Genomic DNA, 56,558 nt, shown 5'->3' with positions numbered 1-56,558 from the left:
AGCGGCGCGGTCCGGCGGACAGCTCGCGGACCACGAGCAGACTCCACCGGTCGCCGACGAAGTCGAGGGCGCGGCTGACAGCGCAGTAGTGGTCGTAGCTTCGGCGGGACACGTGTACTACCTTAACCAGGAGCTTGGAAAAACCAAGTGAAATCTTGGAAATACCAAGTAGTGTGTGCGGCAACCACGGTTCGGAGGGATGTTCATGCAGGTCAAGCAGTCCAGCAAGCTGTCGGGAGTGTCGTACGAGATTCGCGGCCCCGTCGCGGAGGAGGCTGCCCGGCTCGAAGCCGAGGGGCATCACGTCGTCAAGCTCAACACCGGTAACCCGTTGATCTTCGGCTTCGACGCGCCCCCGGATCTGTTGCAGGACATGGTCCGCACGCTTCCGAGTTCCACCGGCTACTCCTCGTCGAAGGGCCTGCTCTCGGCTCGGCGCGCGGTGGTGCAGTACTACCAGACCCTGGGTGTCGACGATGTCGACGTCGAGGAGGTCTTCCTCGGCAACGGCGTCTCCGAACTGATCATGATGGCGATGACCGCGCTGCTCGAGAACGGCGACGAGGTCCTGGTCCCCGCCCCCGACTTCCCCCTGTGGACCGCCGCGACCGCCCTCAACGGCGGCACACCGGTGCACTACCTCTGCGACGAGGGCGCCGACTGGTACCCGGATCTGGCCGACATCACGGCCAAGATCACCGACCGCACCCGCGCGATCGTGCTGATCAACCCGAACAACCCCACCGGTGCGGTGTATCCACCGGAGGTGTTGCGCGAGATCCTCGAGATCGCCCGCAGGCACAACCTGGTCGTCTTCGCCGACGAGATCTACGACAAGATCTACTACGACGACCTCGAGCACACCGCGATCGCCTCGCTCGCCCCCGACCTGCTGTGCCTGACCTTCTCCGGCCTGTCCAAGAACTACCGCGCCGCGGGCCTGCGCTCGGGCTGGCTGGTGGTTTCGGGCCCCATTCAGCACGCCGCGAGCTACCTCGAGGGCCTGACCATGCTCGCCGGCCTGCGCCTGTGCGCGAATGTGCCTGCCCAGCAAGCGATCCAGGCCGCCCTGGGCGGACATCAGAGCATCTACGACCTCACCCTCCCCGGCGGCCGCCTGCGCGAGCAGCGCGATCGCGCGTGGGAAGCTCTCAACGCCATCCCCGGCGTCTCCTGCGTCAAGCCCAAGGGCGCGCTCTACGCCTTCCCCCGCATCGACCTGGACATGTACCCCATCCACGACGACGAGAAGTTCGTCCTCGACCTGCTCCTGCAGGAGAAACTCCACATCGTCCAGGGCACCGGCTTCAACTGGCCGCGCCCCGACCACTTCCGCATCGTCACCCTGCCGCACGCCGACGAACTCGAAGCCATCATCGAACGGATAGGCCGATTCCTGGCGACCTACCGGCAGTGACGCGTCGACTGCCCGGGTATCCGACGTGAGCGAGACCGCGTGGCGCGGTGCCGGGGCCTTGATCCGTCCCGGCGTCCTCGCGTTCACCGGAACGATCGGCGGCACCCGAAGCCACGCTCACCACGCCGTGCAGATCGTGGTGGCCGACGCGCCGGTCACCGTGCTCGATGGCGACGGCCGACCACACACCGGGGCCGAGATCGTCATCCCACCCGACACCGAGCACCGCGTCGAAACCGGCGGAGCGACAGGGACTGTCGTGTTCCTCGACCCCGATTCCGCCGCCGGTCGCGGCGCGGTGCGCCGAGTGGCGACCGCGGGGTGGTCCGGTGGGCCCGCCCTGCGCGATCCCGCCCGACCGGCCACCTCGACGGCGGATTTCGTCGACGGTCTGCTGATCACGCTCGCGACGGCGAGTGGCGGTGCTGTCACCGCGCGGCATCCGGGTGTCGTGGCCGCGGTGGCCGCGCTGCCCGCGATGGTGGCCCGCGGGCCGGTGCGACCCGGCGAGGTCGCCGCGGCTGTCGGCCTCTCGGCGAGCCGGCTCACCCACCTGTTCACCGCCCAGGTCGGGCTGCCGCTGCGCCGCTACATCCTGTGGCTGCGGCTGATGAACGCCGTCCACCTGGCCCGGGACGGGCAGGATCTGACCACGATCGCGCACGCGGCGGGCTTCGCCGACAGCGCGCATCTCACCCGGACCTGCCGGGAGATCTTCGGTCTGCCGCCGTCGGCCCTGACCGGCGCCGTGGCCTGGGACGTCGGCGGCAGCCGAATCGTTCAAGCGCCGACAGGGGACCGGCGCCCAGGCTGAGGGGCATGAACATCGCTCTGCGCCGGCTCGCCCGCCACGGCTACGTTCCGTTGATGCTGTTGGGGCTCAACGGAATCGGCATCGCCCTCGCTGCCGCCAACGCCCCGAAACCCTGGCTGCTGCTCGTACTCGCCGTGGCGATCGCCACCTCGTTCGCGGTCGAACGCGTCATCCCGTACGAACCGAGCTGGAACGGCACCAAGGCCGACAGCGTCCGCGACCGCGTCCACGCCGTCGTGAACGAGACGCTGATCCTGGTGAGCGTGGCGGTGATCCCGCTGCTCGCCGCGATCGTGCCCGCCCCGGGCCTGTGGCCGGGGGACTGGGCGTTCCCGCTCCAGGTGGTCCTCGCCGTGCTGATCGCCGACGCCGGAATCACGGTGGTGCACTTGGCCAGTCACAAGTTCGGCGTGCTGTGGCGCTTTCACGCCGTGCACCACAGCGTCACCCGGTTCTACGGCCTGAACGGCCTGATGAAACACCCGCTGCACCAGACCGCCGAGATGGCCGCCGGGGTGGCCCCGCTGATCTTGATCGGCCTGCCGGTCGACGTCGCCGCCGCGCTGGCCCTTGCCGTGGCCATCCAGCTGCTGCTCCAGCATTCCAACGCCGACTACCGCGTCGGTCCGCTGAAGTACGTGCTCGCCCTCAACGAGGGCCACCGCTTCCACCACCTCAAATGGGCGGGCGTCGGCGACGTCAACTTCGGCCTGTTCACGCTGCTCTGGGATCACCTGCTGCGCACCTACAGCTACGATCCACGTCGCCGCTTCACCTCCGAACAGCTCGGCATGGCAGCGCATCCCGACTATCCGGTCGACTACCTGGACCAGCTGATCGAGCCCTTCCGCCGCCACGATCTCACTCGAGACCCGAGCGGACGAACGCAGTGACGATGTGGCGCTGCAGGACGAGGCAGAGCTAGGCGGTGTCGACTGGAACTGAGCGAAAGCGCCTGTCCGCTAGCTACTATCCGACGTACTGTTTGCGCATTCAGCGAGGGGTGTGGGGTGACGTCAGGCGCATCGGGCTCGGCCGGTAGGCGTGGCAAAATAGCCATTGTCGGGGGTATCCGGCCCTGCGGTCCAGGGGACGAGCCGCCGTGGAGCGAAGAAGCGGGTGCTCGTGCGGCGAGTGAGATCGGGGCGGCGCTGGCGAAGGCAGGCTACGACCTCATCGTCTATTCCAGCGCAGAGAAGTTCGTCGAACGCGATGTGGTGGGCGGCTATCTTTCCGTCGAGCCGGTCCGAGCTGGTTCGATCCACGTTCGTCCTCCGTACGTAGGTCCACGTATCGACTTCCCGCACGCGCCGGAACATTCCGATGCGTTCGTTGTTCGCCACGAAGCGGGGACCGACTGGGAAATCGCCTACTACCGATCGCTGCGCGAAGCGGAAGGGGTTGTTCTGCTCGGTGGGGGTCGCACCACGTTGATCACGGCGATGGTGGCGACGGCCTTCGATATCCCTATTGCACCCGTCGCTGCATTCGGCGGTGGCGCGCGGAAGGCCTGGGTGACGCTGGGGCGTAACGCGAACAGCGCGACGCCCGAAGAGATCTCGACTTTCGGCGCGGCGTGGCGTACAGGTTCGGCGGAGAGCGTCGTGGCCGCGCTGACGGGGCAGGGAGAACGTCACCGATCCCTGGAATCCCAGCGCAAGACCGCCCAGCGCCGGATTGCCTACCGGGCGAACGCCGGTTTGGTGCTCGGAGCTCTCCTGTTGGTAGCTGGTCTGGCCACCATTCCGCTGGTGTACGCAGGTGATGGGAACGCGTCGCTGACGTTGATCGGTTTGATCGCGGGCTCGCTGCTCACTGCTACCGCTGGTGCGATCAGCCGGACCGCAGTCGACCGAGGTGACGGCTGGGGGCGGGCCGCGGTTCTGGGGATGTCCGCCGGCGCGATTGCCGTACTCCTGTTCATTTCCGCGCAGCTGGCGACGTCGCCGGATCTGTTGAGCGGACCGGATGCGCGGCGTCTTCTGTTCTTCGTGCTTTCGGTGGGTTTCATCGCCGGGTTCACGTTCGACGCTGTCTACGCCAAAGTCCGGCAACAAGATGCGCTGCACGGCACGGGATTACAGTCTGTGCTGCCCGACGGGCAGGAACACAGCGGTGACCGGTGACATCGATCCGCCGAGTAGACCGCGCGTATTCCTCAGTCACCGGTATCGGTCTCCCGCCGTCAACCTCTTCTTCTGGCAGATCATCAGGACAGTGCAGCCGGTTGCCTTCCGCGTGGATGAAGGGCTGACCTTCACCAGCCCCACGCGGCTCGAACGGATGATCAGGGACGCAGACGGTTTCGTGGGGATCTACCCGCTACCGGGCGATCCGCAAGCCATCTGGGATCTCGCGGCGCTGAAACAGCAGGCACGCTACTTCTTGCTCGAATTGAGCATCGCGGCACGTCAGCAACGTCCCTGCATCATATTCTGCGACCACCGGTACGGCATCGTCTTGCGTTGTCCGCCGGAGATTCTCGTTGTCGAGTACGACCCGCAGGAAATCGTCGAGGCGGAGGATTCGCCGCTGGCGGCACGCTGCACGACAGCGTTCACGGCGTTCGTGCATCGTCTGCGGGTGAGCATCGCGGCCCGCACGGGTGTGCGTTCCTATCGCAGGAGGGAAGTCGGGCTCATGCTCGACCCTGGCACGAGGGTGGAACTCGGCGCAACGTTGGAAGGCAGCCTGGAGAACGCCGTGTGGCAACCGGTGTATACGCCGTGGCCGCCGAAACTCGAGCTGTCGTTCATCAGCCGGCTCCGGGAGCTGGATTGGGTGGTGATACCGCTGGACTCCGCGTTGTCCTACGTGGTGGCCAGTTTTGCCTTGGGGCATGGTGTGCCATGTCTCCTCCTGGCTCGCGAGTCTGCGGAGGAAGCGGTCGACGATCTCTTCCAATCCACCATCGGAAGTATCGAGCCCCATCACCCGCGCCGTGTGCTGAGTTGGGCGGAACCCGCTGATCTCGAGAAGTCGTTCGAGGACACGCTGGAAGTGATCGGACGTCAACCCCGGCTGATCATTGATGCCGACCAGGCAATCCGGTACTTCACGGCGGCAGCTCGTCGCAAGGAGATGGTCTTCCTGAGCTATGCCCACGAGGACGGACGTGTCGCCGAAGTGTTCAATCGGGAATTGTCCGGGAAGTTCCAGGAAGTATTCGACTATCGGAAGAACGGGTCGATCCGGACTGGCCAGAACTGGCTCGACGAGCTGATGGACAGTCTGGCGAAGACCGCGGTCGGCGTCCTTCTGCTGTCGCCGGACTATGTGGCCAGCCCGTATTGCCTCACCGAGGCCCAACGACTTTTCCAGGCCAGTATCGAAGGGCGTGTCACGCTGTTACCGGTTCGCCTGAGACACCTGGAACTTCCCGAGTTCCTGAAGGGGGTTCAGTATCGCCGGCTCGGAGCCGACCTGGAGGTTGATGTCGAGGCCGTCGTGTCAGAACTGATCGAACTACTCGGCGAACCCGAGTAGACGCTCGGATGATCGCCGGGTCATGCGCAATGGGGCCGAGGATTGCTGTCCTCGGCCCCATTGCTGTTGCGGCGGTGGGCAGTTCACTTGAGTCCCGAACGCACGAAGGCGTTGACGATATGACGCTGCAACACCAGGTAGAGCAGCAGGACCGGCAGGCAGGCCAGGCTGGCCAGTGCCATCATCGGGCCCCACTGGTCGCCCTCGGTGCCCATGAAGCTGCGCAGGCCGAGCTGCAGGACGTCGTTGGATTGGCGCAGAACCACTGCGGGCCAGAAGTATTCGTTCCAGGCGTTGATGAACAGCAGGATGCCGAGGGCGGCGAGGGCGGGGCGCAGGTTGGGTACCACGACCGTCCACAGGATGGCCCAGGAGGAGCGCCCGTCGATCTTGGCGGCGGCGATGAGCTCCTTCGGGAAGGCGTTCATGTGCTGGCGAAGCAGCAGCACCCCCAGTGCCGAGCACAATGTCGGCAGGACACAGCCGATGAGTGTGTTGATCAGGCCCATCCGGTTGAGCAGGATGTAGTTGGGCAGCATCGTGACCTGGAACGGCACCAGCCAGACGCCGACGAACGCCAGATACATCAGCCGCTGCAGCGGGAAGGTGTACATCGCGAACGCGTAGGACGCCAGCAGCGCGATCAGCAGCTGGCCTGCCGCGGACAGGATCGCCACGACGAACGTGTTGGCGATCAGGCCGGCGACGTCGACCTTCTGCGCCGCGTCGAGGTAGTTGTCGATCGACAGCGGCCACGGCAGCGGCGCGAGCGAGGTGACGTCCTCGGGCCGCCGCAGTGCCGTCGCGAACAGCCAGTAGATGGGGAACACGCACACCAGCGCCACCCCGGCGAGCAGCAGATGGCTGCCCGCCAGGCGGAGACGGTCAATCATCATGAACGGCAACCTTTTCCGAGATCCAGACCAGCACGGCGGCCAGCGCGCCGAACCCGACGAACAACAGCACACCCGCCGCGGCGCTCAGGCCGGCATCGAAGCTGTGGAACGCGTAGTCCCAGAGCAGGTAGTAGATGTTGGTCGTGGCCTGCGACGGTCCGCCCTGGGTCATCGAGTCGATCAGCGGGAACGACAGGGTGGGACTGAGCAGGACGGTGGTGAGCACCAGGAACAGCAGCGTCGGCGACAGCAGCGGCAGGGTGATCCAGCGCCGGATCTGGCCCGGTGTCGCCCCGTCGACCTGCGCGGCCTCGCTGTAGTCGCCGCTGATGCCGGCCAGACCGGCCCACACCACCAGCACCGCGAAGCCGAGCAGCTGCCAGCCGGTGATCACGATGATCACGGCCTGCGCGGTCGAGGAGTCGTAGACCCAGTTGTGGCCGGTGCCGACGAGCTGGTCGACGAATCCGGAACCCGGATGCAGCAGCCACCGCCACACCGCCGCCGCCGCGACGGGCGCGACGAGGAACGGCGCGAACACCAGCGCCTGGTAGAACGTGCGGGCCCGGCCGTGCACCCGCCTGCTTGCCAGCGCGATCAGCACCGGCAGCAGCACCGTGAACGGCAGCAGCCCGAGAATCAGGGTGGCGGTCCGGCCCAGCGATCCCCAGAACGCCGGAAGATCCAGCAGCCGAGAGTAATTGGCCGTGCCGACCGGCGTCATGGGTGCGGTCGGCAGCAGGTTCCACGAATACGTGGACAACTGCACGGCCTGCACCAGCGGCTGGTAGGTCCACACCACCAGCAGGATCAGGGCAGGCGCGAGATACAGATAGGGCGCGATGAGCCGGGCCGTCTTGCGCCGGGTGAACCGGCGCGGACCCGGCGCAGGGGCGATGACCGCCGCCTGCGCCGGGTCCTGCCTGTCGTCGATGACGAACATGTCACCGCGTCCGTGCGGCGATCGCCGCGAGCTGGTCGAGCACCTCGGTTTCGGGCCGGTCGTAGACCGGGGTCGCCGGGGTCGCCTCGATCGCGGTGGCCAGCACCGTCGATCCGACGAGATCGATGCGGCTGTACCCGAATCCGGTGAGCCCGCGGTGCCTGCCCGCCGGCGCCATCGGATCGATGCGGTACGACAGCGCCGGCCCGATCCACACCGGGATACCGGCGACCGCCGCGGCGGCCGTCAGGTGGTTGTGCCCGCACAGGATCATCCGGACATCCGAGCCGTCGAGCACCTCCACCAGCCGATCGGCGTCGGTGAGCTTGAGGAAGTCGGCGGTGGCGATCGGCGAGGGCAGCGGCGGATGATGCAGCACCAGCACGGTGCCCCGTGGGGCCGGCGTGCGGAGCTGATCGGTCAGCCAGGCCAGCTGTTCGAGTTCGAGCCTGCCCTCGTGCCGCTGCGGCGTGGTGCTGTCGAGCACGATGATGCGCAGGCCGGCGATCTCGACGCTGCGGTCGTGCGGCAGCGTGGTGTCCACCGAACCGGGAGCCAGATCCAGCAGCTCCTCCCCGAAGGCGGCACGCTCGTCGTGATTGCCCATGACGTAGACGATCTCGGCGCCGAGCTCGGCCGCGACCGGTTCGACGGCCGCGCGCAGCCGCCGGTACGCCTCGGGTGACCCGTTGTCGGACAGGTCACCCGAGAGCACCAGGGCGTCGACGTGCTGCCCGGCCTCGCGCAGGTGGGTGAGCACCCGCGCGAGGTTCGCGTCGGTGTCGACGACACCGTGGACGAGCTCACCGGCCGGGCGCAGGTGGGTATCGGTGAGCTGGACGATGGTCAGATCGCTCATGCGACCGGCAGGAGTTTGGTGCCCTCTGCCTGCGCAGCGGTCAACGTGGACTGAGGATCCTTGCCCTGGAACACGATCGCCTCGACCGCGTCCATCATGCCGTCACGCATCTGCAGATAGTTGTTGCCCGGCATGGACACCCACGGCTCCATGTTCGCCAGCTGGGCGACGTTCGGCTTCAGCAGCGGGTTCTTCGCGGCCCAGTCTTTCAGACCGTCGGCCTGGTCGAGCAGACCGGTGCGCAGCGGCAGGTAGCCGATGTTCTGCGAGATCTTGATGTAGGATTCCTCGCTGGTGAGGAACTTGATCAGTTCCCACGAGGCGCGCTGCTTGGCCGGGTCGTTGGACAGGATGTGCAGGCCGGCACCGGAATTCGTCGGCACGGTCGGCTTGCTGCCGAACGACGGCATCGGCGCCGACCGCAGGTCCCACTTGTCCTTGGCGCCGGTGACGAAGGTGCCCTGGATGGCGCTGGTCTCGAGGATCATGCCGATCTCGCCGCGCGCGAACGCCTCGTAGCCCTGCTTCTGGTTCAGCTTGGGCATGCCGCCGGTGTTCACCAGGTTCTGCGCCATCTGGGTCACCTCGACGACGGGGGCGTCGGCGTAGGTGAGGGTGCGGCGGTCCTCGGAGATGACCCGGCCGCCGTTGGACCGCACCAGCGACTGGAAGCACCAGTCCTTGGCGGTCTTGGTGAGGCAGTCGATGTAGACACCGCCCTTGCCGGTGCGGTCGGCGATCTGCTTGGCCGCGGTGGCGACGTCGGCCCAGGTGGCGGGCGGCTTGGCCGGGTCGAGACCGGCCTCGGTGAACAGCGACGCGTTCAGGTACAGCACGGGGGTGGAGAACACGAACGGCACGCCGTAGGTGTGGCCGTTCCAGTCGTCGAGGACGCGGGCGCGGGGGGCGTAGGCGTGGCGGCCGTCGAAGTTCTTCGCCACCTCCTGCTTGCCGACCAGGGTATCGAGCGGCTTGGCCTGCAGCTGGTGCACGGTGAAGTCCAGGTCGGAGAAGCCGAGCTGGGCGACGTCGGGCGGGGTGCCCGCGACCATCTGATTCTGGATGCTGGAGATCGTGTCGGTGGCCGGGTTCGGGCTGTTGCCCTGCGGCTTCTGCGCGGTGACCTTGATGTTGGGGTACTTCTTGCCGAAGTCGGCGATCAGCGCGTTGAACGTGTCGGTCCAGGCACCGGCGAGACCGTAGTTGTAGGACTCGAAGGTGATCGAGACCTGCTGGTCGGGCTTCAGCTCGGGGATCTGCGCGGTCGTCGTGGTGTCCGTGGACACGGTGCCGCCCAGACCGCAGCCGCTCAGGGCGACGGCGGTGGTGAACACCACGCCCAGGACGGGCAGGGTGCGTTTCATGGTAGTTCTCCTCATCAACGGGTCGTGCGGAAATCAGGGGACGGGCACTGCCGCCGCGTCCTTGCTCGGGGTCGAATCCGATTGCGGCGCTTGCCAGGTCAGCCGGAGGCCGGTATCGGGGTCGAACAGATGGATGTCGGCGGGATCGACGCGCAGGGCGATGTCCTGGCCGACGCGGACCCCGGCCGGGCGCGGTGCGCGCACGCACAGGCTGGTCGTGCCCGCGTCGAGGTGCACCAGCTCCTCGCTGCCGAGGTTCTCGACCATCCGCACCGTGCCGGTGACATCGCTCGCCCCGGCGTCGATGCGCAGGCGTTCGGGGCGGATACCCCCGATCACCGCGGCCGCGTCGCCGAGCTCGTCGGTGATGTCGAGCGCGGCGTCGACGCCGTCGGCCGTCACTCGCAGTCCGCCGTCGCGGGACTGCACGACCGCGGGGAACAGGTTCATCGGCGGCGAACCGAGGAACCCGGCGACGAAGGTGGAGCGCGGCTGGTCGTAGAGCTCGGCGGGGGTGCCGCACTGCTCGACTCTGCCCTCGTTGAGCAGGGCGATGCGCGAGGCCATCGTCATCGCCTCGACCTGATCATGGGTGACGTACAGGAACGTCGCGCCAAGGCGCCGGTGCAGGGAGATCAACTCCGCGCGGGTCGCGCTGCGCAGCTTGGCGTCCAGATTCGACAGCGGTTCGTCCATCAGGAACGCGCCGGGATCGCGAACCATCGCGCGCGCCAACGCGACTCGCTGCCGCTGTCCGCCCGAGAGCGCGACGGGCTTGCGGTCGAGCAGGGCCGACAACTCCAGCGTGGCCGACACTTCGGCGACCCGCTGGGCGATCTCGGCGCGCGGTCTGCGCCGGGCCCGCAGCGGGAAGCCGATGTTCCTGGCCACCGAGAGATGCGGGTACAGCGCGTAACTCTGGAACACCATCGCCAGGTCACGGCGCTGCGGCGCCGCGTCGGTGACATCGGTGCCGCCCACCAGGATCCGGCCTTCGCTCGGCTCCTCCAGCCCGGCGATCATCCGCAACAGGGTGGATTTGCCACAGCCGCTGGGGCCGAGCAGCACCATGAATTCGCCGTCGGCGATGTCGAGGCTGACCTCGCGCACGGCGTAGTCGGTGTCGAACTTCTTCGACACCGCTTCGATCTGCAGTCGTGCCACGTCTCTCCTTCAGGACGGCGCGGTGCCGGCCGTGATCCACTGCGACACACCCGCGGCGATCGCGGGCGAGTCCTTGAGCCAGGTGAAGTGATCCAGGTGCTCGACCGCGGAGTTCTCGTCGATGTGCCACTGGGTCACCGCGGCGGAGGGCATCCGCGAGACCAGGAAGTCGACATTGGACTTGGGGCCGAGCACGTCCTGGGACAGCGAGATCGCCAGCACCGGCAGGGTCATGTTCGCCAGCAGCGTGTTGTAGCGGCGCTTGGTGCCGCTGGGGCGGTAGTAGCTGGTGAGCGAGTGGATCGACCAGTCGACCATCACCCCGCCCGGCATCGGCGCCGGGATCAGCACGCCACCGGGCCAGTGGCCCTTGACCCGCGAGACCAGGCCGATCCACTGGATCTGGCTCAGCGCCTCGAACCAGCGGCGCGGACCGAACGCCCACCAGAACACGGTGCCGGTGCCGATCACGGTGATCCCGTCGACCCGCTCGGGCTCGGCGGCGGCGAACAGCAGCGCGAGCTGACCGCCCAGGCTGTGCCCGAACAGGTGCAGCGGCGCCTGCGGGAACCGCTGCTCGACCGCGGAAACGATGGCGGGCAGGTCGATTTCGAGCATCTCGCGGTAGCCGAAGTCGGTGTGCTCACCCAGGGCGGGCTCGGCCTCGCCGTGCGCGCGCAGGTCGCAGGTCGCCACCGAGAGGCCGGTGGCGTGCAGCGCCTTGGCCAGCGACTGGTAGTTGCGGGCTTTCATCGCCATGGCGGGCAGGATCAGCACCACCGGGGCGGTGGGGTCGTCGGCGGCCAGCCAGCGCACGGTGAAACGCACGCCGTCGGCGGTCTCGACCGTCGTGGTGTCGGGCGTGGTCGTGGTCATCGTTCGTCCGTTCCGGCGATGCGCACATCGCACACGTAGTCGAAGGTGAATTCGGCGGTGCGCACGTCGTTGTCGTCGAGCAGCTCGGCGCGACCGGACAGTGCGAAGCGCGTGGTCTCGGTGGCGGCCAGGACCGCGGCCAGCTGCTCGGCGTCGACGGTCGCGACGGCGCGGATGCGGCCGCGGGCAGGCTTGCGGTAGGCGGCGGTGCCCCCGCGCAGCACCAGCCGGTCGATCGTGTGCAGGCGGTGCGCGGCGGCGCCGACGAAGGCCGCGGCGCCCGCGATGTCGGCGGCGGTGAACAACGCACCCGCGTGCACGGTGCCCATGTGGTTGCACATCACCGGCTCGGCGGGGATCTCGACCACCGAACGGGCCGGGGAGATCTCGGTGATCCTGGTGCCGACGTGGGCGCCGAAGGGGACGAGGGCCTGCGAGGCGTCGCGCAGGTACTCGAAGTCGACGGCGTCGGGATCCAGGGCGGGGTAGGCGGCGCCGAAACCGGCGATACTGCGCGTGGTCATCCTCGTGTCCTCTCAGCGCGGTCCGCGCAGGACACGCCGCGCGATCGACCAGCGCAGCACCTCCGACGGGCCCTCGTAGATGCGGAAAGCCCTGGCTTCCACCAGGAATCGGGCCACCAGGTAGTCCTCGCAGACGCCGAGTCCGCCGTGCAGCTGCACCGAGCGGTCCAGGACGCGCCAGACCGCCTCGGAGACGAAGGTCTTGGTGATCGAGGCTTCGTGGCGGGCCTGCGAGGAGGCGGCGCCGTGCTCGTCGATGGTGGCGGCGGTGGACCGGATCAGGCTGCGGGCGGCGGCGATGTCGATCTCGTTGTCGGCGATCAGGCCCTGGGCCAGACCATGTTCGGAGATCGGCACGCCGAAGGAGTAGCGGCCGGTGATGTGGTCGGCGGTGAGCTGCTGGGCGCGCACGGCCAGGCCGAGCCAGTTCATGCAGAACACCAGCCGTGAAGGCGCCAGCCGCACCTGCGCCAGGTCCAGGCCGCGGCCGACAGCGCCCAGGATCGCCGACTCGGGGACCTCGCAGTCGGTGAACTCGACCTCGCAGTGCCCGCCGGGTGCGCTGGTGTGGTCCAGCGTCGGCATCCGGCGGCCCACCTTCAGGCCGGGATTGTCCTGGTCGACCAGGAACATGGTCGGACCGTCGGTGGTGGACGCGACACAGATCGTGAACGCCGCGCCTTGGGCGCCGGTGGTGAAGTGCTTGCGGCCGTTGATGACCCAGCCGGTGTCGGTCTCCTCGGCGACGGTGGCCAGCATCCGCGGATCCGAGCCCGCGCCGGGGGCCGGTTCGGTCATGGCGATGGCCGAGCGGACCTCACCGGAGGCCAGCGGGGCCAGATACCGCTGCTTCTGCTCGGGATTCGCGACCGCGGCCAGCAGGTGGATATTGCCGTCGTCGGGCGCCCAGGCGTTGACCGCGAGCGGCCCGAGCAGACTCGCGCCCGCCGCTTCGAGGACCTCGGCCTGTGCCCTGGTGTCGAGGCCGAGGCCGCCGTATACGGGATCCGAGAGCGGGCCGAAGACGCCGGCCTCCTTGGCCTTCTTCTGCAGGTCGAGGCGCAGGGCGTCGTCGGTGACCCGGCCACCGACCACGACCTCGCGTTCCACCGGGATGACGTGGTCTTGCACGAACTGCCTGGTCTTGTCGACCAGTTCCGCCACTGGAGTCATGTCGCCAGTCTCGGGCGGGGCGCGCGTCGGGAGCCGGGGCGATAGTGAATGTCGATCGGTCCAATCGACTCGCCACGCCCCGGCGGCGCACTCGCCGGGCGTGCAGCACGGTGATCTCGACAATGATTCCGCCGAGGGGATGGGCATGACCGACGTGAGGGTGCGGGTGATCGAGCGCACCGACGAAGCCGATGCGGTATTCGCCCTGGTGCTCGCCGCGGTCGACGGTGGCGATCTGCCCGCGTGGACGCCGGGTGCGCACATCGATGTCGCGGCAGGCTCCGCCGGGGTCCGCCAGTACTCGCTGTGCGGCGATCCCGCCGAGCGGGACCGGTGGCGGATCGCCGTTCTGCATGAACCCGCGGGTCGTGGTGGGTCGGCGCATCTGTTCCGGACCGCCCTGCCCGGCACCACGCTGTCGGTCTCGGTGCCCCGCAACAACTTCGAGCTGGCCGATGCCGCGGAGTACACGTTCGTGGCGGGCGGGATCGGGATCACCCCGATCCTGCCGATGATCGCCGCCGCCGAGCAGGCGGGCGCGCACTGGACGCTGCACTACGGTGCGCGCACCACGGCGCACATGGCCTTCGCCGACGCGCTCACCGAGCGTTACCCGCAGGTGCGGCTGGTGCCGCAGAACGAGTCGGGGCTGCTACCGGTGGCGGAGATCCTGGCCGCACGGCCGGCGGCGACCGTGTACTGCTGCGGACCGGAACCGCTGCTGGCCGCCGTCGAAGCCGAGGGCGCACGGCAGGGCGTCACCGTGCGCACGGAACGTTTCGTGCCGCGGCCGGTCGAGCGCACCGGAACCGACGAGGCCTTCGAGGTCCGGCTGGCGCAGACCGGGCGCACCCTGCGGGTCGCCGCCGACCGCTCCATCGTCGACGTCCTCGAATCCGCGGGCATCTCGGTGATCACCTCGTGTCGCGAGGGCACCTGCGGCAGTTGCGAGACCCCGGTGCTCGACGGCGAGGTGGAGCACCGCGATTCGCTGCTCACCGCAGAGGAGCGCGACAGCGGCGCGACGATGATGCTCTGCGTCTCGCGTGCCCGCTCCGGCGTGCTGGTTCTCGACCTGTGAGCGCGTCGCGGAATCGGCGTCCCAAGAACGTGCGCGTATCGGACGCGCCGATTCCCGTCCGGGAATGTGAGAGGAAGAAATACACGATGAGGAAATCTGCTGCGGCTGCGGCCATGCTCGCCGTCGCGATCGGCATCACCGCCGGCGCCACCGGTTCGGCTTCCGCGGACGCCGATGCGCCGGTGAACTTCACCGCGCAGGAAGTGGCCGGCAAGTCCGTCATCACCACCGATGCGGGCTCGATGGTCGTGGAAGAGGGCGCTTTCAAGCTGAAGGCCCCCAACGGCACCACGATCGCGGCCACCCCGCTGACCTTCCGTCTGGACGACTTCGAACTGCCGATCGCGGCCGAGATCGCGGGCACCACCGCGACCCTGACTCCGCAGCTCGACGTGTCGAAGGCCGTCTACAAGCCGGTCGCCCTGCCCTACGAGGACAAGGCGCCCTGGAAGAGCGAGTACGACCGTGAGGTCGCGGCCTGGAGCCGTCTGACCAGCACCATCTCCATGGGCGCCAGCATCGGCACCCTGGTCGGTGGCCTCGGTGGCGCCGCCGTCGGTTGCGTCCTCGGCGGCGTCCTCGCCGGCACGGTCGCCCTGGGCACCATCGTCGGTCTGCTCGGCCCCTTCCTGCCCGCCGCCGCCGTCGGCTGCATCGCAGGCGCGCTGCTCGTCGGTCCGGTCGGCGCCATCGCCGGTCAGATCTTCGTGACCGCCCCGTTCGCGATCGGCGCGGCCATCCAGTACTTCACCACCATCAACCAGCCGTTCAACGCACCGGCCAAGTAGAAGGTGGGCGAAGACCCGGTTTAGAGCGCCGGGGGACACCCGACCCCGTCCGATCATCCGATCGGGCGGGGTCTTTCCGTCGTCCGGGCGGTGGGCGCCGGTGCGCGTTCAGTAGGTTCGACGGATGAGCGCGACCTCCACCGCCCTGTATTGCGGGACACGCTGGGATGAGCAGGGGCGGTGGTGCTACGAGCTGATTCGGGCGGACGGCAGTACCGAGTCCCTGCCCGGCATCGGTACCCGGCTGGCGTTCCGGGTCAGCGAGCCGGGTCGGTTCTGTCTCGGGTATCACGGGTTCGGTGGCGGGCGGCGGGGGCGGCAGGCGTGTCCGCGGCGGGCGCGGGTCGACAGCGGCAAGCAGTGTGCGCAGTGCCGGATCACGGAGGGGTGGTCGGCGGTGCACAGTCATCGGGGTCCGCTCACGGCGTTGCCCGAGCAGGTCCGTGACTATGTGGCGCAGCCGCATCACCTGTATGTCGCGTATTTCGGTGACGGGATGGCGAAGGTCGGGACGGCCTCGGCGTCGCGGCGGCAGCGCCGGCTCTTCGAACAGGGCGCGCTGGTGGCGCGATTCATCACCGATTCGCCGGACGGGTTGCATGTGCGCGAGCTCGAGCGGGTGGTGTCGGAGCGGGCCGGGCTGCGGCAGGCGGTCGCCGGTGTCACGAAGACCCGCATCCTGACCAAACCGCTGCGGCCGTGGTCGGCCCTCGAGGCCGCCGTCGCCGACGCGGCCGAGCACGCCGCGGGCGCGCTGCCCGCCGACATCACCCGCACCGACACCGTGTGGTCCGGTGGCCGCGACTTCTACGCCACGATCCTCGCGCGTGGCCGCTTCCCGGACGCCACCGAATTCACCGAGGACTCCGGCGAATACGTCCTCGACGCGGTCACCGCGCACGGGCACACCATCGCCTGCGTGGACGAAGCGGGTGCCGGTGAACTGGTGCTGGTCAACGACACCCGGCTCATCGGCCGCCGGATCGAACTCGACGCCGCGATCACCGCGGCGCCACGACCCGCCCAGACCAGCCTCTTCTGAGCCGGTGACACGGTTCAGCGCACGCGGACCGGGAGTTCGAGCAGACCGCGGATGAGGGTGCTGGTCTGCCAGCGGACGGTGGTGGCGGATTCGGCCAGGCGCAGGCCGGGGAAGCGGCGGAGCAGGGCGGTGAAGGCGATCTCGGCTTCGAGACGGGCCAGGGGAGCGCCGACGCAGAAGTGGATGCCGTGGCCGAAGGCCAGGTGGCCGGTGGGGTGGCCGTCGGTGGTGAGGGCCTCGGGGTCGGTGAAGCGGGCGGGGTCGCGGTTGGCGGCGGCCAGGGCGACGTAGACGAGTTCGCCGGCGGGAATCTCGGTGCCGCCCAGGGTGACCGGTTCGTCGGTGTAGCGCACGGTGGCCATGTCGACGGGGCCGTCGAAGCGCAGGAACTCCTCGATCGCCGCGGGGATGCCGGTGGGGTCGGCGCACAGGGCCTGCCACTGATCGGGGTGGCGCAGCAGCGCGTTGACGCCGTTGCCGATGAGATTGACCGTGGTCTCGTGCCCGGCGACCAGCAGCAGGAACGCCATCGCCACCAGTTCGGGATCGGTGAGCCGGTCGCCGTCGTCGTCGGCGAGCACCAGCTCCGAGAGCAGATCGTGGGCGGGCTGGGTTTGCTTGGCGCGCACCAGCTCCGAGAGGTATTCGGCCATCGCGGCCGCGGCGGCGGGCCGGTGTTCTTCCTCGCCGACGACACCGACCAGGGCCCTGGTCCAGGTCTGGAAGTCGTCGCGATCGTCGAACGGGACGCCGAGCAGTTCGCAGATCACCGTCACCGGAAGCGGATTGGCGAAGGCGTCCATCAGGTCGACTTCGTCGGCGCCTGCCATCGCGTCGAGCAACTCCGCGGTGATCTGCTCGATCCGGGGGCGCAGGGCGGCGACCTGACGGGTCGTGAACGCTTTGTTCACCAGTTTGCGCAGGCGGGTGTGACCCGGCGGATCGGTGCTGAGCATGTGGGTGAGCAGCGCCAGCGCATTCGGATCGGTCGGGGCGGTGCGCTTGCCGTCGAGGATCGCGGCGGCGGTGGCCATGTCCTTGCGCAGCCGAGGATCGGCCAGTGCCACCCTGGCTTCGGCGTAGCCGACGACCACCCAGCGGACGACGTCGTCGGGGAAACGGACCCGATGGACCGGGCCCGCGGCGCGCCAGCGCCGGTAGTGGGCGTGCGGATCGTCGAAGAAGTCGGCGCCGATGGACTCGACGCGGGCAGCAGCGGTGGTGTCGGCCATCTGACCGACGGTACCCGCGCCCGGTGAACGACACACCCACGTCGCGTGATCCCGATCAGCCGATCGGAGCTCAAGATGGAATGTCCTGTGGCAAGACGGAATTCACCCTGTGCTGATCGAATGCCGGAGGAATCGTCCGCAGGGAGGAAAACCATGACAAGTACCGAAATCGACGCGACCGCCGACCGGCGGGTCGCCGAATTGACCGCGGTATTCGAGCGCGGGCTGCAGGAAAAACTGGGCGTCGGCGATTCGCTGGGTATTCGGCTGGACAGCGCGTCGAAGGGGCGCACACGGTATTATCTCGACCCGAATCCGGCGACCATCAACGCGATGTTCACGGTGCACGGCGGCGTGCTGGCCACCCTCATGGACACCGCCATGGGCAGCGCGGTGTTCACCGAACTCGGTGACGGTGTCGCGTACACGACGCTCGAACTGAAGGTGAACTTCATCCGCGCGGTGACCCTCGACGGCAGCAGGCTCACCTGCGACGCCACCGCCGTGCACGTCGGCAGGCGCACCGCCACCGCCGAAGGGCGGATCACCGACGCCGCGGGCAAGCTGATCGCCCACGGCACCACCACGATTCTCGTGCTGGCCCAGGGCAACTGACACAACGACACCGGCCCCCTCTCCGTGGACTTCCCGGAGAAGGGGCCGCTGTCGTGTGGGCTCAGGCCAGGGTGCGGCAGCTGTCGACGAAGGCCACGAGCTCGTCGACCGGCTCGGTGCGGGCGTCGACCGCGCGGTCGATCACCTTCACCAGGTGTTCGTAGGCGGCGGTGTGGTCGTAGTCGGCGACATCGGCGATCCGCAATGCCCACCGCCAGTAGCCGCGCAACGTATCCGACAGTGGCATCCGGAAATTGGCGACGACATCGCGGATCGGCGCCACCACCGCGTCACCGTCGTGGCGCAGGTACCGGGTCACCACGTCGGCCATGAAGCTGAAATGCCGTGCTTCGTCACGCGACAACCGGGTGAGCACCGCCGCCAGCACGGGATCGGCGACCACGTCCCGCAACTGCTGGTAGTAGATCTGCGTCGCCTTCTCCTGCACCAGGGCGTAGGCGAAGAACTGGACGGGATGGTCGTAGGGCAGGTCGAACGGTTTGTGGCCCTCGACCGCGAGTTCCGACCGCAGCGTGTCGCGGTCGGCGATGCCGGCTGCCTCCTGGTAGCGGGCCAGTGCCCTGGCGTGCGTGTCCTCCTCGAGCGCCCAGCGCACCGTGAAGTGGTAGAGCTCCCGATTGTGTTCGAAGGTCGGCAGATCCACGCTGTCGTCGACGGGGAAATGCCGGTGGTAGACGTCGAAGTAGCCGGGCAGATGGTCCTCGATGAGGGTGACGAACTGGACGGCGGAGCGCTGCCCCTCGGTGAGCCTGCCCGCGTCGGCGGCGGCCCAGTCGAAGGCGGTCTCCACGTCCCAGGCGCGGGTCGCGGGGGAGGCGGCCAGGAAGCCGTCGACGGCCGCGACCAGGTCACCGACGGGCAGCAGTCCCGGTGTGGTGATCATGTCCTACCTGGCATTCCGGCAGACCAGCGCGTAATGCTTGGTCGTGTAGCCCCAGCCCGCGTTGGCGATCTCGAGATAGTGGCGCAGCTTGGCGGCCAGCCCCGGGCCGTGTGCGTCGATGCGCTCGGCGGCGGCGTCGACATTGCCGATCCAGTCCTCGATCGTGCGCCGGTAGTGCTCGGTCAGATCGTCGACCGAGATCACCGACAAGCCGGCGTTCTCGGCGGCGGCGATCAGTTCCGAGAGCGGACGCAGCTCGCCGAAACCGAAGATGTCCTCGCGGACGAAGCCGGTGCCGTCGCGATCGTCGAACGCGGTGCGGGTGGCCCTGTTTCGGAAGCAACTTTCCGACACGTACAGCGTGCCGCCCCGGCGCAGCACGGCGCGCGCACGGCGGAACACGTCGTCGGGGTCGGGCATGTGCACGATCGACCCCAGCAGCGTGACGGCGTCGAAGCCGCGGGCGGGCAGGTCGAGCTGCTCGAAATGCCCGACCCGGGTGCTGACCAGATCGGCAACGCCGCGCGCGGCCGCCTGCTCGGCGATGTAGTCGTGCTGGCGCGGCGCCGGGCTGACGCCGAGCGTTCGGCAGCCCAGCTCACCGGCCATGTACAGGATCAGCGAACCCCAGCCGCAGCCCACATCGAGCAGCTGCTCGCCGCCGCGCAGCCCGAGCCGCTCGGCGACGAACCGCAGCTTGTTGCGCTGCGCCAGTTCCAGTGTGTCGCTGTCGGATTCGTAGAGCGCCGAACTGTACTTGCGCAGCGGGTCGAGGAACTGCCCGAAGATGTCGGGATCGAGATCGTAGTGCTGGTTGGTATCCGCGACGACGGTCATGCTGTCTCCTCCTGCGCATGCCCGCGGGGCACTCCGTGGTTACGCAAGCTGCCGCCTCCGTGCCCTGACGCGGTCATGCGGACGCCTCACGCACGGACCGCTCCACGACGGCCGTCACCTCGGCCAGGGTCGACATCCCGAAGACATCCTCGTCTTCGAGTTCGATGTCGAAGGTGCGCTCGATGCGGGCGATCATCCGCAGCACCCGCACCGAGTCCACGCCCGCCATGGCGCGCAGGTCGGCGTCGGGGGTCAGGTCGGCGGCGGTCAGGCCGGTCTCGGTGATCGCGATCTCGGTGACCGTGCGCAGGATGGTGTCGGCAGAGGTGGTGGTCATGGCCGGGCTCCGTTCGGGGAGAGGGTGTTCGCCGTGGACAGGGCGTGGTCGAGGAGGGCGACTTCGTCGTCGTCGAGGGTCAGCTGGTCGCGGACGGCGTGCAGGTCGAACGGCTGATACGTCGCCGTCGACGACGCGCACACCGCGTCGTCGGCATCGAGGATCTCGGCGTGCGCCTGGATCGGGCCGTCGCCGCGTTCGGGTGGCAGCGTTGCCACACAGCGGTATTCACGATCGATCAGCAGCGGCGTGAGGAAGCGGGTGCGCTGGGAGACGGTGAAGGCGGGGACATTGCGGGCCAGCACGATCAGGTTGCCCATCACCTCGTCGCATACGACGCCGATCAGGCCGCCGTGCACCACACCGGGATAGGACTCGAACGCGCGCCCGAGCCGGAACGCGGCCACCAGCGCACCGTCGGCGCGCGGGGTGAAGCGCAGGCGCAGGCCGGTGGCATTGTGCGGGGAACAGCCGAAGCAGTGGTAGTCGGGAATCACCGACCACGGCACCTGCACGGCGCCCGGCTGCTCGACGGCAGTCATCAGGCGATGGCGTCGGCGAGGGCGCGGCGCACCTTCGCATTGCTGGACAGGTCGAGACCGGTGATGCCTGCGAAGGTGCGGCGCACCTTGTCGTGCAGCACCTCCAGCTCGCCCTCGGCGGCGACCTGCTCGAGGAACAGATCGAATCCGGTGTCGATGGTCTCGTGGTCGCTCAGCTCGGCGATGCCGGCCTTGAAGGTGCTCACCGGGTGCTTGATCTTGGCTTCGGAGCTGTAGACGTAGAGCGTCTCCAGCACCGACGGCAGTTCTTCAGGGCGCTTCTTCAGCCGTTCGGTGGTGTAGTGGATGAACTCGCGCGCGTGCCCGGCCTCGTCGCGGCTGGCGTTGAGCAGCAGCTCTTTGAGCACCGGTTCGCCGACCCAGCTCGACACCGCGCGGTAGACGTGGTTGACGGTGAGCTCGGAGATGATGTTGGTGGCCAGCGTCGCCGAAGGCGTACTGCCCGGCGCGTACGGCTCGCGCATCGCGTCGACCGCGCGATCCTCGACGGCCTCCCCGACGGCACCCAGCCAGGACCGGAAAGCGTAGTGGTGCTGCACTTCCTGATAGCCCCACACGACTGCGAAGGTGGAGAAGTCGTAGTCGTCGACGAACTCGTCGAGGAACCCGTGCACGGCCGCGATGACATTGGACTCGCCCATCGCCGCGCTCTTGGCGAGGGTGATGTACTCCGGGCGGACCAGCGCCGGGTCGACGGCGGCCAGGTCGAGGTCGCTCAGTTTCCAGTGCAGGCGTTCGTAGTGGCGGAAGACATCAAAGCTGTGCACTAGGCACTCCCATTCGATCGCAGGGGCGAGCGGGGCGGCGTCGTCGCCGCACCGATCAGGTCGCGGGCGGCCAGCCGCTGGAGCTTGCCGCTGCTGGTGCGGGGGATGCTGCGTGGCGCGACCAGATGCACCTGCACCGCCGTGAGCCCGAGGTGGGCGGTGACGGCGGCGCCGATGGCCGCGGCCAGCTCGTCGGCCTCGGCGCCGGTGCGTTCGGTCTCGGCGATCAGCGCGATCACATCGTCGCCGTCGGGGTCGACGGCCGCGGTGCAGCGGCCCTTGTGGATTCCGTCGAGATCGCGGACCGCGGCCTCGACGTCCTGGGCGTAGTAGTTCACGCCGCGCACGGTGATCATGTCCTTGCAGCGGCCGGTGACGAACAGTTCGCCGTCGCGGACATAGCCGAGGTCGCCGGTGCGCAGCCAGCCGTCGGTGAACCGGTCGGCGACCGAGTCGGGGTCGCCGGTGAGATAGCCGTCGGTGACGGGGGCGCCCTGGATGAGGATCTCGCCGACGCGGCCGTCGGGCAGGTCCGAACCGGTCTCGGTGTCGACGATCCTGATCGCGATCCCCTCGACCGCGGCGCCGACCGAGGCGACCGCCCTGGCGCCGTCCGCGGTGCGCGACACCGGCTCGGCCACCGCGGAATCCGACAGTCGCGCGCGGTCGACCCACTCGAAGACCGGCTCACGCAGCAGCGGCGGGAAGGCGACGGCCAGCGTCGCCTCGGCCATGCCGTAGACACCGAACATCGTCGAGGGCGCGAAACCGGCGGGCGCGAACCGTTCGCAGAACGCGGTGACGGCCGACTCCGAGATCGGTTCGGCGCCGTTGAACGCGATCCGCCAGTGACTCAGGTCGTAGTCACGGACCTGCTCCGGCGGGATGGCGCCGAGCAGTGCCTCGTACCCGAAGTTCGGCATGGCGGTGATCGTGGTCTCGGTAGAGGCGAACTCGCTCAACCAGCGGGCGGGGTCTTTCACGAAGGCCAGCGGCGACCAGACGTGGGCGGGGATACCGCGCAGCACCGCCGACAGCGTCCCGAACAGGCCCATGTCGTGGAACAGCGGTAGCCAGAAGCCGCCCTGGTCGTCGAGTCCGAGGTCGATGCCGGTGCGGATCGCGGCCAGCCCGCTCACCACATTGGCGTGGGTCAGGCGCACGCCCTTGGGCAGCGCGGTGCTGCCGGAGGTGAACTGCACGATCGCCAGATCGTCGGCGCTGTGCTCGGGCAGGGTGTCCGGGTCCGCGGTGACCTCGGCGACGAGATCGGTGGTGTCGACGAATTCCACGCCGATGTCACCGATGAGCGGGATCATCGATGCGAACCGCGGCGACACCAGGACGGTGCGCATCCCGGCGGCCGCGGTGATCGCGGCGAGCTTGGCGGGGTAGGCCGCGGTCGCGCGCGCACCGGCGGGCAGTGGCAGGGGAGTGGCCGCTGCGCCGGCCGCGGCGATGCCGAAGAGGGAGACCAGGAATTCCGGTGCGTTCGGGCACAGAATGCCGACCGGCTCACCGCGTCCGACACCGCGCCGGACCAGTGCGGTCGCCGTGGTGTGGGAGCGTCGTTGCAGCTCGGCGTAGCCGACTCGTTCCGACACCGACCAGAATGTCGCGGGCACCTGCGGATGCGCGGCGGCGACCCCGGCCAGCAGCGTGGTGAGCGTGTCGCTCGAACGCGAGGAATTCATGACCGAAACGACAACAGTGCCATATGAAATCGCGCTGAACGAATTCCGAAATACGCGCGCCGATAATCACAGTCGATCGCCCAATTGCACTGCCTGATAAAGATATTCGGCTATCGCCCGATCGGAGCAGGCAATGCTGCACGAATTCGGGTCGCGTCGGCGGTGACGATGAGCGGCGAAACCCCCGCACCGATATCGCCCAGGAGCTGCCGGTGACTTCCGATCATGTCGCGGTCGACGACCCGACCCCGGTGCAGATCGCGGTGCTGGAGAGCGTCGCACCGCACTGCCGCCACGACCCGTATCCGAGCTATGAGACCCTGCGCGCGGCCGGTCCGTTCGTCCCGGGGCCTCGCGACACCCACCTGGTGCCGCGGCACGCCGAGGCCCAGGCGATCCTGAGCGACCCGCGCTGGAGTCACGCGGAGGAGCCGGAGCTGCTGCACGGTGACAGCGAGGTCGAACTGCCCGGGTCCTTCCTCTGGATGGAGCCGCCGGACCACACCCGGCTGCGCGGCCTGGTCGGCAAGGCGTTCACCGCGCGCACCGTGGCCGGACTGCACGAGCGGGCCGAGCAGCTGGTCGACGGACTGCTCACGGCGATGCTGGCCGACGGTGAGACCGACGTCCTGGAGGCGCTGGCCTACCCGGTGCCGTTGACGCTGATCTGCGAACTGCTCGGCGTCCCCGCCGAATCCCACGCCCACGTCCGCGAGATCTCGGCGCACATCGCCCGCGGCCTGGACCCGGACACCCTGCTCAGCCCGGCGGAACTGGCCGCGCGCACCACCGCCGTGCACGCGTTCACCGACTTCTTCGGCGACCTGATCGCCCAGCGCCGCCGCGACCCGCGCGAGGACCTGATCACCGCCCTGGTGCAGGCCGAGAACGCCGGCGTGCGGCTGACCAGGACCGAACTCATCGGCACCCTGCTGATCCTGGTCGTGGCCGGACACGAGACCACGGTCAACCTCATCGGCAACGGCCTGCTGGCGCTGATCCGCCACCCCGACCAGTTCCAGCTGCTGCGCGACGACCCGGCGCTGTGCGTGCCCGCGGTCGACGAAGTGCTGCGCTACGACCCGCCCGTGCACCTGACCACCCGCACCGCCCGCCACGAGATCGAGCTCACCGGAAAGACTTTCGTCCCCGGCGACGCGGTGATCGTGCTGATCGGCTCGGCTGCCCGCGACCCAGAGGCCTTCCCGGACGCCGACCGTTTCGACATCGGCCGCTACCTGCCGGGTCGGCGACCCGAGCGGCACCTGTCGTTCGGGCTGGGCCTGCACTACTGCCTCGGCGCGCCACTGGCCCGCCTGGAGATGCAGACGGTGCTGCGGGCCGTCGCCACCCGTGTCGAGCGGATGCATCTGCTCGCCGAACCGCCGTATCGCCCGAACGTGGTCGTGCGCGGCATGTCCGAACTGCGAATCAGCCTGGAGGGCCGATGAGTACCGCTGTCCCCGCCGACCTCACCTTCGACGCGTTCGCGCCCGACCACCGCGCCGACCCGTACCCCGCCTACCACCGCGTCCGCGAGGCGACACCGCTGTTTCCCTACGCCCTCGGCGACGTCCCGGTGACGCTGGTGACCCGCTACGAGGAATGCGCTGCGGTCCTCACCGGAAACGACTGGGGCCACGGCTATTCGGCGGGCATCAGCCCGTTCCGCGACACCACCGCCGCCATCCCCGGTTCCTTCGTCCGGATGGACCCGCCCGAGCACGGCCGCTACCGCAAGCTGGTGGCGAAAGCGTTCACCCCCAAGATGATCGGCGAGATGGCGCCGGTCGCGGGCACGGTGGTCGACGGGCTGGTCGACGCGGCCCTGGATCGTGGTGAACTCGATGTGCTCGAGGATCTCGCGGTGCCGCTGGCCGTCGCCATGGTCGCGGTGCGCCTGCTCGGCGCCGACGCGGCCGACGGAAACAGCTTCCGCGCCTGGCAATTGGCGATTGCGCGCGGCAGCGACCCCGACTCGCTGCTCGGACCCGACGACATCAGCGCCCGCACCGACGCCGCCATCGCCTGCATGGGGCACTTCGCGCGGCTCATCGGTGAGAAGAAGCAGCAGCCCGGCGCCGACCTGCTCAGCGAACTCGTCGCGGCCAGCGTGGACGGTGACTTCCTCACCGAACCCGAGGTGATCGGGATGTCGCTGCTGCTGCTCGTCGCGGGCATGGAGACCTCGATCAACCTGATCGGCAACGGCCTGCTCGCCCTGCTGCGCCACCCCGGCCAGCTGGCGCTGCTGCGCACCCACCCCGAGCTGATCGGGCCCGCGATCGACGAGATGCTGCGCTACGACGCGCCGACCCAGTTCACGATCCGGGTCGCCCTCGACGACACCCGGGTCGGCGAGCACACCTTCCGCCGCGGCGACGGCGTCGTCGTTCTCACCGGCTCGGCCAATCGCGACGAGCGGGTCTACCGCGACGCCGACACCTTCGACATCACCCGCTTCACCGGAAACCGGCCCCCGCGTAAGCATCTCGGGTTCAGCCTCGGCATCCACTACTGTGTCGGCGCGCCGCTGGCCCGGATCGAAGCCGAGGCGGCCATCCGTACACTGCTGGACCGCGCACCAGACCTGGCACTGGCCGACAAGCCGATCGAATACCGTCCGAGCCTGATCCACCGGGGCATCCGGCATCTTCCGGTGACACTGTGACCGCGCCAGGCGGGCACGCGATCGTCATCGGCGCCGGGATCGCCGGGCTGCTGGCCGCGCGGGTACTCGCCGACACCTTCGAACGAGTCACCATCGTGGAGCGCGACGAGCTGGACGCGAAAGAGACTGTGCGCCGCGGTGTTCCGCAGGCCTGGCATCTGCACGGCCTGCTCGACCGCGGCCGCCGGATCATGGAGGATCTGTATCCCGGTTTCACCGAACAGGCGGTCTCGGACGGCGCGACCGTCGCCGAGGTGCTGATCGGCACCCGGTGGTACGTGGGCGGTTCCCGGCTCGCGGCCGGTTCCACCGGGCTGACCTCGGTGATCGCGACGCGGTCGCTGCTCGAGACGCTGCTGCGCAGGCGCACGCTGCGGCTGCGTGGCATCGAGCTGCTGACCCGCACGGCGGCACAGGGCTTGGTCGGTGACGCGCAGCGCGTCCGCGCGGTGACGGTGCTCGGTCCGGCAGGCACCCAGACGCTCGCCGCCGATCTGATCATCGACGCAGGCGGCCGTGGCTCGCGGATCACCCGGTGGCTCACCGAGATCGGCGCCGAGGCTCCCGAAGAAGAGCGGCTCGACGTCGATCTCGGTTATGCGTCGCGGTTCTTCCGGCACCGGCCGGGACAGCTCGGCGGGCAGGCCTCGGTGATCGTCTCGACCGGCGCGAACGGACGCGGCGGCGGCGCGGTGCGGGTGGAGGGCGACCGGTGGCACGTCACCCTCGCCGGGATGCTCGGTGACCATCCGCCGGTCGACGATCAGGGTTTCCGCGACTACGCCGCGTCGCTGTCGGCCCCCGACATCCACGCCATCATCGTGGGCTCCGAACCGCTCGGCGACGCGGTGCCCTACCGGTTCCGGACCGCGGTACGGCGCCGCTTCGACCACCAGAGCTCCCCGCCTGCCGGGCTGGTGGTGCTCGGCGACGCACTGTGCGCCTTCAATCCGCTCTACGCCCAGGGCATGACGGTCGCCGCGCTGCAGGCCGCGGCGCTGCGGGAGTGCCTGGCCGCCGGTGCGGCCGACCTGCCCGCGCGCTACTACGCGGCCGCCGCCGACGCGCTCACGGTGGCCTGGCAGCTGGCCGCAGGCTCGGACCTGCGCCACCCGGGCGTCGAGGGCAGGCGCACGCTGCGGACCCGGCTCACCAACGTCTTCGTCACCCGGGTGCAGCGCGTCGCGCACCACGATCCCCGTGTGGCCAGGACCTTCCTGCGGGTCGCCCACCTGGTCGACCCGCCCGCCGCGCTCACCGCGCCGGGCACGCTGCGCCGAATCCTCCTTTCCTGACCACCCACGGAGAACACAGGAGACCCACGCATGACCTCCACGACTTCCCCGATCGATGCCCAGGCAGTACAGTCCGCGCTGGTCCAGCTGTTCGGGCCGGACGGCCGCGCCGATCCGTATGCCCCCGCCCGCGTGCTGCGCGAAGCGGGACCCATCCACCAGACCCCGCTCGGCCATCATGTGCTGACCCGGTACGAGGACTGCGCCGCGGTGCTGTCCACCACCGCCTGGAGCCATGCCGAAGAAGCGGCGATGATGCACCCGACGGTGTCGCCGGAGAACGCGGCCGAGGAACTGCCCACCTCGTTCCTGTGGATGGAGCCGCCGGACCACACCCGCCTGCGCAACCTCGTCACCAAGGGTTTCACCCCGCGCATGGTGACCCGGCTGCGTCCGCGGATCGAGCAGCTGTGCGAGCAGCTCGTCGACGACGCCTTGGCCGCGGGCGAATTCGACCTCGTCGAGATGATCGCCTACCCGCTGCCGCTGATCATCGCCTGCGAGCTGATCGGCGTGCCCGACGACGCCTACGACCAGGTCCACCGGTGGTCCCAGGACCTGGCCCGCGGCTTCGACCACGATTACACGCTGCCCGAGGAATGCCTGAGTGCCCGCAGCGCCGCCTCGCGCGGCTTCATGGGCTACTTCCGCGAACTGCTCGACGAACGGCGCGTCACCCCGCGCGACGACCTGCTCAGCGTGCTGTCCCAGGTCGAGGACCGCGGTGATGTGCTCACCGAGCAGGAACTCCTCGCGACCTGCATCACCACCTTCGTCGCGGGCCACGAGACCACCGCCAATCTCATCGGCACCGGCATGCTGCGCCTGCTGCGCAACCCCGATCAGATCCAGCTGCTGCGCGACCGTCCCGAACTGCTACCGGTCGCCCCCGACGAACTGCTCCGGCTCGACCCGTCGGTGCAGATCACCACGCGCGCCGCGACCCGGCCGATCACCGTCGCCGGGCACGAGTTCGAGAAGGGGGAAGGTGTTGTGGTGCTGATCAATTCGGCCAACCACGATCCGGCCGCCTACGCCGACCCCGACCGGGTCGACCTGACCCGCTACTCCGATCCGATGAACCCGGCCAAGAAGCATCTCGGGTTCAGCCTCGGCATCCACTACTGCCTCGGCGCGCCGCTGGCACTGCTGGAGATGGAGATCCTGCTCGACGTGCTGCTGCGCAAGGTCGGCACGTTCGAGCTGCGGTCGCAGAACCCGCCGTTCAAGCCGAACGTCGTCATCCGCGGACTGGAGTCGCTGCGGGTCGCGGTCACCCCCGCCTGATCCGCATTCTGCACAGCCCCGCCGGTCCCGCCGGCGGGGCTGTCAGTGCTGTCCTGTCGGGATATCCAGTGCCGCAAGGAAAGCCGTTGCCGCCGGGCTGCGGTCGGTGCGGTTCCACACGACGTACTCGATGCGGGTCGGCGCGTCGGTGACCTCGACGGTGCGCACGCCGGTGAGCTGCGGTGCGTGGGCGGCGGGCATCATGGCCACACACAGGTCTTGCCCGACGAGGCGGGCGATGTAGTCCGCGGTCGTCACTTCGAAGGCGACGTCGCGGGTCAGGCCCGCTGCGGCGAACGCGAGATCCGATTGGATCCGCCCTGCCGTGCCCGCGGGCAGGTCGACGAACACCTCGGTCGAGAGCCGGCGCAGGTCGACCGTCGGCTCGGTGGCCAGCGGATGGTTCGGTGCGACCACCGCGACGAGTCTGTCGCGGGCGAGTTCGTGGACGGCGACGCCGCGTGGTCGCACGGTGGTCGGCAGGCCGAGGAAGGCGACGTCGAGCGTCCCCTGCTCGACCTGGTCGGCGAGGTCCTCACTGGCGCCAACCCGCAGGCTGATCCGCACATGCGGATATCGCGCGCGGAACTCGCGCAGCGCGGCGGGCAGGTCGACCGCGGCGACCGTGGGGATCAGGCCGACCGCGAGCCTGCCCCGCACCTCGCCGACGGCGGCCGCGACCTCCGCCGCCGCCCGCTCGGCCGCGTCGAGACATTGGCGGGCAGCGGGCAGGAACGCCGCCCCGGCCGCGGTGAGCCGCACCCGTCGGCTCGTGCGCTCGAACAGCTTCGCGCCCAATTCCCGCTCCAGGCGGGCGATCTGGTGGCTCAGCGCGGACTGCACGACCAGGCAGCGTTCGGCGGCCCTGGTGAAGCTGTTCGTCTCGGCGACGGCCAGGACATAGCGCATCTGCTGGAGCTCCATGGATCCATCGTGAATCACGATCGGTGCGGTGACAAACATGTGTTGGATTCATTGATCGTCACGCGGTGAGATGGAACCCATGAAAACACCAGTGGCTCAGCCGGTTTCCCTGGGCCACGGCGGGAGGCTGTCGAGTACCGCGGTCACCGCCCTCGCGCCCGCGGCCTGGGGCACGACCTACGTGGCGACGACCGAACTGCTGCCGCCTGCCGGGGTGGGGCCGGCTTCCCGAAAAGGCGGGCCCAGAGAGAAGGATGAGATGAAGCGAGTTCTCGCGACCGCGGCTGCGCTGGTCGGTGTCGCCGCGACCGTGCTGATGCCATCGCACCGGGCAACCGCGGACGGCCCACTGTTCCCCACGACCATCGCGCTGCCCGCCGGGTTCCAAGCGGAGGGCATCGCCATCGGATCCCTCCCGATCGCCTATTTCGGCTCCATGGCAGACGGTTCCCTCTACCGCGCGAACCTGATAACCGGCCACGGCGACCTGCTGACCCGCGGCCCCGGCACGCAGGCCCTCGGCCTGCAACTCGACGACCGCGGCCGGCTGTTCGTCGCGGGCGGCACCGGCGGCGACTTCCGCGTCATCGACGCCTGGACCGGCGCGACACTGGCGACCTACCACTTCGCCACCGGCCCACAGACATTCGTCAACGACATTGTCCTCACCCCGGAGGGCGCGTGGGTCACCGACTCGTTCACCCCCGTCCTGTACCACCTGCCGATCGGCCCCGACGGCGCACTCCCACCACCCGACGCGGTGATCCGCATCCCCCTCACCGGCGACATCGCCTACCTACCAGGGGCTTTCAACGCCAACGGCATCGTCCGCACCCCGGACGGCACCGCACTCCTGATCGTCCAGTCGGCCACCGGTCACCTGTTCCGAGTCGACCCCACCACCGGCATCACAAGCCAGGTCGACCTCGGCGGCGAATCCCTCACCGACGGCGACGGACTACTCCTCCAGAACACCACCCTGTTCGCGGTCCAGAACCGCCGCAACGCCATCGCGACCATCATCCTCAACCCCGCAGGCACTACAGGATCCGTCACCCGCCGAATCACCGACCCGCGCTTCGACGTCCCCGCCACCATCGCCGCCTACGGTGACCGCCTGTACCTCCCGAACGCCCGCTTCGACACGGCCCCCACCCCGGCCACTTCCTACTCGGCTGTGGCGGTCGACCGACCACGATAATTCGAAGCGCTGCAAGGCCACTCGATGATCGGCGAGTCGCGCTGGATCACGGAGGGGATGCTGAGGTCGGTCTCGAGATCACGACCTCACGGGGTGGCGATGCGGACGTTGCGCATGGTGACCAGCGCTGTCGCACAGAGGGTTTCGCCGGATTCCTCGACGGAGAACACGTCGGCTGCGGCGATGGTGAGCAGGGAGCCGGGCTTGATGACCCGGCCGCGGGCGATCACCGTGGCGCCCTTGGCGGGGGCGAGGATTTTCACGGTGTAGTCGATGGTCATGTTGACCCAGCCGATCGGCAGCAGGGTGCCTGCGGCCGATCCGGCGGCGAAGTCGGCGAGGGAGCCGAGGACACCACCCTGGAAATAGCCGTCGTGCTGGGTGAGTTCGGGGCGGTGGGGTTGGACTATCTCGACCTCACCGGGTTCGATTCGGCCGAAGTGGAAGCCCAGGTGGGCGGCGGCGGGCATGGACAGTACCGCGGCGGGGACCAACTGTGCGAAGTCGGGGTTCGGGGCCTGGGTCGTCATCGGGTTCGGCTCCTCTGCTCGGGGGTGTGCGGCCATGCTGCGAATCCTGCCGCCGCGTAGCGTGCGCGGGCGGCCGATCGCATGATTTTGCCGCTGCTCGTCTTGGCCAGCTGGTCGGGCAGCGTCAGGACCAGGTCGCCGACGGCGAGTTCGTGTTCGCGGATCACGGCGGCCCTGATCGCGCCGATCACCTCGGATGGGTCGGCGTCGAGGCGGTCGCGGCGCAGTTCCTGCACGACGACGAGCCGCTCGCCCGCGTCGCCGGGGTAGGCGAAGGCCGCCGAACTCCCGTGCCGAAGCGCGGGGTGCGCGGATTGCACGGTGTCCTCGATGTCGTGCGGGTAGTGGTTGCGGCCACGAATGATCACCATGTCCTTCGTGCGGCCGACGACATACAGTTCGCCGTTCACCAGCAGCCCGACATCGCCGGTACGCAGCCACTCGGTGCGCGGATCGTCGGCCGTGCGTGCCCGCAACAGTTCGTCGGTTGCCTCTGGACGCTGCCAATAGCCTCGCGCCACATGGTCACCGGCCACCCAGATCTCCCCGGCGCGGCCGGGCGGGCACGGCCGCAAGGTGGCGGTGTCGACGATCCGTAGCCGTTCACCGGGCAGCACTCGGCCCGAACTCACCAGCGTGCGCGCCTTACCGCGCCGGGCAGGCAGGTAGTGGCCCGCGCCGAGCGCCGCGCTGTCGACGGTCAGCGTGCGCGGACCGCGACCCTTGTCGCTGCCGGTGACCAGCAGCGTCGCCTCGGCCAGTCCGTAGCACGGATACAGTGAGGTGGCCCGGAATCCCTGTGGGGCAAAGGTTTCGGTGAACCGGGCGAGGGTGGTCGGGCGGATCGGCTCCGCGCCGTTGAACGCGACCTGCCAGCTGGTGAGATCGAGGTCGGGCAGTGGTTCGGCGGCGGCCCTGGCGACACAGGCGTCGAAGGCGAAGTTCGGGCCGCCGCTGGAATGCGCGCGGTACTCGCTGATCGCCGACAACCACAGCAGCGGCCGCCGCACGAAGGTGGCGGGCGACATCAGCACGCTGGTCGCGCCCACCCAGAGTGGTTGCAGCACATTGCCGATCAGCCCCTGATCGTGGAACAGCGGCGCCCAGCCGACGACGGTGGAGCTGCTGTCATGACCGAAGGCCTGCCGGATCATCGCCTGATTGGCGGCGAGATTGCGGTGCGAGACCATGACGCCCTTGGGTGTGGACGTGGAGCCGGAGGTGTATTGCAGGAACGCCACCGCGTCGGGTTCGAGCGGTTCGGCGGCGAACTCGGCAGGGCCGACGGTATCCACCGTGACCCAGTGTGCCTGCGGCAGGAGCGGTCCCAACGCGGTGCGCAGCGGGTGCAGTGTCTGGGTGACGGTGAGGACCGCCGCGGGCGCGCAGTCCCGCACGATCGAGCGGGTGGCGTGCTGGACGTGGTCACGGCGCGGCGGATTCACCGGGACCGCGATCACCCGCGCGTACAGGCAGCCGAAGTACGCGGCCAGGAAATCCAGCCCCGGCGGGAAGACCAGCAGCGCACGCTCACCCGGCGCGCACACCGACCGCAGCTGTGCCGCGACGGACGAGGCCCGCGCGTGCAAGGCGGCGTAGGTGAGCCGGTCGGCCTCGGCGCCGGTGTCGTCCAGGAAGCGGTAGGCGACCCGGTCCGCATCGGTGTGGGCGCGCTCGCGCAGGACATCGGGCAGCGACGTGACGGGCCTGGTCATCTGCTCGCCCCGAACGACATCGGGAGACCGGCGAGGCCGCGGAGCAGGAAACTGTGCTCCTGCCAGGCGAATTCGGCGTGTGGCGTGGTGAGCCGCGGATGCCTGCGGAGCAGGGCGTCCAGTGCGATGCGGGTCTGCAGCTCGGCCAGCGCGCCGCCGAGGCAGCCGTGCATGCCGTGCCCGAAGGCGAGGTGCGCGCCAGGGGTGCGGGTGATGTCGAATTCGTCGGGACGAGCGAACACCTCGGGATCCCGGTTCGCCGCGCCCAGGCACACCAGGACGTGATCGCCCGCGCGGATCGTCTCCCCGCCGACCGCCACGTCCCGGGTCGCCTGCCGTTTGGTCAACTGCAGCGGCGTGTCGTAGCGCAGGGCCTCGGCGACGGCCGCGCCCAGCCGTTCGGGGGACCGGCGCGCCAGGGCGGCCTGATCCGGATGCCGCAGCAGGGCCAGCGTCGCGGTGCCGATCAGCGACTTGGTGGTCTCGGTGCCCGCGACGAAGCACATGATGCAGACGAAGATCAGTTCCTCGTCGGCGAGGTGGTCGCCGCCTGCGGTGCGCGCGGCGAGCAGCCGGCTGATCAGATCGGCACCGGGCCGGGCGCGGCGTTCGGCGAGCACCTCGGCCAGCGCGTCGGCGAACAGCTCGACCACCGTGCGCACCCGCGCCAGATCCTCGGCCTTCATCAGTCCGGGTTCGAGGAGGAAGCGGATGTCGTGGGTCCAGCCGCCGACCCAGGCGTGCAGGGCCGTCGGTAGCGCCATCCACTCGCACAGCACCGCCACCGGGAGCGGCGCGGCCAGGTCGGCGATCGCGTCCGCGCCGCCCGCCGCGACGGCCGGACGCAGCAGGCGTTCGGCGACCGCGGCGACCAGGGGTTCGAGCGTCGCGACGGTGCGCGCGGTGAACACCTTGTTCACCAGGCCGCGCAGCCGGGCGTGCTCGGGATTGTCGGTGAACACCAGCGAGGTGCGGCCGAGTCGTTCGATCCGCGCCACCTCCGGCTGACCGAGCCGGCGCGCCTGCTCGGTGACCAGCTTCGGGATCAACCCGGCGCTGAACGACTTGTCGTGCAGGACAGCGCGCGCGTCCGCATGGCGGGTCAGCACCCACATGCCGAGCGTCTTGTGCACCGGCCTGGTCTCGCGCAGCGCGCGGTACACGGGGTAGGGGTCGCGGCGGAACTCGGTGCTGAACGGGTTGAACCGGATCGGCGGCCGGGCCTGCGAGAGCGTCATCGCGGACTCCGGAAGAAGGTGTCGGGGTACGGCCGCGCGACGATCCGCAGCAACCCCAGCTTGCCCATCCGGAACCCCAGCGCCGACAACTTCAGATACCGCTCGTAGCGGGCGACGGTCTGCGCGCCGACCAGCTCGACCGCCTCGGCCCGGTGCTCGCGCAGCCGCCGCGCCCACCGCTCACAGGTCCACGCGTAGTCGAGCCGGTCGTCGGTGAGCGTGGCGATCTCGAACAAGCCCTCGGCGGCCGCGGTGATCTCGGCGAGCGTCGGCAGGTCGGCGTCGGGGAAGATCTCCTGCTGCATGAACGCACTGGCCTGGTCGCGGCGCATGTTCCCGTAGGCGATCGTTTGCAGCGACAAGGTGCCGTCGGTGGTCAGCCAGTCCCGGCAGCGGGTGAAGAACTCCCGGTACACCGCGATCTTCGCGGCAGGCGGATCGTCGGGGCGCGCGAAATGCTCGAACGCGCCGATCGAGATGATACCGTCGAACCGCGACGCGGGTTCGAAGTGCACCCAGCTCTGCGTACGGACCTCGACACCGCGCAACGCCAACGCACGCACGTAGGCTGCCTGTTCGTCGCTGAGCGTCAAGCCGACCATGCGCGGAACACTGTGCTCCCTGCTGCCCCGCGCCAGGACCGCACCCCACCCGCAGCCGATGTCGAGCACCGACTCCGCCTGATCGGCGCCGACCGCGCCCAGGTGGTGCCGGAGCTTGCGTTGCTGCGCCGATTCGAGTGTGTCACTCGGAGATTCGGGCATGGCGCACGAATAGCTGAGCGACTCGTCGAGCCACAGGTGGTAGAAGTCGTTGCCGATGTCGTAGTGGTGCCGAATCGCCGCGGCCGCCGCGTCGGCGCGGGCGGTGTCGGCCACCTCGGTCACGAGTGCGTGGCGGGAGCGGTCAGCTGCTCGTGCAGATGCCCCGCGACCGCGTCCAGCGTCGGGTTCTCGTAGAGGTCGTCGGGCGACAGGTCGACGCCGAAGCGTTCCTCCACCTCGATGAGCAGGGCGACCGCCAGGGCGGAATCGACACCGAGACGGTCGAAATCGGCGAGCGGGTCGATCGCGGCCGCCGGCACCTCGAGCAGCTGCCCGAGATACTCCTGGCACCACGTGACGATGGCTTCTCTGCTGGTGTCCATGTCAGCTCCTCATGCGCGTTTGGCGGCCAGCCGGTCGGCCGACGGGATCTTGAGATCCCAGGCGAGACCGAAGGTTTCGAGCGTCCAGATCAGCCAGTAGCCGGGATCGAGCCGGTACCAGTGCAATCCGAACGACGGTGACTCGGGAAAGGCGTGATGGTTGTTGTGCCAGGACTCGCCGAGGGTGATCAGCGCGAACACACCGCCGTTGCGGCTGTTCTCCCTGGACCGGTACGGACGGGTGCCGACCATGTGCAGGACCGAGTTGATCGCCCAGACGATGTGCTCGAGCAGGAAGATCCGCACGAACCCACCCCACAGCAGCCCGCTGACGGCGCCCGTCCAGCTCAGGGTGAGCAGCCCACCCAGCACGGTGGGAATCAGCAGGCCGAGACCCACCCACCAGTAGTACAACCTGGCGACCCGCATCAGCGAACGATCCTTGATCAGGTCGGGCGCGTAGTGGACGACATTCGGGTATTCGTGCCGGCGCATCCACAGGAAATGCGAATGCGCCAGCCCGCGCAGCGCACCGCGCACACCGTCACCGGACAGGTTGGGGGAGTGCGGATCTCCCGCCCGATCGCTGTACTCGTGATGCCGCCGATGCAGCGCCACCCACGACACCACCGGGCCCTGTCCGGCCATCGACCCCAGCACCGCCAGCACGGCGGCGACCGCGGAGGTGGTGTGGAAGGTGCGGTGGGTGAACAGCCGGTGATAGCCGACCGTGATGCCGAGACCGGTCGCCAGCCACATGCCGAACAGCAGCGCGAACTCGACGACCCCGAACGGCCGCACGAACAGGAAAGCCAGTGCGGCGACGGTTCCGGCGATCGGCGCGACGTCGAACAGCAGGAAGTGCCTGCGCTGCAGCCGGTGGATGTAGGGGGTGCTGATCGTCTTCTTCCGCGGCACGGTGTCGTCTCGCGTCATCTCATCCTCGTCAGCTCGGAATCCGCCAGCCGGACAGTCGGACCGTAACAACGGGCGAAGCCCACGGCGCGTGCTCGCCGTGGGCTTCGATCGTCGGATCGGACTTGTGTATGGCGGTGTCAGCGCGCGCCCGCGCGTAACACCACCTTGCCGTTGCGACCGGGAGTCTCCGACAGGACGGCCGCGTCGGCGGCGCCGTCGAGCGGGAACTCCGCCTGCACCTCCAGGCGGAGCGTGCCGTCGGCGGCGCGGCCGACGAGCTCGTGCACGAGACGGACGTAGTCGGCGTGATCGATCTCGGCGCTGCGCTGCTGTCCCCAGAAGCCCTTGACCACAGCCTGTTTGAAGATGACGGCGCCGGTGTCGATGATCAGCGGCTGACCCGACAGCGCGCCGAAGGAGACCAGTTCGCCGCGCGGGGCCAGCAGGGACATCAGGTCGCCGGCGGCCTGCCCGCTGACCTGGTCGACCGCCCGCACGATCGGCTCGCCGTTGGTGACCGAGGCCGCCCGCGCCGCCCAGCCCTCGACCTCGGTGTCGATCACCGGCCCGTAGCCGAACTGCTCCATCGCCCGCACCGATCCGGGCCCGCGAACCAGGCTCAGCACATGCACGCCCCGCTGCTGCGCGAACAGATTCACCAGGCGGCCGACCGCGCCGTTGGCGGCGTTCACCGTGATCCACTGTCCCGGCTGCACCCGCAGATCGTCGAGCAGCATCAGCGAACTCAGCGGCATGGCCAGCAGCTGGCAGGCGGTCTCGTCGGACACCGTCGGCGGCATCAGGACCACCTGCTCGGCGCGGGCGAGGAAGAAGTCCGCCCACGTCGCGCGGGCACCCGCGACCGCGACCCGCTGGCCGACCTGGATCCCGGCGCCCGGCCCGACCGCGTCGACGACGCCGACCGCCTCGGTGCCGGGAATCGCCGGGAGCGGGGGCCGGTAGCCGTAGACGCCGCGGATGATGGCGAGATCGTGGTTGTGGATCGGTGACAGCGTCATCGCGATCCGCACCTCACCCGGTCCCGGTGCGGGCGGCGGCACCTCCTGCGCGGTGAGCACGTCCTTCGGTTCGCCGAACCGGTCGATGACAACTGCCTGCATGTCCGCCTCCGTGGTGGTTGCGAGTCCTGCACGAGCCTTGTCCCATTGTGGCACTGCGGCCGAGCCGGGGCCGGTCAGGGCAGGGGCGTCTCGTGGACCGTGCGCCAGCGCAGCCCGTCCTGGCCGTCGGTGACGAGGACGGCGGTGACCCGGCGGGCGGTGGTGGTGCCGCCGGCGAAGTGGCGTTCGAGGAAGCGGATCACCACCGTGGTGCCGTCGTCGAGGAGGGTGTCGACTTCGGTGATCTCGATCGTCAGTCCCGGCTGCGCGTTGCGGGCGCCGCGCAGGCCGGTCAGCAGTTCGTCCCTGGCGACCACCGCGCCCGCGGTGGTGACCATCGTGAATGCCGGATGCTGGGCGGCGGCGAAGCGGTCGAAGACCTCGTCGGGGGCAGCCGTTCCCAGCCACTGCGCCAGGTCGGCATGCAGGGATTCGACGGCGGTCAGCACATCAGGGGTGGGGTGAGACACGCCCGAAGTCTAGGTGGCAGCCGCCGACGCAGTCCGGGGACGGGAAGTCAATACGCCGCTGATGAGCGTGGACGCCGGCATCGCACGGAAATAGCCCGCGCGGTGGACGAAGTCGACCTGCCGGTAGGCCTACGCTCAGCCCATGGCAGAGGCACTCGGAACACGTTCGCCCGCAGCGGCTTCCGGTCGGCGGATCGCCGAGGTCGACATCCTGCGCGGGTTCGCCCTGTTCGGGATCCTGATCACCAACGTGATCGTGGCGACGACCCTGTGGTCGGCGGTCGGCACCGAGGAGAAACCGGTGTCGCTGTTCGACGGCACCGTCGACCACCTGGTGCGGGCCACCGTGGACGCGCTGTTCACCGGACGGTTCTACCTGCTGTTCGCGTTCCTGTTCGGCTACTCGTTCACCCTCCAGATCGCGGCCGCCGAGCGGGCGGGCGCCGCGCCGGCCCGGCGGTTGCTGCGCCGCTGTGCCGCGCTGATGGCGATCGGGCTCGTGCACGTGTGTCTGCTGTGGATCGGCGACATCCTCACCCTGTACGCGTTCCTGTGCCTGCACCTGATCCTGCTGCGCAAGCTGCGGCCGCGTACCGCGGTGATCACCGCGGTGGTGTTGTACACGGTGTGGTCGGTGTGGAGCTTCGCACCCGGTGAGACGAGCATTCTCGGCCTCGGACAGTTCCTGGACCTGCCGAAACTGTCCGCCGAGTACACGGGCAGCTTCGCCAGCACCTTCGCGGCGCAGACGGCCCTCGCGCCGCTGTTCCTGCTGCTGATCTGGTTCGCCCAGGGCATCCCGAGCCTGGCCATGTTCCTGCTCGGCATGGCGGCGGGCAAGCGGAACCTGTTCGAAGACCCGGAAACCCAGCGCCGCTGGTCCACCCGGGCGATGGTCCTCGGTTTCGGAGTCGGCCTGCCGATCTCCGCGCTGACCTTCGCCGACATCATGAACTGGTGGAACGCGCCCGCCCTGATCCACGGCCTGCAGTACCTCGTCGGGCCGGCCATGACCTTCGCCTACGTCGCCGTCGTCGTCCGGCTCGCCCAGTCGGCCCGCACCGGCCGCTTCGCCGCCCTGCTCGCCCCGGCGGGCCGGATGGCGGCCTCGAACTACATCGGCCAGTCGATCGTGCTCATGGTCGTCTACACCGGGTACGGCTTCGCGCTGGCCGACAAGGTCCCGCCGCTCGGTGTCGTCGCCATCGCGCTGGTCACCTTCGCCGCCCAGCTCGCGATCAGCGCGTGGTGGTTGCGCGGACATCCGTACGGTCCGGTGGAGTGGGTGCTGCGCGCGGCGACCTACCTGCAGGTCCCGGCGTGGCGCCGGCCCGCGGAAATGGCTGCGGCGCAAACCAAGTGAGTGCTGGTGGCGGTCTCGGCCGGTAGCCGGACTCCTGCTGGTCCGGGCGGGGAGTCAGGACGCCGGGCGATGGAATTCGGCGCGCCAGCGGTGGCGGCCGGGTGCGTCGGGACGGGGGAGGCATTGGATGCGGACCGGGGTGAGGTCGGGGGCGGTGAAGGCGCCGATGTCGTCGGCGGTGAGCGGCCAGGGCGGGCCGAGGGCAGGCGCGGTGGCGATGTCGGCGATGACCAGGAGGGTGGCGTCGCGGGCGAGGAGGTTCTGGATGCTCGTGACGGCGGCGCGGCGGATCTCGGGCGGCAGCGATTGGACGGTGATCGACTCGATCACCAGGTCGAAGGCGCCGAGCCAGGCCTCAGGCGGGTGGAGCAGGTCGGCGACCTTGTAGGTGACCGGGGATTGCGGGAAACGGGCTCGGGCGCCGCGAATCGCGGTGGGGGAGATGTCGAACGCGGTGGTTCGAATTCCTCGAGCGGCAACGAATTCGGCATCGGTGCCGTACCCGCAGCCGATGACCAGGCCGCGAGCGCCCTGGGGAATCGAGGCGGAGGTCAGCCAGTCGACCAGGAGCGGATTCGGTTCGGCGCGGTCCCACGGAACGACCGCGCCGCAGGCCGCGGCCTCGGCGTAGAGCGGTTCGAACCATCCGGTCGGATCGTTCGCCGCCAAGGCCTGGGCGGCGAGACGACGATCGGCGGACGGCTGCGCGTCGGTCATGACCTCAGTCTCCACCACCGCGCCGCCGCCCGCCGCACGCCATACTGCGATCTACGGCACGAGCATCGCCCAGATCAGGGAATCAGCACGACCTTTCCTGTCGTGGCACGATTTTCGAGGGACTCGTGGGCCAGGGCGGCCTCGGCGAGCGGGAACTCGGTGATCGCCGGGGTGAGCAGCGAGTCGGCCGCCGCGGTCAGCGCGCGCCGGGACAGGGTGAGCAGATCACCGCCCGCGCGCTCGATCATCGGCGGACCGAGCACTGAGCGTGAGGTGATGCCGCGGGACGCGAGCGCGGCCGGATCGACGACGGTCGGTGTGCCCGCGGACCAGCCGAAGATCAGATGCGTGCCGCCGGGGCCGAGCAGATCGACCGCGGCGGACCCGGCCGCCCCGCCGACACCGTCGAACACCACGGTCGCCGCCCGGCCGCCGAGCTGGGCGCGCACCTTCCCCGGCCAGTCGTCGGCGGTGTAGTCGACCGCGATGTCGGCGCCGTTCGCCGCCACCTGGCGCACTTTCTCCGGGCCGCCCGCCAAGCCGACCACGGTCGCTCCCGCCGCGCGGGCGTACTGCACGAGCAGGGTCCCGATGCCGCCCGCCGCCGCGGTCACCACGGCGACGCTGTCCGCGTCGAGATCGGCGAACAGCAGGATGCCCAGGGTGGTGCGGCCGGTCCCGAGCATCGCGACCGCGGTGGCGGCCGGCACTCCGTCCGGGATGGTCAGCAGTCGATCGGCGTCGGCCGTCGCGAGTTCCGCGTAACCGCCGGGCGCGGCGCCCAGATGGGTGACCACCGAGGTGCCGAGCAGGCCCGGGTCGACACCCTCGCCCACCCGATCGACCGTCCCGGCGACCTCCCGACCCGGCACCGTCGGCAGGGCGGGGACGGGGAACGGGCCGGGTTCGCCGCGACGCAGCGCCGTGTCGACCAGATGGATACCGCTCGCCGCCACCGCGATCCGCACCTGACCGGGCGCGGGTTCGGGATCGGGAACGGACTCGTAGCGCAGATTGGTGGCCGGACCGAATTCGTGCAGTCGGATTGCGTGCATGGGACCACTGTTCAACCTGAACAGTGCTCGAGGTCAAGCCATCCGTCCCGAGCGGTCAGTCCCGGCTCGGGATCGCGGCGGCCCGGCGTTCGGCGCGGGCGGCGAAACCGTCGCAGAGGGCGTCGAGGCCGAGGAACAGCAGGTCTTCGGAGGTGAGTTCACTCACGCCTGCGCCGTTCAGTTCCGCCAGGGCGGGCGGCACGGGGAACGACGGGTTGCCGTCGAGGAGATCGCGCAAGCCGTTCGCGTCGTCGGTCGCCGTGCGCTTTTCCGCGAGCAGCGCGCCACCGATCACCGGCAGGCTCGCGCCGGAGATGTAGTTCCAGACCGTGAACGCCATGGTGGTGGCCTCGCGGGCCGAGACGTCGAGGGCGCGCAGGCCCTCGACCAGCCAGGCCAGGCTGGTCAGACCCTGCGGGCCGAAGCTGTAGCGGGGGACCGCGAAGGTGAGCAGCACCCAGGGATGCTGCTGGTACAGCTCCCAATCGATCTCCGCGGCGATGCGGACCCGGTCGCGCCAGGTCCAGCCCTGTCCGGTCGGGTCGGGGTAGGGATGCCGGGCGCCGATCTCGTCGGTCATGGCCGCGATCAACTCGTCCTTGTTCGCCACGTGCCGGTACAGCGACATGGTGCCGACTTCCAGCCGTTCGGCGATGCGGCGCATCGACACCGCGTCCAATCCGTCGGCGTCGGCGAGGGTGATCGCGGCGTCGACGATCGCGGTGCGAGTGAGTTTCGCATCAGTCATCCCATGACTCACTTTCGATTTTGCCCTTGCGTGCGTACACTGTACCCGTTCCCCGCGTACGGTGTACGCAAACCCCTGGAAGGATGTCGGAATGACGAAGCTGGAACCGGCGGTGCCCACCGCAGTCGCCGGTGGACGCCGCGCATGGCTCGGATTGGGCGTGCTGCTGCTGCCGGTGCTGCTGGTGTCGATGGACATCTCGGTGCTGTTCCTCGCCATGCCGACCCTCACGGCCGACCTGGATCCCAGTGCCTCCCAGCAGCTCTGGATCCTCGACATCTACGGCTTCATGCTGGCGGGTCTGCTCATCACCATGGGCAACCTCGGCGACCGGATCGGCAGGCGCAACATCCTGCTCGTCGGCGCCACCGTCTTCGGCCTCGCCTCCGTGCTCGCCGCGTTCGCCCCGACCGCCGCGATCCTCATCGCCGCGCGCGTGCTGATGGGCATCGGCGGCGCGACCCTGCTGCCGTCGAGCCTCGCGCTGATCTCGAGCCTGTTCCCCGATGCCCGCGAGCGCGCGACCGCGATCGGCGTCTGGACCGCGTTCTTCGCCGGCGGCTCGGCCGTCGGGCCGATCATCGGCGGGCTGCTGCTGCACCACTTCTGGTGGGGTTCGGTGTTCCTGATCAACATCCCGGTGCTGGCGATCCTGCTCGTCTTCGGGCCGATTCTGCTGCCCGAGCACCGGTCGGCCGCGCTCGGCCCGCTCGACCTGCCCAGCGTCGCGCTGTCGATCGGCGGCATCCTGCCGGTGATCTACGGGATCAAGCACATCGCCGCCGAGGGCTTCGACCTCACCTCGCTGGTGATCGCCGCGATCGGTGTCGTCGTGCTGGTGGCGTTCGTGCGCAGGCAGCGGCACCTGGCCGAGCCGCTGCTCGACCTGAGCCTGTTCACCCGGCCGCTGTTCCGGGTGGCGATCGGGGCGAGCCTGGTCGGCATGATGTCGCTGGCCGCGCTGAGCTATCTGACCAGCGTCTACCTGCAGTCGGTGACCGGCCGCGATCCGTTGCAGGCCGCGCTGCTGGGTATTCCGATGGCGGTCGCGGTGTTCGTGTTCTCGATGAGTGGCGCGCGGGTCGGGCGCAGGCTCGGCGTGCGGGCGACGTTCACGCTCGCCCTGGTGATGTCGGCGGTCGGCAATCTGATGCTGCTCGGCGTCGGTGTCGACGGCGGCTTGGTCTGGTACATCCTGGGCTCGATGATCGCCGGTATCGGCTACGGCATCTCGTTCACGCTGGTGTCGGATGTGGCCGTGTCGGCCGTCCCCGCCGAACGGGCAGGCTCGGCGGTCGGCATCTCCGAGACCAGTTTCGAGCTGGGCAACGCGCTCGGCCTGGCACTGCTGGGTTCGGTTGCCGCGCTCGTCTTCCGGTCCGGCGGCGACTTCGGCGACACTCTCGGCGAGACACTCACCCACGCGAACGGTGACACCGGCCTGATCGATGCCGCGCGCGAATCCTTCGTCAGCGGTATGCATGTCGCGACCGCGGGCGGCGCGTTGCTGCTGATCGCGATGGCGGTGCTGGCCTGGCGCTCGGCACGCAACACCCGCTGAGCGACGACCACCGATCGGCCTCACCGGGCGGATGTCCAGGTTCGTTGCATAGGATCGGCGGATGCGAAACGAGGGTGCGGCCGGCCTGGCGACATTGCTCGCGCTGGCCGATTCGCGCTTGCCGATCGGTGGGCACGTGCACTCCGGCGGTGTCGAGGAAGCGGTGTCGTCGGGGCTGGTGCGCGACACCGCGAGTGTCGAGCTGTACCTGCGCCGGCGGATCGCGACCTCCGGGCTCGTGGCCGCCTCGCTCGCTGCCGCGGTGTGCGCCGCGACGCTGACCCCGGAACGCGCCGAGCTCGAAGCCGACGCGCGCACGCCGTCGCCCGCGGCCCGCGCCGCCTCGCGCGCCCAAGGCCGCGGGCTGCTGCGACTGGCCAAACAATTGTGGCCGCACCATGATTGGGCTCCCGCCGGAGCCCGGCCGCATCTGTCGACGGTGTTCGGCATGGTCGGCGCCGCCTGTGCGGCCGACCCCGAACAGCTCGCCGGCGTGGTCGTCTACACGACGCTCACCGGCGCCGCCACCGCCGCCCAGCGCCTGCTCGCCCTCGATCCCGCCGCCATCGCCGCGGGCACGATGCGGCTCGCACCGCTGTGCGACCGGATCGCCGCCGAAGCCGCCACCGGTCTCGCCGCACTGTCGGATCCGGTGCAGGACGCGCTGGCCGAACGTCATCTGCACCGCGACATGCCGTTGTTCGCGTCCTAGCCGCCCCGAATCCCGTCCCCACGAGAAGGAGTTCCCATGCCTCCCCATCTGATCGATGGCGAACCGCACGATCACAGCCACGACCGCCCCAAGCGCCACCGCGCGCCGGGTGAGGCGCTGCGCATCGGCATCGGCGGCCCGGTCGGCTCCGGCAAGACCGCGCTGGTCGCCGCCCTGTGCAGGCAGCTGCGCGAGGAACTGTCCCTGGCCGTGCTGACCAACGACATCTACACCACCGAGGACGCGGACTTCCTGCGCAGGCACGCCGTGCTGCCCGACGAGCGGATCACCGCCGTGCAGACCGGCGGCTGCCCGCACACTGCCATCCGCGACGACATCACCGCCAACCTCGACGCCATCGACGACCTGGTCGCGGCCAACCCGCCGCTGGATCTGATCCTGGTGGAATCCGGCGGCGACAATCTCACCGCGACGTTCTCCTCCGGCCTGATCGACGTGCAGATCTTCGTCGTCGACGTGGCGGGCGGCGACAAGGTGCCGCGCAAGGGCGGCCCCGGCGTCACCTTCTCCGACCTGCTGGTGGTGAACAAGACCGACCTCGCGCCGCTGGTCGGCGCGGATCTGGGCGTCATGGAACGCGACGCGGCCAAGGTGCGCGATGGCCGCCCCACCGCCCTGGTGTCGCTGACCGACGACCCGGCCGCCACCCCGGTGCTGGCCTGGGTGCGCGAGCAGCTGCGGATCGTCGCCGAGCAGGACGCGGCCACCGGCGTTGCGCACTGAGCTGAGCATCGTCGCCGCGCCGGGCAGGCTGCCCCGCATCGAGGCGGTGGGTGGCCTGGCCGGGCGGTACACCGGTGCCGACACCGTGCATCTGATCGGCACGGCCGCGACCCCGCTCGGCGGGGACGAACTCGCCATCAGCATCGTGGTGCTGCCCGGCGCGCGGCTGATCGTCCGGTCGGTGGCCGCGACGATCGCGCTGCCGAGCACCCGCACCCCGCTGTCGGTGGCGCACTGGCGATTCGAGATCGGGGCGGGCGCCGAACTGGATTTCGACCCGGAGCCCACGATCGTGGCAGGCGGCGCGCACCATCACACGGTGACCATGGTCCAGCTGGCGCCCGATGCCCGGCTGCGACTGCGCGAGCGCGTGCAGGTCGGGCGCAGCGGGGAGGACAGCGGCGGATGGCGCGGTGACCTGGTGGCCGACCTCGGGGAGATCCCGTTGCTGCGGCACCGCCTCGAGCTCGGTGCGGGGGCGTCCACCGATGACCGGCTGCGCGCGCCGCGCGCGCTCGACAGCGAACTGGTCTATCCGGACGAGCGAGCCGCCTCGGCGGGAAGTATCGACGCGGTTCGGTTGCCGCTGGCCGCCGGTGGTTCCCTCGCGACCCGCACGAGTACTCGTCTGAGTGCCGGCGTGCCGGTCGCGGCGGCCGTCGGATAGCGCACGAAACAACGGTGGGAGCCGGACGGATATCCGGCTCCCACTGCTGTGTGCCCGAGGATCAGGCGCTGACCATCACCGCGTCGTCGGCGATCGAATCCGGCGTCGCCGCTCGCGGCGGAGCGAGGAAACCGCTCGCCGCACCCACCGCCGCGCCGATTCCGGCGCCGACGATCGTGAACGGCACCGACACCGCCGTGTAGGCGGCCATTCCGCCCAGGATCGGGCCTGCGACCAGGCCGATCGGCAAGAAGACGACACCGGTGACGAGGCCGGCCACCGCGCCTGCCGTGCTCGCCGCCATGGCGAAGGGTGTGGCCACCGTCGACCCGACCGCGGCGCCGCGCGCGGCGGAGCCGAGGGTCGACGACGCGATCCGGTCCGAACGGCTGCGCTCGAGCCCGACCGAGTCGAGGAACGTCGCGAGATTGGCCTCGGTGTTGGCCGAGGCGTCGTTGATCTGGATCGACGTGTCGACCGGAACGAAGTCCGGCACCGGAACCAGCTGGTCACCGAAGCGGAACTGGCCCGGCGGCGGCAGGATCGGCGGCACCGGTGCGACCGGGGTCGGCGCGTGCAGCGTGCCCACCGGCGACAGGTAATCCGTTTCCGGGCCGGTCCGCGACCATTGCAGCGAGCTGCGCGTATTCTCCGGCATCTGCTGGCCCACATACGGAGTGGCGTTGGGCGCCACCGCGTCGAACTCCGGTCCGGCCGGGTGTTCGGACTGGGTCACCGCCGCCTGCGCGGGATCGGCATTCGCGGTGCCCGTGCCGATCAGGGCCATGACCAGGGGGACCGCTCCAGCCGCGACGACCGAACCTACCCTTTGTCGCTGCGGGCTCGGTGCCCTGTGTTTCCCCGTCGCCATAGATCACCTTTCATCCTGGGGATTGGTCTCACATATGACCTCCGACATTCGGACCGGTGCCGGACTCGGATGGGTGCGAAACGATGGCACCCCGGAATGCCGGTGTGCGCGAAGGCAACCGGAACGACGAAGGCCGGGCGGTTCGGGGAACCACCCGGCCTTCCTGAGGCGTGGACTAGCCGACTTCGCGCTGCTGCTCGCGCACCCGCGCCGGCTTGCTGTTGTTGCCGGGCGGCGCGCCGAGCGCCGCCGCGAGTTCGTCGGCGTCGGCCTGGTCGGACTGGACCTCCTCGATCGCCAGCCGGGCGAAGACCCACTGCTCGGTGGCGGCCATCTGACCGCGGTTGCGGCCGAGGAACGAGACGAACCAGCCGATCACGGTGACGATCCGGCTGCGGTATCCCACCAGGTAGTAGAGGTGCAGCGCCAGCCAGGCCAGCCAGGCGAGGAAACCGCTGAACTCGATCTTGCCGATCTGGCAGACGGCGTCGAAGCGCGAGATCGTCGCCATCGAGCCCTTGTTGAAGTACTTGAACGGCGCCCGCTGCTCGGGGGTCTGTCCCTTGAGCCCGGCCTTGATGGCCTTGGCCGCATACGTCGAGCCCTGGATCGCGCCCTGCGCCTGACCCGGCACACCCGGCACCGACATGAGGTCGCCGACGACGAAGACGTTCGGATGACCCTTGACGGTGAGGTCCGGTTCCACGATCACGCGACCGGCCCGGTCGACTTCGGTGCCGTCGGAACGCTCGGCGATCATCTTGCCCAGCGGGCTGGCCTGCACACCGGCCGACCACACCTTGCAGGTGGCTTCGATCCGGCGGGTGCTGCCGTCGGCGTCCTTGACGACGACACCGTGCGCGTCGACATCGGTCACCATGGCGTTGAGCTGGATCTCCACGCCCATCTTCTCGAGCCGCTTGGCGGCCTTGGCGCCCAGCTTCGGCCCCATCGGGCCGAGCACCGCGCCGGCGCCCTCGAGCAGGATGACGCGCGCGTCGCGCGGGTCGATGGTGCGGAAAGTGCCGTCGAGCGTGCGGTCGGCGAGTTCGGCGATCTGGCCCGCGAGTTCGACACCGGTGGGGCCGGCACCGACGACGATGAACGTCATCAGCCGGTCGCGCTCTGCCTGGGTGGTCGCCAGCTCGGCCTGCTCGAAGGAGCCGAGGATGCGGGCGCGCAGTTCGAGCGCGTCGTCGATGGTCTTCATGCCGGGCGCGAAGGTGGCGAAGTGGTCGTTGCCGAAGTACGACTGCTGCGCGCCGGTGGCGACGATGAGGCTGTCGAAGGGAGTCACGGTGTCGCGGTTGAGTAGTCGCGAGGTGACCGTGTTGTTGACCAGGTCGATATCGTGCACGTCACCGAGCAGAACTTGCGCGTTCTTCTGCTTGCGCAGCACCAGCCGGGTAGCGGGCGCGATCTCGCCGGTCGAGAGGATGCCGGTGGCCACCTGGTACAGCAGCGGCTGGAACAGGTGGGTGGAGGTCTTGGAGATCAGGGTGATGTCGACATCGGCCTTGCGCAGGTGCCTGGTGCCGAACAAACCGCCGAACCCGGAACCGATCACCACCACACGGTGTCGCTGGTTCCCGACAGACTGAGTGCTCATCGTCCTGCTCCTCGACAGACTGGGGTGGGCCCCGCAATGGTGGTGACAGGGTTAACCGTAGTCGGCTCCGGATGCGACGTCGCCACGAGATCCCGGTTCCGATCTTGCTGTGGTGCGTTCTTTCACCGGGCGCCGGGCGCCGCGGTGAGATCCACCAGGGCGCCCGGACCGGCTGACAAGATCGAGAATACGGGACGGGGAGGGTCAGCGACCGGCAAGCAGAAGCTCGGCCACCTTGGTGTCCGTCTCGGCCCCTTCGGTGTAGCCGCCCTCGGCGCCGAGTGCGTTCATGATGGCGAGGGTGTAGCGCTCACCGTTGCCCGCGACGCCGACCGAGTTGACCACCCAGCCGTCGGCCTCGGCCGACCAGCCGTTCTTCAGACCGGGACGCATCCGCGAGCCCGCGCCCCACACGCCCCAGTGCTGGTTGGAGTCGACCGACCGCATCCGGTCGAGCAGGTAGGCCAGATCGTCGGGGTGCATGGTGTCGAGGATGGTGTTCATCAGCCGGTCGAGGTCGGCGGCGGTGCACTTCTGGAACGACCAGTCGGGGAACATCGCGGACATGGTCGGCTGCGGGATCAGGCTGACCATGCCGTAGGCGCGGAACGCGTTGTTGTAGGCCATCCGGTCGAGGCCGATGTACTTGTTCCACAGCACGTTGGTGGCGGCATCGTTGGAGGTGGCCAGCATCGACTCGATATTGGTGCGGTCCTCGGGGGACAGGCCGATGGCGCCGGCCCTGGCCCGGTTGAGCAGGTCGGCGGCGATGGCGAGCTTGATCGTCGACGCGGTCCACACCTGGTTCTCGGCGTGCTCGTTGGCGTAGATCCCGCCGGTCTGGCGGTCGCGCAGCACGTAGCCGACGACGCCGGGGCGCCCGGCCAGGTAGGCGTTCACCCGCGCGATCCGCGAACTCATGTCGTTGTCGAAGCCGGGTAGCGACACCTGGGTCAGCGCGGGCGGCGCGGCGTGCGCCGGAGCGGTCAGGACGGGGAGGCCCGGTGTGAGGACGGCCGCGGCGGCGAGGAGACAGGCGGTTGCTGCGACCCGGGATACGACGCGGGTGGAGGGGGAACGGTCACGCACGAGGGACCACACTCGCACACCCGGCGCCCGAGCGCACTATTTGCGAAGAAATCCGCGATGTTGTGACAGCACCGTTGCGCCGCACGGGTTTTCCGCTCAGTGATGGGCGGCGTGCGGTGTCGCGATCGCGCACCCGTTGAGCCGATGGCAGTGTTCGAACGCTTCGCCGTGCTGATCGAGCGGCCAGGAGTGCACTACCTGCTCCGGCCCGTAGCGCCGGGAATTGATCAGCTCCCAGCGGGCGCCTGCGCGGCGGACGATGAAACCGCCATCGGGAACCAGAGGAATCACCTGCGCGATCATGAACCGGACCAGCCTTTCGCCTGCGGCCGAACTGTCCCACCCGAACGACAACGATCCCACGGTCGGTTTTCCTGGTAGCGCAGGCGCGGCCGGTAACGCCTTGCGGTGTGGCCTATTTCACTTGCCCTGGTCGGTGGCGACGGCGGGGCCGCACGATTGCGGGTCGGTCGCTGGGCGTATAAACAACGGATGCCGTTGCACCTCCATCGCGCCGAACGCGCCGACGCGCTGGCCGACGGACTGGCGGGTGTGCTCGGCGCCGTTCCGGCCGACCCGTTCACCACCGAGGTGGTCGCGGTGCCCGCCAAGGGCGTGGAGCGCTGGCTGGCGCAGCGGCTGTCGGGTGTGCTCGGGGTGGCGGGCACGGGTGACGGTGTGGCCGCCAATATCGCGTTTCCCGCGCCGACGGCGCTGGTAGCCGAGGTGCTGGCCGCGGCGAGCGGGATCGCGCCCGCCGACGATCCGTGGGCCGGGCAGCGGCTGGTGTGGACCTTGCTCCGGGTGATCGACGAGGTCGCGGACCAGCCGTGGGCGGCTGTTCTGGCGCGTCATCTCGGCCTGCCGGGTGCCGGGCATCGGGTGGGCAGGCGCTACGCCACCGCCGCGCACCTCGCGACACTGTTCGACTCCTACGCCGCGCAGCGACCGCAACTGCTCCTCGACTGGGCGGCGGGCGCCGATACCGACGGCGCGGGCGGGACCGTGCCCGACGATCTGGCTTGGCAACCCCTGCTCTGGCGGGCGTTGCGCACGGCCGTCGGCTCGCCGAGCCCGGCCGAACGCCTGGCGGTCGCGTGCGCCCGGCTGCGGGCCGAACCTGGTTCCGTCGATCTTCCCGAACGCCTGTCCCTGTTCGGTCTCACCCGGCTGCCCGCCGATCAGCTCGCCGTGCTGACCGCCCTGGCCGAACATCGCGAGGTCCACCTGTGGCTCGCGCATCCGAGCCCCGCGATGTGGACGGCGCTGGCTGAGGCGATGGGAACGCCGCAGCGCGGCGGCGTGGCCCCGCGATCGGCCGATCACACCGTCGATCTGGTGCACCACCCCCTCCTGTCCGGGCTGGCCAGAGACGTTCGCGAACTGCAACAGCGTCTGAACCCGTTGCTGCACAACGAGAGTCACCTCCCCGCCGAGCCTGCGGCGATCACCCTGCTCGGCGCCGTGCAGACCGCTGTCCGCGACGACCGGGTTCCGGGCGCGGGCGTGCTGCCGGACGGCACCGTCGAGGTGCACGCCTGTCACGGACCCGCCCGGCAGGTGGAGGTCTTGCGCGACCTGCTCCTGACCACCTTCTCGGCCGACCCCACGCTCCAACCGCGTGACGTGCTGATCATGTGCCCGGACGTCGAGGCCTACGCCCCGCTGGTGCGCGCGGCCTTCGGGCATCGCGGGGCAGGCGCGGTGGATCTGCCCGTCGAAGGCGAGCATCCGGCGCACCAGCTGCGGGTCCGGCTCGCCGATCGCGGGCGGGCGGTCACCAACCCGATGCTGGCCGTGGTCATCGAGCTGCTGGAGCTGGCCGACGGACGCGTCACTGTGACGCAGGTGCTGGACCTGGCGGCGAGCGAGACCGTGCGCCGCCGCTGTGGGTTCGACGACGACGATATCGAGCGACTGCGCGAGTGGGCGGCCGAGTCGGGCGCCCGCTGGGGGATCGGGCAGCGGCAGCGCGAGGCGTTCGGCCTCGCCGATTTCGCGCAGAACACCCTCAATGCCGCCGTCGACCGGATCCTGCTCGGCGTCACCGCCGACGAGTCCGGTGACGACTGGCTGGATCTGGCCTTGCCGCTCGACGACGTCGACTCCAACGATGTCGACCTGGCGGGCCGGTTCGCCGAATTCGTCGACCGGCTCGCCGTCTGCCTGCGCGATCTGCGCGGCCCGCGGCCTGCCGCGGAATGGACGGCGGTGCTGCTGCGCGCGGTCGACCTGCTCACCGACGTGCCGGACGCGCACTCCTGGATCCGGACCGAGGCGCGCCGCGAGATCGTCGCCGCCACCGAGCACGCCGGTGCCACACCGCTGCGGCTGGCCGATGTCGCGGTGCTGCTGACCGGGCGCCTGGCGGGCGGGCCGGGCCGCGCCAATTTCCGCACCGGCGAACTCACCGTGTGCACGCTGGTCCCGATGCGGTCGGTGCCGCACAAGGTCGTGTTCCTGCTCGGTCTCGACGACGACGTCTTCCCTCGCCCCGGCACCGTCGACGGCGACGACCTGCTGGCCCGCGATCCGCTGGTCGGCGAGCGCGATGCCCGCAGCGAGGACCGCCAGCTGCTGCTCGACGCGATCATGGCGGCAGGGGAGAAGCTGCTGATCCTGCACACCGGTGCCGACCCGGTGACCGGCGCCGCCCGTCCACCCGCGGTGCCGGTGGCCGAGCTGCTCGACGTTCTCACCGCCCATGTGGGCCGGGCGGCGATGGACGCGGTCCATGTCCGGCACCCCTTGCAGTCCTTCGATCGTCGCAACTTCGCCCCGGACCGTCCGCGCAGTTTCGACACCGTCGCCCTGGCCGGTGCCAGGGCCGCCGCGCGCCCGTCCCAGCCGCGTCCGCCGCTGCTGACCGCGCCGCTGCCGCCCGCCCCGCTCGCGGATGTCGCATTGGCGGAACTCATCGCGTTCGCCGAACACCCGGTGCGCGCGTTCCTGTGGCAGCGGCTCGGGCTGCGGGTGCCCGAGGAAGCCGAGGACATCGCCGATCAGCTGCCGATCGAACTCGACGGCCTGGCGAAATGGGATCTGGGCGAACGGATGCTGACGGCGCGACTCACCGGCGCCGACCCCGCCGGCCTGCGTGCCGCCGAATGGCGACGAGGCACGTTGCCGCCGTTCGGTTTCGGTGCCGCGGTCCTCGACGAGGTCGAAGGCACCGTCGACACGCTCGTTCGCACGGCACTGCCCGACTACGAAGCATCCCCGCGCGCCGTCGACATCGCGATCGATCTCGGCAACGGCCGCACTCTCGCCGGCACCGTCCCCGAAGTACGTGGTGAGACGCTGGTGCGCACCACCTACTCCCGGCTGGCGCCCAAACACCGTCTGGCGGCGTGGGTTTCGCTGCTCGCGCTCGCCGCGACCGAGGACAGGTCGTGGCGGGCGATCAGCACCGGCCGCGGCCAGTTCCGCAGCAGGCCGGTCGCCCGCTCGGTGATCGTGGCGCCGGAGGCTCCCGCCGCGCTGGCCGTCCTGCGCGACCTGGTCCGCCTGCGCGACGAGGGGCTGTGTGAACCGCTGCCGGTCGCGCCCGCCGCCACCGCCGCCTACGCCGAGCGCCGTTTCCGCGGCGACAGCGTCGCCGATGCCCTGCTCGCCGCCGAACACGCCTTCGACGGCGGACCCAACGGCCCCGACAAATTCGGCGACCACACCGACCGCTACCTGCGCTACGTGTGGGGCCGCGCACCCCGATTCGCCCAGCTCGCCGCCGAATCCGCGCGGGCGGGCGAGGCGGAGAGCACCCGCTTCGGCGCGGTCGCGCGCCGCTGGTGGGCGCCGCTGCTCGCCGCCGAGAGTCAGGGACAGCCATGACCGGGACGATGTCGGCGCCCGCCGCCTTCGACGCCGCGGGCGCGCTGCCCGAGGGCACCACCGTGCTCGAGGCCAGCGCGGGCACGGGCAAGACGCACGCCATCGTCGGTCTCGCCGTCCGCTATGTCGCCGAGGCGGGGATCGGCATCACCGAACTGCTGCTGGTGACCTTCAGCCGCGCCGCCACCCAGGAACTGCGCGAACGGACACGGGACCGCTTCGTCACCGTCGCCGCCGCCCTGGCCGACCAGGACATCGCGCGGGCCCACCCGGACGAGCTGGTGCGCGCACTGGCCGACACCGACCCCGCGACGCTGCGGCTGCGCAGGCACCGGTTGCTCACCGCCCTCGCCGATTTCGACGCGGGCACCATCGCTACCACGCACTCGTTCTGCCAGCGCATGCTCGACGAACTCGGCCTGGCGGGCGAGCACGATCCGGGCGCCCGGCTGGTGGAATCGGTCGACGAACTCGTCGCCACCGTCGCCGACGACCTCTACCTGGCGCGTTACGCCCGCGACCGGGCGCCGTTCACCCTCCGTGACGCGCACACCCTCGCCCTGGCCGCCGTGCACGACCGGCACGCCGACCTCGCGCCACGCACCGACGGCGCGGCCGGTGAGCGGGTCGCCTTCGCAACGGCGGTCCGCGCCGAAACCGAACGCCGCAAACGCCGTGCGGGACTGCGTGATTTCGACGATCTGCTGGTCCTGCTGCACGAGGTCCTCGCCGACCCGGAGCACGGTCCGCGGGCCTGCGCGCGGATCCGGCAGCGGTACCGGGTGGCGCTGGTCGACGAGTTCCAGGACACCGACCCGCTGCAGTGGGACATCCTGCGCCTTGCCTTCCACGGCCATGCCACCCTCGTCCTGGTCGGTGACCCGAAACAGGCCATCTACGCCTTCCGCGGTGCGGAGGTCCTCAGCTATCTCGACGCCGTCGCCCTCGCCGAGCAGCGTAGCGAACTCACCCGCAACTGGCGCAGCGACGCGGGCCTGCTGCGCGCCGTCGACCATCTGTGCGGCGGTGCGGAATTGGGCCACCCCGAGATCAGCGTCTACCCCGTCACGCCGACCCGGCCCGCGACCCGCCTGCACGGCGACCCCGAGGTGATCACGCCGCTGCGGCTGCGGGTGCTGCCACGCACCGGGGCAGGGCCACGCAACCGGTCGGGGTTTCCCTCGGTCGGCAGGCAGCGGGCCAAGGTGGCCGACGACCTGGCCGCCGACATCGTGACGTTGCTCGAGTCCGGGGCGATGATCGAGGCCAAACCCGAACGGGGCGCGGATCATTCGCTCACCGAGGTCGGCGACGGACGGGTTCGCAGGCCGATCGGGCCCGGCGATATCGCGGTCCTGGTGCGTACCCGCACCCAGATCGACGTGGTGCGGGCCGCCTTGGACCGGGTCGGTGTCGCCTCCGTCCTGGCCGGTGGCACCAGCGTTTTCGCGACGGTGGCCGCTACCGACTGGCTGTGGGTGCTGCGGGCGCTGGAGCAGCCGCATCGCGGCGACCGGGTGCGGCTGGCCGCGTGCACGCCGATCCTGGGCGTGACCGTGGCCGAGATCGACTCCGGCGGAGCCGATCTCGTCGGCCGGGTGTCCACCCAGCTGCGGGAGGCGGCCCGGCTGTTCGGCCGCGCGGGATTCGCCGCGGTCTTCGACAAGCTCGCCACCGAAACCGATCTCGCGCCGCGCCTGCTCGCGGTGGACAACGGCGAACGCGAACTGACCGACCTGCGCCATCTCGCCCAGCTGCTCGACGAGGTCGCCCTCGCCGACGGGCTCGGCCTGACCGCGCTGACCCGCTGGCTCGCCGACCGGGTGCGCGACCCGGAGGCGGGCAGCATCAGCGGCCGCAGCAGGCGCCTGGACCGGGACGCCGCGGCGGTGCAGATCGCGACCGTGCACGCCAGCAAGGGCCTCGAATTCCCCATCGTCTACCTGCCTTTCGCGTGGGACAGCGCCAAGAACCCCTACCCCGCGACGCTGCTGTTCCACGACGACAACGGCACCCGCGTCCTCGATATCGGGGGCAAGGAGGCGCCCGGCTACAGCGAACGCCAAATGCGCTGTGAGGCCGAGGAATCGGGGGAGGAGCTGCGCCTGCTGTATGTCGCGCTGACCCGCGCCATGTGCCAGGTCGTCGCCTGGTGGGCGCCCGCGGTCACCACCGGCGCCGCGCCGCTGCACCGGATGATCCTCGGGAGACGGCCGGGGTCGGCGCAGGTGCCGCGGCGGGCGGAGATTCCTGCGGATGCCGCAGCGGTGCAACGGATTTCGGAGTGGGCCGCACCCGCGTCCGAGGTGATCTCGGTGACCGCCGTCGACCGTCCCGAGGACGTCGCGCCACGGCGGGTCCGCACCGAACTGCCGACCGGTGAGCTGGCCGCGGCCGGTTTCACGCGAGTACTCGACCAGCAGTGGCGACGGACCTCGTACTCCGCGCTCACGGCGGGCGCCCACGACATCGCAGGCGTCACCGAGGAGGAGCCCGAAGACGGCCCTGGCCCCGACGACGAACCGGCCGAAGCTCCCGTCGACGCCCCCACCGGCGGCACGGGCGCGCCCTCCCTGATGAATGCCCTGCCCTACGGCGCCGAGTTCGGCACGCTCGTGCACAGCGTGCTCGAAACGGTCGACACCTCCGCGCCCGACCTCGCCGCCGAGGTCCACACCCGCTGCGTGGAAGCGGTCGAGCACACCATGGCCGAACTCGACGTCGACCTGCTGTCCACCGCCCTCCTCGAAGTCCTGCGTACCCCGGCCGATTTCGGCTCCCTCGCCGCGATCGCGACCCGTGATCGACTGTGCGAGCTCGAATTCGAACTCCCGCTCGGTGGCGGTGACACCCCCGGCACCCGGTCGGCAGGGATGCACGCGATCGCCGACCTGCTCCGGACCCACCTGCCCGCCGACGACGTGCTGTCCGGCTACGCCGACCACCTGGCGGCGCTGCCCGACACTGTCCTGCGCGGCTACCTCACCGGCAGCATCGACGCCGTGCTGCGCGTACCCGATGCCACGGGCGAGCACCGCTACCTCATCGTCGACTACAAGACGAACCGGCTCGGGACCGGCGATCTCACCGTCGAGCACTACCGGCGCGAACACATGGTGACGGAGATGGTCCGCTCCCACTATCCGCTACAGGCCCTGCTGTACGCGGTGGCGCTGCACCGCTACCTGCGGTGGCGACTGCCCGGCTACGACCCGGCCCGCCACCTCGGCGGCGCCCGGTACCTGTTCGTGCGCGGCATGATCGGCGCGGCCACCCCGCCCGGCCACGGCGTCTTCGACTGGCATCCCCCCGCGAAACTCGTCGTCGCACTGTCGGACCTGCTCGCCGGAGGTGCGCGATGACAATGCCGAAACCGCTGTGCACGGCGGCTCATGAGGACGGCCCGCGATGACGTCTATCCAAGTGGCGCAGCGGGGGACCGGACTGCTGCGCGTCTTCAACGAGGCGGGCGTGCTCTCCGCAGCCGATGTCCACGTCGCGGTGCGGCTCGGACGGATGGGTCGTGAGGACGACGAGGACGTGCTGTTCGCGGCGGCGCTGGCTGTGCGTGCGGTGCGGTCGGGGTCGGTGTGCCTGGAGCTGGCGCGGATGCGGGAGATCGGCATCGACGCCGACGAAAGCCGCGACACCGCAACGGGAATCGACCCGGCGACGCTGCCGTGGCCGGACACCGATCG

At 69.9% G+C, this 56,558-nt stretch carries 54 protein-coding genes (2 of these 54 cut by a window edge); 22 read left to right on the top strand and 32 right to left on the bottom strand.

What is annotated here, in order from left to right; genetic code table 11:
• Positions 1-112, bottom strand: partial view of a winged helix-turn-helix transcriptional regulator gene (locus IEY60_RS02285; protein WP_189023269.1) — the 5' portion only. Its footprint begins 467 nt before the window's first position; only the first 112 of its 579 coding nucleotides appear in the window; it begins with the start codon at positions 110-112; its stop codon lies beyond the left edge, outside the window.
• 87 nt (positions 113-199) lie between these two features.
• Between IEY60_RS02285 and IEY60_RS02280 the strand changes: the two genes are divergently transcribed.
• From IEY60_RS02280 to IEY60_RS02260, 5 genes are all read left to right on the top strand, one after another.
• Positions 200-1,417, top strand: a complete 1,218-nt coding sequence (locus tag IEY60_RS02280; protein WP_308426066.1) for a pyridoxal phosphate-dependent aminotransferase — start codon at positions 200-202, stop codon at positions 1,415-1,417.
• A 25-nt stretch (positions 1,418-1,442) separates the two neighbouring features.
• Positions 1,443-2,231, top strand: a complete 789-nt coding sequence (locus IEY60_RS02275; RefSeq protein ID WP_189023267.1) for a helix-turn-helix transcriptional regulator — start codon at positions 1,443-1,445, stop codon at positions 2,229-2,231.
• Positions 2,232-2,236: 5 nt separating this feature from the next.
• Positions 2,237-3,124, top strand: coding sequence for a sterol desaturase family protein (locus IEY60_RS02270; protein WP_189023265.1), 888 nt, complete (start codon positions 2,237-2,239; stop codon positions 3,122-3,124).
• 117 nt (positions 3,125-3,241) lie between these two features.
• On the top strand, positions 3,242-4,357 hold the full coding sequence (locus IEY60_RS02265) for a hypothetical protein (RefSeq protein WP_189023263.1): 1,116 nt from the start codon (positions 3,242-3,244) through the stop codon (positions 4,355-4,357).
• A complete protein-coding gene (locus tag IEY60_RS02260) occupies positions 4,347-5,717 on the top strand; it encodes a toll/interleukin-1 receptor domain-containing protein (RefSeq protein ID WP_189023261.1) in 1,371 nt (456 codons plus the stop codon). Before IEY60_RS02265 ends, IEY60_RS02260 begins: the two co-directional genes overlap by 11 nt.
• Before the next feature lie 83 nt (positions 5,718-5,800).
• Here the strand turns inward: IEY60_RS02260 and IEY60_RS02255 are convergent, their stop codons facing one another.
• From IEY60_RS02255 to IEY60_RS02220, 8 genes are read right to left on the bottom strand one after another with little or no spacing between them, the layout of a single operon-like run.
• Positions 5,801-6,613 carry a carbohydrate ABC transporter permease gene (locus IEY60_RS02255; protein WP_189023258.1) on the bottom strand — a complete coding sequence of 271 codons (813 nt, stop codon included), beginning with the start codon at positions 6,611-6,613 and terminating at the stop codon, positions 5,801-5,803.
• Positions 6,603-7,556 (bottom strand): carbohydrate ABC transporter permease, encoded by a 954-nt coding sequence (locus IEY60_RS02250; protein WP_189023256.1) that lies wholly within the window; start codon positions 7,554-7,556, stop codon positions 6,603-6,605. The genes IEY60_RS02255 and IEY60_RS02250 overlap by 11 nt, the downstream gene beginning before the upstream one ends.
• Position 7,557: 1 nt before the next feature.
• Entirely contained in the window at positions 7,558-8,415 is an 858-nt protein-coding gene (locus IEY60_RS02245) for a metallophosphoesterase (protein ID WP_189023254.1), read from the bottom strand.
• Positions 8,412-9,779: an ABC transporter substrate-binding protein gene (locus IEY60_RS02240; RefSeq protein WP_189023252.1), complete on the bottom strand. Its 1,368-nt coding sequence runs from the start codon at positions 9,777-9,779 to the stop codon at positions 8,412-8,414. The genes IEY60_RS02245 and IEY60_RS02240 overlap by 4 nt, the downstream gene beginning before the upstream one ends.
• A 33-nt stretch (positions 9,780-9,812) precedes the next feature.
• Positions 9,813-10,943: an ABC transporter ATP-binding protein gene (locus tag IEY60_RS02235; protein ID WP_189023250.1), complete on the bottom strand. Its 1,131-nt coding sequence runs from the start codon at positions 10,941-10,943 to the stop codon at positions 9,813-9,815.
• Between the two features lie 9 nt (positions 10,944-10,952).
• The gene (locus tag IEY60_RS02230) at positions 10,953-11,819 is read right to left on the bottom strand and encodes an alpha/beta hydrolase family protein (RefSeq protein ID WP_189023248.1); all 867 of its coding nucleotides are present in this window, start codon (positions 11,817-11,819) and stop codon (positions 10,953-10,955) included.
• Positions 11,816-12,343: a YiiD C-terminal domain-containing protein gene (locus IEY60_RS02225; RefSeq protein ID WP_189023246.1), complete on the bottom strand. Its 528-nt coding sequence runs from the start codon at positions 12,341-12,343 to the stop codon at positions 11,816-11,818. Before IEY60_RS02225 ends, IEY60_RS02230 begins: the two co-directional genes overlap by 4 nt.
• Before the next feature lie 12 nt (positions 12,344-12,355).
• A complete protein-coding gene (locus IEY60_RS02220; RefSeq protein WP_189023244.1) occupies positions 12,356-13,516 on the bottom strand; it encodes an acyl-CoA dehydrogenase family protein in 1,161 nt (386 codons plus the stop codon).
• A gap of 145 nt (positions 13,517-13,661) precedes the next feature.
• Between IEY60_RS02220 and IEY60_RS02215 the strand changes: the two genes are divergently transcribed.
• From IEY60_RS02215 to IEY60_RS02205, 3 genes are all read left to right on the top strand, one after another.
• Positions 13,662-14,597 carry a PDR/VanB family oxidoreductase gene (locus tag IEY60_RS02215; protein WP_308426065.1) on the top strand — a complete coding sequence of 312 codons (936 nt, stop codon included), beginning with the start codon at positions 13,662-13,664 and terminating at the stop codon, positions 14,595-14,597.
• An 86-nt stretch (positions 14,598-14,683) separates the two neighbouring features.
• Positions 14,684-15,385: a DUF8020 domain-containing protein gene (locus IEY60_RS02210; RefSeq protein ID WP_189023242.1), complete on the top strand. Its 702-nt coding sequence runs from the start codon at positions 14,684-14,686 to the stop codon at positions 15,383-15,385.
• 124 nt (positions 15,386-15,509) lie between these two features.
• Positions 15,510-16,427 (top strand): DUF2797 domain-containing protein, encoded by a 918-nt coding sequence (locus tag IEY60_RS02205; protein ID WP_189023240.1) that lies wholly within the window; start codon positions 15,510-15,512, stop codon positions 16,425-16,427.
• A gap of 14 nt (positions 16,428-16,441) precedes the next feature.
• Here the strand turns inward: IEY60_RS02205 and IEY60_RS02200 are convergent, their stop codons facing one another.
• Positions 16,442-17,659, bottom strand: coding sequence for a cytochrome P450 family protein (locus IEY60_RS02200; protein ID WP_189023237.1), 1,218 nt, complete (start codon positions 17,657-17,659; stop codon positions 16,442-16,444).
• A gap of 153 nt (positions 17,660-17,812) precedes the next feature.
• Here IEY60_RS02200 and IEY60_RS02195 point away from each other — a divergent pair, with 153 nt between their 5' ends.
• Positions 17,813-18,274, top strand: a complete 462-nt coding sequence (locus tag IEY60_RS02195) for a PaaI family thioesterase (RefSeq protein ID WP_189023235.1) — start codon at positions 17,813-17,815, stop codon at positions 18,272-18,274.
• Between the two features lie 61 nt (positions 18,275-18,335).
• Here IEY60_RS02195 and IEY60_RS02190 read toward each other — a convergent pair whose 3' ends face one another.
• The 6 genes from IEY60_RS02190 to IEY60_RS02165 all read right to left on the bottom strand — a co-directional run bounded on the left by IEY60_RS02190 (position 18,336) and on the right by IEY60_RS02165 (position 23,376).
• Positions 18,336-19,178, bottom strand: a complete 843-nt coding sequence (locus IEY60_RS02190; protein ID WP_189023233.1) for an acyl-ACP desaturase — start codon at positions 19,176-19,178, stop codon at positions 18,336-18,338.
• Between the two features lie 3 nt (positions 19,179-19,181).
• A complete protein-coding gene (locus IEY60_RS02185) occupies positions 19,182-20,015 on the bottom strand; it encodes an SAM-dependent methyltransferase (RefSeq protein WP_189023231.1) in 834 nt (277 codons plus the stop codon).
• Positions 20,016-20,088: 73 nt separating this feature from the next.
• Complete coding sequence (locus tag IEY60_RS02180; RefSeq protein ID WP_189023229.1) at positions 20,089-20,352, bottom strand: acyl carrier protein; 264 nt, start codon at positions 20,350-20,352, stop codon at positions 20,089-20,091.
• Positions 20,349-20,894: a PaaI family thioesterase gene (locus IEY60_RS02175; RefSeq protein ID WP_189023227.1), complete on the bottom strand. Its 546-nt coding sequence runs from the start codon at positions 20,892-20,894 to the stop codon at positions 20,349-20,351. Before IEY60_RS02175 ends, IEY60_RS02180 begins: the two co-directional genes overlap by 4 nt.
• Positions 20,894-21,682: a ferritin-like domain-containing protein gene (locus tag IEY60_RS02170; RefSeq protein WP_189023225.1), complete on the bottom strand. Its 789-nt coding sequence runs from the start codon at positions 21,680-21,682 to the stop codon at positions 20,894-20,896. The genes IEY60_RS02175 and IEY60_RS02170 overlap by 1 nt, the downstream gene beginning before the upstream one ends.
• Positions 21,682-23,376, bottom strand: coding sequence for an AMP-binding protein (locus IEY60_RS02165; protein ID WP_189023223.1), 1,695 nt, complete (start codon positions 23,374-23,376; stop codon positions 21,682-21,684). The genes IEY60_RS02170 and IEY60_RS02165 overlap by 1 nt, the downstream gene beginning before the upstream one ends.
• Positions 23,377-23,588: 212 nt before the next feature.
• Here IEY60_RS02165 and IEY60_RS02160 point away from each other — a divergent pair, with 212 nt between their 5' ends.
• Genes IEY60_RS02160 through IEY60_RS02145 form a run of 4 tightly spaced genes read left to right on the top strand, consistent with a single transcriptional unit; the run spans position 23,589 to position 28,629 of the window.
• Complete coding sequence (locus tag IEY60_RS02160) at positions 23,589-24,827, top strand: cytochrome P450 (RefSeq protein ID WP_189023221.1); 1,239 nt, start codon at positions 23,589-23,591, stop codon at positions 24,825-24,827.
• Complete coding sequence (locus IEY60_RS02155; RefSeq protein WP_189023219.1) at positions 24,824-26,047, top strand: cytochrome P450; 1,224 nt, start codon at positions 24,824-24,826, stop codon at positions 26,045-26,047. Before IEY60_RS02160 ends, IEY60_RS02155 begins: the two co-directional genes overlap by 4 nt.
• On the top strand, positions 26,044-27,342 hold the full coding sequence (locus IEY60_RS02150) for an FAD-dependent oxidoreductase (protein ID WP_189023217.1): 1,299 nt from the start codon (positions 26,044-26,046) through the stop codon (positions 27,340-27,342). The genes IEY60_RS02155 and IEY60_RS02150 overlap by 4 nt, the downstream gene beginning before the upstream one ends.
• Before the next feature lie 30 nt (positions 27,343-27,372).
• Positions 27,373-28,629, top strand: a complete 1,257-nt coding sequence (locus IEY60_RS02145) for a cytochrome P450 (RefSeq protein ID WP_189023215.1) — start codon at positions 27,373-27,375, stop codon at positions 28,627-28,629.
• 42 nt (positions 28,630-28,671) lie between these two features.
• Here IEY60_RS02145 and IEY60_RS02140 read toward each other — a convergent pair whose 3' ends face one another.
• Positions 28,672-29,553, bottom strand: coding sequence for a LysR family transcriptional regulator (locus tag IEY60_RS02140; RefSeq protein ID WP_189023213.1), 882 nt, complete (start codon positions 29,551-29,553; stop codon positions 28,672-28,674).
• Between the two features lie 79 nt (positions 29,554-29,632).
• Between IEY60_RS02140 and IEY60_RS02135 the strand changes: the two genes are divergently transcribed.
• Positions 29,633-30,754, top strand: coding sequence for an SMP-30/gluconolactonase/LRE family protein (locus IEY60_RS02135; protein ID WP_229739484.1), 1,122 nt, complete (start codon positions 29,633-29,635; stop codon positions 30,752-30,754).
• 86 nt (positions 30,755-30,840) lie between these two features.
• On the opposite strand, the gene IEY60_RS02130 is transcribed toward IEY60_RS02135, so the two are convergent.
• The 8 genes from IEY60_RS02130 to IEY60_RS02095 all read right to left on the bottom strand — a co-directional run bounded on the left by IEY60_RS02130 (position 30,841) and on the right by IEY60_RS02095 (position 37,893).
• Positions 30,841-31,284 (bottom strand): PaaI family thioesterase, encoded by a 444-nt coding sequence (locus tag IEY60_RS02130; RefSeq protein WP_189023211.1) that lies wholly within the window; start codon positions 31,282-31,284, stop codon positions 30,841-30,843.
• On the bottom strand, positions 31,281-32,999 hold the full coding sequence (locus IEY60_RS02125) for a fatty acyl-AMP ligase (RefSeq protein WP_189023209.1): 1,719 nt from the start codon (positions 32,997-32,999) through the stop codon (positions 31,281-31,283). Before IEY60_RS02125 ends, IEY60_RS02130 begins: the two co-directional genes overlap by 4 nt.
• Positions 32,996-34,237 (bottom strand): cytochrome P450, encoded by a 1,242-nt coding sequence (locus tag IEY60_RS02120; RefSeq protein WP_189023207.1) that lies wholly within the window; start codon positions 34,235-34,237, stop codon positions 32,996-32,998. Before IEY60_RS02120 ends, IEY60_RS02125 begins: the two co-directional genes overlap by 4 nt.
• Positions 34,234-35,124, bottom strand: a complete 891-nt coding sequence (locus IEY60_RS02115; protein WP_189023205.1) for a class I SAM-dependent methyltransferase — start codon at positions 35,122-35,124, stop codon at positions 34,234-34,236. Before IEY60_RS02115 ends, IEY60_RS02120 begins: the two co-directional genes overlap by 4 nt.
• A complete protein-coding gene (locus tag IEY60_RS02110) occupies positions 35,121-35,384 on the bottom strand; it encodes an acyl carrier protein (protein ID WP_189023203.1) in 264 nt (87 codons plus the stop codon). The genes IEY60_RS02115 and IEY60_RS02110 overlap by 4 nt, the downstream gene beginning before the upstream one ends.
• 9 nt (positions 35,385-35,393) lie before the next feature.
• Positions 35,394-36,320, bottom strand: coding sequence for an acyl-CoA desaturase (locus IEY60_RS02105; protein WP_189023201.1), 927 nt, complete (start codon positions 36,318-36,320; stop codon positions 35,394-35,396).
• Between the two features lie 119 nt (positions 36,321-36,439).
• On the bottom strand, positions 36,440-37,423 hold the full coding sequence (locus tag IEY60_RS02100; RefSeq protein WP_189023199.1) for a zinc-binding dehydrogenase: 984 nt from the start codon (positions 37,421-37,423) through the stop codon (positions 36,440-36,442).
• 74 nt (positions 37,424-37,497) lie between these two features.
• Entirely contained in the window at positions 37,498-37,893 is a 396-nt protein-coding gene (locus IEY60_RS02095) for a DUF4440 domain-containing protein (protein ID WP_189023197.1), read from the bottom strand.
• Between the two features lie 142 nt (positions 37,894-38,035).
• On the opposite strand from IEY60_RS02095, the gene IEY60_RS02090 reads away from it, so the two are divergent.
• Positions 38,036-39,256: a DUF418 domain-containing protein gene (locus IEY60_RS02090; protein ID WP_189023195.1), complete on the top strand. Its 1,221-nt coding sequence runs from the start codon at positions 38,036-38,038 to the stop codon at positions 39,254-39,256.
• 54 nt (positions 39,257-39,310) lie between these two features.
• Here IEY60_RS02090 and IEY60_RS02085 read toward each other — a convergent pair whose 3' ends face one another.
• The 3 genes from IEY60_RS02085 to IEY60_RS02075 all read right to left on the bottom strand — a co-directional run bounded on the left by IEY60_RS02085 (position 39,311) and on the right by IEY60_RS02075 (position 41,776).
• Positions 39,311-39,973: a class I SAM-dependent methyltransferase gene (locus tag IEY60_RS02085; protein ID WP_189023193.1), complete on the bottom strand. Its 663-nt coding sequence runs from the start codon at positions 39,971-39,973 to the stop codon at positions 39,311-39,313.
• A gap of 74 nt (positions 39,974-40,047) precedes the next feature.
• A complete protein-coding gene (locus tag IEY60_RS02080) occupies positions 40,048-41,028 on the bottom strand; it encodes a zinc-binding dehydrogenase (protein ID WP_189023192.1) in 981 nt (326 codons plus the stop codon).
• Between the two features lie 55 nt (positions 41,029-41,083).
• Entirely contained in the window at positions 41,084-41,776 is a 693-nt protein-coding gene (locus IEY60_RS02075) for a TetR/AcrR family transcriptional regulator (RefSeq protein WP_189023190.1), read from the bottom strand.
• A gap of 91 nt (positions 41,777-41,867) precedes the next feature.
• Between IEY60_RS02075 and IEY60_RS02070 the strand changes: the two genes are divergently transcribed.
• The 4 genes from IEY60_RS02070 to IEY60_RS02055 all read left to right on the top strand — a co-directional run bounded on the left by IEY60_RS02070 (position 41,868) and on the right by IEY60_RS02055 (position 45,460).
• Complete coding sequence (locus IEY60_RS02070; protein ID WP_189023188.1) at positions 41,868-43,337, top strand: MFS transporter; 1,470 nt, start codon at positions 41,868-41,870, stop codon at positions 43,335-43,337.
• A gap of 61 nt (positions 43,338-43,398) precedes the next feature.
• Complete coding sequence (locus IEY60_RS02065; RefSeq protein ID WP_189023186.1) at positions 43,399-44,049, top strand: urease accessory protein UreF; 651 nt, start codon at positions 43,399-43,401, stop codon at positions 44,047-44,049.
• A 36-nt stretch (positions 44,050-44,085) separates the two neighbouring features.
• Positions 44,086-44,793, top strand: a complete 708-nt coding sequence (ureG, locus tag IEY60_RS02060) for an urease accessory protein UreG (protein ID WP_189023184.1) — start codon at positions 44,086-44,088, stop codon at positions 44,791-44,793.
• Entirely contained in the window at positions 44,783-45,460 is a 678-nt protein-coding gene (locus tag IEY60_RS02055) for an urease accessory protein UreD (protein WP_189023182.1), read from the top strand. The genes ureG and IEY60_RS02055 overlap by 11 nt, the downstream gene beginning before the upstream one ends.
• A 61-nt stretch (positions 45,461-45,521) precedes the next feature.
• On the opposite strand, the gene IEY60_RS02050 is transcribed toward IEY60_RS02055, so the two are convergent.
• From IEY60_RS02050 to IEY60_RS02035, 4 genes are all read right to left on the bottom strand, one after another.
• On the bottom strand, positions 45,522-46,247 hold the full coding sequence (locus IEY60_RS02050) for a hypothetical protein (protein ID WP_189023180.1): 726 nt from the start codon (positions 46,245-46,247) through the stop codon (positions 45,522-45,524).
• 259 nt (positions 46,248-46,506) lie between these two features.
• Positions 46,507-47,940, bottom strand: coding sequence for an NAD(P)/FAD-dependent oxidoreductase (locus tag IEY60_RS02045; RefSeq protein ID WP_189023178.1), 1,434 nt, complete (start codon positions 47,938-47,940; stop codon positions 46,507-46,509).
• A 204-nt stretch (positions 47,941-48,144) separates the two neighbouring features.
• Positions 48,145-49,041, bottom strand: coding sequence for a serine hydrolase (locus IEY60_RS02040; RefSeq protein WP_189024785.1), 897 nt, complete (start codon positions 49,039-49,041; stop codon positions 48,145-48,147).
• 84 nt (positions 49,042-49,125) lie between these two features.
• Entirely contained in the window at positions 49,126-49,392 is a 267-nt protein-coding gene (locus IEY60_RS02035; RefSeq protein WP_229739483.1) for a hypothetical protein, read from the bottom strand.
• Positions 49,393-49,521: 129 nt separating this feature from the next.
• On the opposite strand from IEY60_RS02035, the gene recC reads away from it, so the two are divergent.
• The 3 genes in view from recC to IEY60_RS02020 are tightly spaced (at most 46 nt apart) and all read left to right on the top strand, a layout consistent with a single transcriptional unit that may run on beyond the window.
• Entirely contained in the window at positions 49,522-52,860 is a 3,339-nt protein-coding gene (gene recC / locus IEY60_RS02030; protein ID WP_189023176.1) for an exodeoxyribonuclease V subunit gamma, read from the top strand.
• Complete coding sequence (locus IEY60_RS02025; RefSeq protein ID WP_189023174.1) at positions 52,857-56,222, top strand: UvrD-helicase domain-containing protein; 3,366 nt, start codon at positions 52,857-52,859, stop codon at positions 56,220-56,222. Before recC ends, IEY60_RS02025 begins: the two co-directional genes overlap by 4 nt.
• A 46-nt stretch (positions 56,223-56,268) precedes the next feature.
• Positions 56,269-56,558: the 5' portion of an AAA family ATPase gene (locus tag IEY60_RS02020; protein ID WP_189023172.1), read on the top strand. The gene runs 1,816 nt beyond the window's last position; 290 of the gene's 2,106 nt are visible here — the first part of the coding sequence; the start codon lies at positions 56,269-56,271; the stop codon falls past the right edge of the window.

Origin of the sequence: Nocardia rhizosphaerihabitans, assembly GCF_014646295.1 — a bacterium.
Lineage (GTDB): Bacteria > Actinomycetota > Actinomycetes > Mycobacteriales > Mycobacteriaceae > Nocardia > Nocardia rhizosphaerihabitans.
Note: the sequence above shows the minus strand (reverse complement) of the source record. Positions and strands in the feature narration are given on the sequence as shown.

Coding starts and splice junctions, on each gene's coding strand:
- IEY60_RS02080 (WP_189023192.1), bottom strand. CDS start 41,028: ATGCACGCAATCCGACTGCACGAATTCGGTCCGGCCACCAATCTGCGC.
- recC (WP_189023176.1), top strand. CDS start 49,522: ATGCCGTTGCACCTCCATCGCGCCGAACGCGCCGACGCGCTGGCCGAC.
- IEY60_RS02245 (WP_189023254.1), bottom strand. CDS start 8,415: ATGAGCGATCTGACCATCGTCCAGCTCACCGATACCCACCTGCGCCCG.
- IEY60_RS02135 (WP_229739484.1), top strand. CDS start 29,633: ATGAAAACACCAGTGGCTCAGCCGGTTTCCCTGGGCCACGGCGGGAGG.
- IEY60_RS02090 (WP_189023195.1), top strand. CDS start 38,036: ATGGCAGAGGCACTCGGAACACGTTCGCCCGCAGCGGCTTCCGGTCGG.
- IEY60_RS02050 (WP_189023180.1), bottom strand. CDS start 46,247: ATGGCCCTGATCGGCACGGGCACCGCGAATGCCGATCCCGCGCAGGCG.
- IEY60_RS02110 (WP_189023203.1), bottom strand. CDS start 35,384: ATGGACACCAGCAGAGAAGCCATCGTCACGTGGTGCCAGGAGTATCTC.
- IEY60_RS02105 (WP_189023201.1), bottom strand. CDS start 36,320: ATGACGCGAGACGACACCGTGCCGCGGAAGAAGACGATCAGCACCCCC.
- IEY60_RS02140 (WP_189023213.1), bottom strand. CDS start 29,553: ATGGAGCTCCAGCAGATGCGCTATGTCCTGGCCGTCGCCGAGACGAAC.
- IEY60_RS02180 (WP_189023229.1), bottom strand. CDS start 20,352: ATGACCACCACCTCTGCCGACACCATCCTGCGCACGGTCACCGAGATC.
- IEY60_RS02190 (WP_189023233.1), bottom strand. CDS start 19,178: ATGATCACCACACCGGGACTGCTGCCCGTCGGTGACCTGGTCGCGGCC.
- IEY60_RS02165 (WP_189023223.1), bottom strand. CDS start 23,376: ATGAATTCCTCGCGTTCGAGCGACACGCTCACCACGCTGCTGGCCGGG.
- IEY60_RS02130 (WP_189023211.1), bottom strand. CDS start 31,284: ATGACGACCCAGGCCCCGAACCCCGACTTCGCACAGTTGGTCCCCGCC.
- ureG (WP_189023184.1), top strand. CDS start 44,086: ATGCCTCCCCATCTGATCGATGGCGAACCGCACGATCACAGCCACGAC.
- IEY60_RS02225 (WP_189023246.1), bottom strand. CDS start 12,343: ATGACCACGCGCAGTATCGCCGGTTTCGGCGCCGCCTACCCCGCCCTG.
- IEY60_RS02185 (WP_189023231.1), bottom strand. CDS start 20,015: ATGACCGTCGTCGCGGATACCAACCAGCACTACGATCTCGATCCCGAC.
- IEY60_RS02065 (WP_189023186.1), top strand. CDS start 43,399: ATGCGAAACGAGGGTGCGGCCGGCCTGGCGACATTGCTCGCGCTGGCC.
- IEY60_RS02270 (WP_189023265.1), top strand. CDS start 2,237: ATGAACATCGCTCTGCGCCGGCTCGCCCGCCACGGCTACGTTCCGTTG.
- IEY60_RS02280 (WP_308426066.1), top strand. CDS start 200: ATGTTCATGCAGGTCAAGCAGTCCAGCAAGCTGTCGGGAGTGTCGTAC.
- IEY60_RS02085 (WP_189023193.1), bottom strand. CDS start 39,973: ATGACCGACGCGCAGCCGTCCGCCGATCGTCGTCTCGCCGCCCAGGCC.
- IEY60_RS02250 (WP_189023256.1), bottom strand. CDS start 7,556: ATGTTCGTCATCGACGACAGGCAGGACCCGGCGCAGGCGGCGGTCATC.
- IEY60_RS02200 (WP_189023237.1), bottom strand. CDS start 17,659: ATGGCCGACACCACCGCTGCTGCCCGCGTCGAGTCCATCGGCGCCGAC.
- IEY60_RS02025 (WP_189023174.1), top strand. CDS start 52,857: ATGACCGGGACGATGTCGGCGCCCGCCGCCTTCGACGCCGCGGGCGCG.
- IEY60_RS02100 (WP_189023199.1), bottom strand. CDS start 37,423: ATGCAGGCAGTTGTCATCGACCGGTTCGGCGAACCGAAGGACGTGCTC.
- IEY60_RS02215 (WP_308426065.1), top strand. CDS start 13,662: ATGACCGACGTGAGGGTGCGGGTGATCGAGCGCACCGACGAAGCCGAT.
- IEY60_RS02125 (WP_189023209.1), bottom strand. CDS start 32,999: ATGACCAGGCCCGTCACGTCGCTGCCCGATGTCCTGCGCGAGCGCGCC.
- IEY60_RS02070 (WP_189023188.1), top strand. CDS start 41,868: ATGACGAAGCTGGAACCGGCGGTGCCCACCGCAGTCGCCGGTGGACGC.
- IEY60_RS02220 (WP_189023244.1), bottom strand. CDS start 13,516: ATGACTCCAGTGGCGGAACTGGTCGACAAGACCAGGCAGTTCGTGCAA.
- IEY60_RS02155 (WP_189023219.1), top strand. CDS start 24,824: ATGAGTACCGCTGTCCCCGCCGACCTCACCTTCGACGCGTTCGCGCCC.
- IEY60_RS02045 (WP_189023178.1), bottom strand. CDS start 47,940: ATGAGCACTCAGTCTGTCGGGAACCAGCGACACCGTGTGGTGGTGATC.
- IEY60_RS02210 (WP_189023242.1), top strand. CDS start 14,684: ATGAGGAAATCTGCTGCGGCTGCGGCCATGCTCGCCGTCGCGATCGGC.
- IEY60_RS02230 (WP_189023248.1), bottom strand. CDS start 11,819: ATGACCACGACCACGCCCGACACCACGACGGTCGAGACCGCCGACGGC.
- IEY60_RS02205 (WP_189023240.1), top strand. CDS start 15,510: ATGAGCGCGACCTCCACCGCCCTGTATTGCGGGACACGCTGGGATGAG.
- IEY60_RS02255 (WP_189023258.1), bottom strand. CDS start 6,613: ATGATGATTGACCGTCTCCGCCTGGCGGGCAGCCATCTGCTGCTCGCC.
- IEY60_RS02075 (WP_189023190.1), bottom strand. CDS start 41,776: ATGACTGATGCGAAACTCACTCGCACCGCGATCGTCGACGCCGCGATC.
- IEY60_RS02145 (WP_189023215.1), top strand. CDS start 27,373: ATGACCTCCACGACTTCCCCGATCGATGCCCAGGCAGTACAGTCCGCG.
- IEY60_RS02195 (WP_189023235.1), top strand. CDS start 17,813: ATGACAAGTACCGAAATCGACGCGACCGCCGACCGGCGGGTCGCCGAA.
- IEY60_RS02175 (WP_189023227.1), bottom strand. CDS start 20,894: ATGACTGCCGTCGAGCAGCCGGGCGCCGTGCAGGTGCCGTGGTCGGTG.
- IEY60_RS02120 (WP_189023207.1), bottom strand. CDS start 34,237: ATGACGCTCTCGCAGGCCCGGCCGCCGATCCGGTTCAACCCGTTCAGC.
- IEY60_RS02240 (WP_189023252.1), bottom strand. CDS start 9,779: ATGAAACGCACCCTGCCCGTCCTGGGCGTGGTGTTCACCACCGCCGTC.